Here is a 56,692-nt window from a genome sequence, read left to right as displayed (position 1 = left end):
CATAGATGGAGGCGAAGCCCAGCTCGGCCGCGGCCCGGATCGTGTCGCGCGGGAAGATGTGCTTCTCGTCCCACTCCGCCGCGTGCGGCGTGATCGCGTCGGCAGTGAATTTCCGGGCCATCTCCTGGATGGCGCGCTGGTCGTCGGTGAGTTCGAACTGGTCAGTCATGAAAGGATCCTTGGGCCGGACGGCGATCCGGAAGGGTGGAAACGACACGGTTCCCCGGCAAAGGCCGGGGAGCAAATAGGGCTGAACAGGAGGCGAGGATCATTTCCCCGCCCCCAGCTTCTCGTGCAGCACCCGCTCGGCGAAGAGCGCATTGGCGACCTTGACATCGTTGCGCTCGTACCAACGCGGCTTGGCGAGCTTCTTCTCCCAGGCGATCTGCTCGATCATCGTGCCCGCCGTCCAGGCGACGTCCGGGCGCTCGCGGTGCATCGGATCGGCATAGGCCTCGTCCGCGCCGATGATCTCCCAGCCGTCCTGGCGCAGCGCGTCGATCAGGTCGCCCAGGAACAGCCCGGCCATGTCGGTCTCGTGCAGCAGCAGGACGTGCGCCGGCGAGCGGCCGAGCGCGCGGCGGGCCAGCTCGTCGCCGAAATCGGCGGACCGGACATGCGTCTCGACATAGAGGTCGCGCAGCGCGTCCATGTCGATGGCCTTGCCCGCCTTGCGCGCCGCGATGGCCTGGCCCTCCATGTTCCAGTCCGAGCCGTCGATCGTCGCATAGCCGTTCATCATCCCCCGCGCGGCCAGGCCGGCGCGGACGGCGTCGCGCTTCGCCCTGTCGGGCCCGCCCTCGTCCAGATAGGGGAAGCGCAGCCAGGGGCGGTATGCCTTGCCCTGGGTCTTCAGATAGGCCTCGGCCCGGTCGATATCGGCGAGGAAGATGTCGGCCGTCACCTTGGACAGCTTCGGATGGGTGTTGGTGTGGTTGGCGAGCACCCCGCCGGCGGCGACATAGGCGGCGATGCGCTTCGGCGCGTCGATCCCGTCGCCGAAATGGACGATCCGGTTGGGATTGAGGAAGAAGACCGGCTGCGGCACGTGGCGCGAGCGAAAGATCTCGACCAGGCGCGCGGTGCGCTCGTCGGGGGTGAGGAAGGCGCCGCGGCCGCGCGGCACGTCGTCGAAGCTGAGCGCGATGCGCTTGGCCGCCTGGGGCGGCGTCGACGCGATCACGCTGATCGTGCGCTTGCCCGGCACCACCATCGCCAGCGCGATGCAGGCGATCATCGCCTTGAGCACGAAGCGCAACCCGGTCATCGCCCTTCCCCCCTGGTTCCAGCCGTCTCCGCCAATAGACGCTGGCGGAGGGCGGCGCCATAAGGCTGCGCATGGAGCGGCTGTTGCTTATCGATACGGCGATGCGGCTGATGGGCGTCGGCCAGCTGCTGCTGATGGCGCTGGTGGCGGGCCGCAGCGGCGCGCCCGCGCCGATCCGCCGCGCGACGATCGCGCTGCTGGTGTGCGTGGCGGCCTATCTCGCCATCGTCTCGCCCGCATTGCAGCTGTGGCGCTCGGCGGCCTGGCCGGTGATCCAGCTCTTCTCGCTCAACGCCCCGCTGGCACTGTGGGTGTTCGCCCATCTGATCTTCGAGCGGCCCGTCGACAGGCGCCTGTTCGCGCTTGCCTTGGGGGTGACGCTGATCGACTGGCTGCTCTTCACCCATGCGCTGTACGTGACCCATCAGCGGCCCGTGGCGGCGGGCGCGGTGCAGCACGGCATCGCCTTCCTGCTCGCGGTGCATGCCATCGTCATCGCCATCGCCAATCGCGGCGACGATCTGAGCGAGAAGCGCCGGATGTTCCGGCTGGGCTTCGTGATCGTGGTGGGCGTGCAGACCCTGGGCATCGTGGTGGTGGAGAGCGTGTATGACCTGCTGCGCACCGATATCTGGCTGATGCTGCTCCAGTCGGGCACCGCGCTGATCGCGATCCTGGCGTTCGGCGCCGCGATGCTCTCGGCCAATGCCGAGCTGCTGTTCGACAGGGCCGCGCCGCAGCCCATACGCCCGCCGCTGTCGCCGGCCGAGCATGTGCTCAAGCAGAAGCTCGACGCGGCGATGGCCGCCCATGTCCATCGCGAGCCCGGGCTCGGCATCGGCGTGCTCGCCGGCAAGCTGGGCGTGCCCGAGCATCGGCTGCGCGCGCTGATCAACCAGCGGCTGGGCTATCGCAACTTCTCGGACTTCCTCAATTCGCACCGCATCGCCGATGCCAGGGCCTGGCTGAGCGACCCGGCCCGAGTGGACCTGCCCGTGCTCACCCTGGCGATGGACCTGGGCTATGGCAGCCTCGCCCCGTTCAATCGCGCCTTTCGCGACGCCACCGGCACCAGCCCCAGCGAATATCGGCGCGCGGCGATCCTCGATCCCGAAAAAGGCTGATCGATTCCGGAAATGCGCGGCATTTTCCGGGCGCGGCGGGACCGGCGCGGCGCCGCGGCCTAGCAGATCGGCATCCGCTTTCGAGGATGCGACATGCAACATTGGATCGTACCGCTCGCCGCGCACGGCGCGCACAGCTTCGCCGTCGAACTGGCCCGCTATCTCGTCGCCGCCGGCGGGATGACCGCCATCCTCTGGGCCGGCGCGCGCTGGACCGCGGCCCGGCGCATCCAGAAACGCCCGCCCGCCCGGGGCGACCGGGCCCGCGAGTTCCGCCATTCGATGCTCTCGGTCGGCATCTTCGCGCTGTGGAGCATCGCCACGCTGGCGATGAACCAGGCGGGGATCATCCATCTCGCCTTCGCCGCCCCGCCCTGGTGGCAGGCGGCGCTGGAGTTCGTGGCGATCGTGATCGCGCACGATGCCTATTTCTACTGGATGCATCGCGGGCTGCACACCCGGGCGATGTTCCGCCGCGCCCACCTGACCCATCACAAGTCGCGCACGCCGACGCCCTGGGCCGCCTATAGCTTCGCGCCGATCGAGGGCGTGCTGGAGGGCATGTTCCTGCCGCTCTTCCTGCTGTTCGCGCCGATGCACGCGATCACGGTGCTCGCCTTCCTGCTCCACCAGATCGGCCGCAACGTGCTCGGCCATTCGGGGCACGAGCTGATGCCGCCGGGATTCACGCGCTTCCCGCTCACCGCCTGGCTGACCACTGCGACGCATCATGACCTGCACCATAGCGGCGGCGGGCATAATTTCGGGCTCTACTTCACCTGGTGGGATCGCTGGATGGGCACCGAGCACCCGCGCTACCACGAAGCCTTCGCGGCGGCGGCAGTGCCGTGGTTCGGGAAGGGAAAGCGTGAAGTCGCGGCCAGGACCTGACCGATCATTCCCAGACAAAGACCGTCCTCAGCTTGCACCCTTCCGGCGCGGGGCCGGCCTCGTCGAACAGCGATACCCGTTCGATCGCGGCCAACTGCGCGGGCGTGAACCGGCGGGACGAGCGGAAATAGGCGACGCCGTGGCTGCCGTTCCAGATCGCCACGACATGGCGGCCACCCTCGCGCCACGCCTCGAACAGAGTCTGCCCCGCGGCCGTGGGCTGCTTGCGCCCCTCGCCCGAGGGCGGGCTGCCCCATTGGATACCTGTGACGTCCAGGCTGCCGAACGCACCCTTCCAGCGGAACCGGCCGCTATGGATGCCGCCCTGGCCCAGCTTGATCCGCTCGCCCGCGCGCAGATCGATGACCGGGCCGTAACCGCAGAAGCGGCCCGGCCCGTCCACGACCCCATGCTGGCCGCTACCGGCCAGTGCAAGGAGCAGCCCTGCCCCGAGGGCGAGCATGGATCAGCCCATCGTCGGGATGATGAAGGCACTGTCACCGGTGCCGCCGCCATCGGGCCAGCGCTGGGTGATGGTCTTCACCTTGGTCCAGAACTTCACGCCTTCCATGCCGTGCTGGTTGGTGTCGCCGAACGCCGAGCGCTTCCAGCCGCCAAAGGTGTGATAGGCGACCGGCACCGGGATCGGCACGTTGATGCCGACCATGCCGACATTGACGCGCGCCGCGAATTCGCGCGCCGCATGGCCGTTGCGGGTGAAGATGGCGACGCCGTTGCCATATTGATGGTCGCTCGGCAGCCGCAGCGCGGTCTCGAAATCGGGCGCGCGGACGATCTGGAGGACGGGTCCGAAAATCTCTTCCTTGTACGCCTGCATGTCCGGCGTGACGCGATCGAACAGGCTCGGCCCGATGAAGAAGCCCTGCTCATGGCCCTGGAGCTGGAAGCCGCGCCCGTCGACCACCAGCTCGGCGCCTTCGTCCACGCCCGTCTGGATCCAGTTCTCGACGCGCTGCTTGTGGGCGGCGTTCACCACCGGGCCGTAATGCGCCTCGGCATCGGTGGAGACGCCGACCCGCAGCGCCGCGATCGCCGGGATCAGCTTCTCGCGCAGGGCATCGGCGGTCTTGTCGCCCACCGGCACCACCACCGGCAGCGCCATGCAGCGCTCGCCCGCCGAGCCGAAGGCGGCGCCGGACAGGTCCGCCACCACCTGGTCGAGATCGGCATCGGGCATGACGATGCCGTGATTCTTGGCGCCGCCCATCGCCTGGACGCGCTTCCCGGCCTCGACGCCGCGGCGATAGACATAATGCGCAATGTCCGACGAGCCGACGAAGCTGACCGCCGCGATCGCCGGATGATCGAGGATCGCGTCGACCATTTCCTTGTCGCCGTGCACGACCTGGAGGATGCCCTCCGGCGCGCCGGCCTCGCGCATCAGCTCGGCGAGGCGCACCGGCACGCTGGGATCGCGCTCGCTGGGCTTGAGGATGAAGGCATTGCCGCACGCGATGGCGACGCCGAACATCCACATCGGAATCATCGCCGGGAAGTTGAACGGCGTGATGCCCGCACCGATGCCGAGCGGCTGGCGCATGCTGTACACGTCGATGCCGGGGCCGGCGCCCTGGGTATATTCGCCCTTCAGCACGTGCGGGATGCCGCAGGCGAATTCGATCACTTCCAGGCCGCGCTGGATGTCGCCCTTGGCGTCGGCGATCACCTTGCCATGCTCGGAGCTGAGCAGGTGCGCCAGCTCGTCCATGTGCTTCTCGACCAGCGCCTTGAACGCGAACATCACGCGGGCGCGGCGCTGCGGGTTGGTCGCGGCCCAGCCGGGCTGGGCGGCGAGCGCGGCGGCGACGGCCTTGTCGAGATCGGCCTGGGTGCCGAGCTGCACCCGGGCCTGCACCTGGCCGGTGTTCGGATTGAAGACGTCTCCAGTGCGGGCGCCGGCACCGCCGTCATGGCCGACAATAACATGGTCGATGTTACGCATTTCGCTCTCCTGCGGACTCTGCCGGCCCGACTCAGTGTGTAATTTAATTACGCAGTGGCACATCAACTCCCCTCCCGGCAAGGGAGGGGCCGGGGGTGGATCGATGTACGCGATACGGCGCCGCATCCCTGCGACCACGGTATCGCCGCAACGCCACCCACCCTCGCCCCTCCCTTGCAGGGAAGCGAGGACTATTCTGCGCAGCCGATCGGCACGGGGAGCAACCGGCCCTGCGCATCGCCGATCACCATCACCTCCACGCCGAACGCCGCGCGCAGCGGCTGATGGGCGAGCGCGTCGCCGGGCACGCCAAAGGCGATCATGCGACCGCCGCCGAGCAGCAGCACCGCATCGGCCAGGCGGGCGGCGAGGACGGGATCGGCGAGCGTGACGACGATGCCCATTCCCTGGTCCGCGGCCGCGCGCAGCTGCTCGATCCGGGCGAATTGCGCGGCCGGATCGAGTGCGCTCAGTGGATCCCCGGCGAGCAGCCAGGCCGGACGCGCGGCCAGCGCGGCGGCAAGATCGGCGGGGCCCCGGCCGAACCGGCGGCGGCCACCATGATGCTCGACCAGCGCGATCGCCCGGGCGCGCTCGGCCCGGCCCAGCCGGCCGATCAGCCGCCCGCCCAGCCGGACATGGCCGGCATCGGCATCGGCGCGGCCGGCGAGCGCGCGCAGCAGCACGGCCTTGCCCGCGTCGGCCGGGCCGAGAATCGCCGTCACCTTGCCCGGCGCGAGCACCGCATCCACGCCGTCGAGCACGCGGCGCTCGCCATGGCTCAGGGCCAGATTCTCGATGCTGAGCTTCATGTCCCGCCCTAGGCACCGCCATATGACAACAAGGTGACAGCCGGTGGCGCGATTTTCGCGAGGAATCGCCCGCAACCCGCGAAAAAAAGCGCTTTGTCTCGGTACTGTAACGCTGGGCTAAGCGCGCATTTACCAACCGCGCCCTATCCGGCGGGGGATGTCCTTGGCCGATCCCTTGCCCGCCCCAGGCGGCACCTGGCTTACCGAGCGCGAGCTCAATCCGCCATTGCTGACGCTCACCGACACGATGTGGCGGGCGGCCGAGCTGTTCGGCAGTGATCCCGAGCTGCGGCTGGTGGCGATCGTCGACGCGCACGCGCGTCCGCTGGGCGCGATCTTCGAGAAGGACGTGCGGCGGCTGCTGCTCAATCCCTTCGGCCATGCGCTGATGCGCAACCCTTCCTATGGCGCCGCGGTGTCGCGCTATGTCCGCGCCTGCCCCGTTGCCGAGATGACCGACGATCTCGGCCGGCTGATGGAACGCTATCGCGCCTCGGGCGGATCGGAAGGAATGATCCTGACCCGGGGCGGCCGGGTGCAGGCGACGATGAACAACCGCCGGCTCGTCCATCTCGCGGCCGAGCGCGAAGTGGCGATGGCGCGCGCCCAGGTGGAACGCGCGGCGCGGATCGAAGCGGCAAGCAAGCGCTTCGAGGCGCAGGTGGAAGCGCTGTCGCGCGACATGGGCCTGCTCTCCACCGCGCTCGAGGATGGCGCGGTGCTGACGGCGGACCGGGCGAGCGGCGTGGGCGACCGCGCCCTGGCGGTGGCGACCGCCGCCTCGCAGACGAGCGACAACATGGCGGAGATCGCCGCGCGCGGGCGCGACCTGGCCGGCGCGCTCGCCGGCATCGCCCATAATACCAGCGATGCGCGCCAGGCGGCGGCGGCGGTCTCGCAGCTGGTCGAGACCGGGAGCGCGCGCACCCGCGACCTGCTCCATTCGGCGCAATCGATCGATTCGGTGATCCGGCTGATCAGCGACATCGCCCGGCAGGTGAACCTGCTCGCGCTCAACGCGACGATCGAGGCGGCGCGCGCCGGCGAGGCGGGGCGCGGCTTCACCGTGGTGGCGAACGAAGTGAAGCAGCTCTCCACCCAGACCGGCATCGCCGCCGACCGGATCACCGCGCATGTCCGCGAGATCCGCGGCGGGATCGACGAGGTCGCCGCGGGGCACAACCGAGTCGAGCAGGCGATCGGCGCGATGGCGGCGCTGGCCGACGCCGTGGAAAGCGCGGTCGCCCGGCAGGAGGAAGCGACGCGGACGATCGCGCGCAACGTGGACGAGGCAGTGCATGCGAGCACCGGCATCCAGCGCGACGTCGAGGCGATCGGCGGCACCTCGCGCGATGCCTCGGACCAGGCGCGGGCGATGCGCGACGTGGCGGGGCGGCTCCATGTCGGCGCCGATGCCCTGTCGGACCAGGTCCATGCCTTTCTGGCGGAACTGCGCGTCGCCTAGGTTGGGGACTCCTATTCTTGCTTCGTCACCCCGGCCTTGCGCCGGGGTCCCGCTATCTCCCCAGCGCAGGAAGAAGCGGGATCCCGGCTCAAGGCCGGGATGACGGTAGAAAATCAGATACTTGTTTGGGTTCTCAACCTAGGGCGAGAACCCGAACACGTCCTTGAAACTGGTTTCGTCATCCCCGCGCAGGCGGGGATCCAGGGTAGCGTGGGGCAATCGAAGCAATCGTGCGCAGCGTTGCCGGAGAAGGCGAAACGAGCCGCTTGGCCCTTGCTCTTGGCCCTGGATCCCCGCCTGCGCGGGGACGACAAGAAAGGGATATCAGTCCCCGCCCTAACCGGCGGCGGTGACGATCTCCACCCGGACCGGCATGCGGACGCCGCCATCCTCCCAATGGCCGGCACAGGCCTCCGCCAGGCGGGCGCAGGCCGCCTCGCGCCGGGCGGGCGGCGCGCCGAGCAGCGGCGCCGCCATCGACGAAGAGGCGAGCAGGAAATCGGCCGCCGCCTCGGGCGTCGCGCCGGGCACGGGCAGCGCGCCGTGCCAGCCGCGGCTGGCGGCGTCCCGGAAACCGGCGGCATCCAGCAGCGCGATCAGCTTCCCGGGATCGCCGTAGCGGACCGGGCTGGGCGCATCGGGATCGGCAGGGGGCAGCTCGATCACCGAGGCGACCGCCGCGCGGATCTCCGCCATGAAGCCGACTTCGGCCGCCGGGCCCCAGACCGCGAAGGCCAGCCGCCCGCCCGGCGCCAGCCAGTGGCGCAGATTGGCGAAAGCGGCCGCCGGATCGTCGAAGAACATCACGCCGAAGCGCGAGGCGAGCCGATCGAACTGCCGCTCTGGCCGATAGGTCGCGACATCGGCCTCGACGAAGTGGGCCACCGCGGCGGCCCGCGCCGTGGCGGCGGCGACCAGATCGGGCGAGATGTCGAAGCCGGTGATGTCGCTGCCGGCGGGCGCCGCCGCGGCGATGGCGCGCGCCGTGCCGCCGCCGCCGCAGGCGATCTCGGCGATGCGGCAGGGCGCATCCAGCGCCAGCGCCGCCACGAACGGCGCGTCGATGGGCGCGAGCATCGCCTCCATGCCGTCGAGCCGGTCGCGCCACTGGGCACCGCGGCCGCCCGCCCAATCATATTCCGAAGCTTGTTCCCGCATGCGGGCCAGGATGCGCCAAAGCGCGGCGCAGCACCAGCGCGGGACATCAAAAAAGCCGCCAGATCGATGACCTGGCGGCTTTTCTATATGGTGGGCGCGGCAAGGATTGAACTTGCGACCCCTGCGATGTCAACACAGTGCTCTACCACTGAGCTACGCGCCCATTGGCCTGTCGGCCGAAACGGGAAGCGGGCCTTTAGCGGGCAACACAAACCCGCGCAAGCATGGTTTTCAGTTTTTGCGGCACCGGTCCGTTCCCCCATCCGGCACCGCCAGAGTCGGAAACCTCAATTGAACCCGGCATTCTCCGCCTCGAACAGCCGGTCCACCTCGAGCACCAGGTCGCGCAGGTGAAAGGGCTTGGAGAGCACGCGCGCCTGGGGCACCTGCTTGCCCGCCTTGAGCGTCACCGCCGCGAAGCCGGTGATGAACATCACCCGCATGTCCGGCGCGATCTCGCTCGCCTTCTGGGCCAGCTCGATGCCGTCCATTTCCGGCATCACGATATCGGTGAGCAGCAGGTCGAACCGCTCGCCCTCGAGCAGCGGTATGGCCGCGGTGCCGCGATCGACCGCGCTGACCGCATAGCCCGAACGCTCGAGCGCCCGGGTCAGGTATTCCCGCATCACGCGGTCATCCTCGGCCAGCAGAATCCGGATCATGTTCCCCCACTCGAAATCGACAGGACCCCATCCTATACCCGAAGCCCTTAAGATTTTCCGCCCTTATCCCATTCCATGCCATTGCGGCAGCGCGATGGCGCGCATAGTCATGACGTCGTGATCGGAGAATCCTTCGTCCGCCATGGCCCCGCCGAGCCGCGGAGCCCGGTGATCCTGTCCGTGCCGCATGCCGGGCGCGCCTATCCCGACGCGCTGCGCGCGGCGCTGCGCGTGCCGCTGGCGGCATTGCACGGGCTCGAGGACCGGCATGCCGACGCGATCGCCCTTGCCGCCCGGCGCGACGAGACGCTGTTCGTCGCCACCCGCCCGCGCGCCTGGATCGACCTCAACCGCGCCGAGCACGAGCGCGACCCGCGGCTCGACGACGGCGCCTGGACGCATGGCGCCCCGCTGTCGGCCAAGCTCCGCTCCGGACTGGGGCTGGTGCCGCGCCGGGCGGGAAACGCAGGCGACATCTGGCAGCGCCGGCTGAGTGCCGACGAAGTGCAGCAGCGCATCCATGCCGACCACCGCCCCTGGCACACCGCCATCGCCGCCGCGCTGGCATCGGCACGGGCGCGATTCGGCGTGGCGGTGCTGCTCGACGTCCATTCGATGCCGCCGCTCGGCAATCCGGCGACGGCAGCGCGGCTCGTGCCGGGGGACCGGTTCGGCAAATCGGCGGCGGGGCGCTTCCTGGGGCGGATCGAAGGCGTGGCGCGCGCGCACGGCATCCGCACCATGGCCAACACACCCTATTCGGGCGGCCACATATTGGAGCGCCACGGCGATCCGCGTCGCGGCGTGCACGCGATCCAGCTCGAGTTCGATCGGTCGCTCTATCTCGATTCGGCACTCGACCAGCCGGGCCCGGGACTGGCGACCGCGGTGCGGCTGCTGCGCGACCTGATCGACGCGGTGGCGGACGAAGCGCTACCGGGGGCGATCGCGGCGGAATAGCGCCGGTCAGGGAACCTTGTACCCGGCCATCCAGAAAAACAGGCCGGTCATCAGGAAATGCGCCGTCACCAGCAGCCAATAGAGCCCGGGTTCATACTCCCGGTAAATTGCCGCATCGGGATCGGGGTTGCGAAACACCAGGACACGACGCCGGACAACCGCGACCACACCTCGCCCAAGCACGAGACACCCCAGCAGCGACGGCCAGAGCCAGAACCATTTCGAGAACCAGTCCATGCCCGATTCCTATCAGGGGCCGGCGGCAAGGCGGCACATAAAAAACCACCTCGTGGTTACCCACGAGGTGGCCAAGGTTCAGGGAGGAGACACGCCCGAGGGCGTGCCGTACGGCCTCGCGAAAGGGGGGACACGACGCCGTACAAATCAAATATAAGTGAGGGGTCGGATAGTTCAAGGGGTCGCGAGAAACCGTTTTCAACGCGCGATCAGCCGAGCCGGTGCGCCCCTGGAAGCATGCGCGCCAGCACCCGGTCGCGCAGGATGAAATGGTGGCGCAGCGCCGCGGCGATGTGAATCACCACCAGCGCCGCCATCAGATAGCCGAGCAGCTCGTGCGCCTCGTGCGCGGTATGGGCGATGCCCGGCGTGGCGGGCAGCACCGGGATCTCGAACAGCCCGAACCAGTTGATCGGGCGCGGACGCTCGGGATTGGAGGAGAGCAGCCAGCCGCTGACCGGCAGGACCAGCAGCAGCGCATAGAGGATGAAGTGGACCGTATGCGCGGTCGCCTTCTCCCAGGCCGGCAGCAATTCCGGCAGGTGCGGCGGCTTGTGGGTGAGTCGCCAGCCGATCCGGCCCAGCGTGAGCACCAGCACGGCGATGCCGACCGACTTGTGGATCGGGATCACGCCCCACGCCCGCGGCATCGCGTCGTGGAACAGGCCGACGATCAGGTTGAACAGGACGAGCGCGGCGATCGTCCAGTGGAAGGCGATCGCCCCCCGGCTGTATCGATCGCCGCGCCCCATCACGATCAGGCGTTCGGCTGGACGAGCTGCGGCTCGGGCATCTTGCCCTGGCGCAGCTGGCGGCCGAAGATGTCGCGCATCAGGCCCAGCGAGAAGAGATGCGCATAGATGAGCGGCAGCATGCCGTTCTGCACGATCTTGCGCAGCTGGTCGCCGCGCATCTCATTGAGCTTGTTCTCGTCGACCATCATGAAGCCGCGATAGACGAAGGGCTGGGCGGCGCCGTCCGGCTGGATCGTCACTTCGCCGTCGATCAGCAGGTCGAGCTCCTTGAGCTCCTGCATGAACTGGCCCGTGCGGGCGCCAGCCTGCTCGAACTGCTCGTTGAACTGCAGGATGTTCTTGGTGGTGTCGCTCGGCTGGCCGTCGACGAACAGGGCCTCGCCCTCCTCGAACGCGCCGACCGTGTCCGAAGTCGGATCGAAGCACAGCGACAGCTCGTCGCTGTCCGGGCGCAGGCGCGCCAGCAGGTACGGATAGCGGCGGATATAGGCCGGGACGTAGAAGTTCGTCTCGTTGAGCGCGCCATCCTCGTCGAAGAAGGTGTTGATGCCTTCGTTCAGGCCCATCAGCGCCAGCGGCACCGGCTCCTCGCCCTGCGAGAAGACGATCGGCATGAAGCGCTGCACCAGCGGGAATTCCTCGACGGTGACGGGCACCGCGTGCTGCTTGGCGAGGAACGGCGCCTTGTCGGCGGCGCGAATCTTGAAATCGGCGTGCTGCTGGCTCGAGAGCGGCTGAAGCTCGTTGTAGAACAGAGGCAGCGACTGCTGCGGGGCGGAAGCCATCCTAAATCTCCTGGGAACTAAAAATGCTGATGTCTGGAATCCCGGGGCGAGGGTCTATGGGGTGTCAGCCTCGGGCGCAAGCGCTACCAGCTTGCCGGGATTCAGGATTCCGCGGGGATCCAGTGCCGATTTGATCGCTTTCAGTACCGCGATACGCGAAGGCGGGCTCAAACGCTCCAGTTCGGCGCGCTTCATCTGTCCGATACCATGTTCGGCGGAGATCGAACCGCCCTCGGCCACCACCATGTCGTAGACGAGACGGCTCACCGCCGGCCCGTCGCCGGCATACCAGGCGTCGCGATCGGCGCCCTGCGGCGCGCGGACGTGGAAATGGACATTGCCGTCGCCCAGATGCCCGAAGGCAGTGGCGCGGGTGCCGGGAAAGCGCCGCTCGGCCTCGGCCGCGGCCGCGAGCATGAAGCGCGGCATCTTGTCGACCGGCACCGAGATGTCATGCTGCATCGCCGGCCCCAGCGCGCGCTCGGCCTCCGAGATCGAATCGCGGATGTGCCAGAAGGCCTCGACCTGGGCCTCGCTGGTCGAGATCACCGCGTCCTCGGCCAGGCCCGCCTCGAACACGGGCACGAGCAGCCGCTCGAGCAGGGCCGCGGGCGGCTCGGCGCCCGGCTCGGTCGCCACCGATTCGATCAGCACGTGCCAGGCATGCTCGCCGGCCAGCGGCGAGCGGGTGCCGGGAATATGGCTGAGGACATGGCCCAGTATCTCGCCCGGGATGATCTCGAAGCTCTCGATCGTGCCGGTGCGCGCCTCCATCAGGCGCAGGATGCGGAGCGCGTCCTCGGGATCGGCGACGCCCACCCAGGCGGCGGCGCGCTCGACGATGGCGGGATAGAGGCGCAGCGTCGCGGCGGTCACGATGCCGATCGTGCCTTCCGCGCCGATCAGCAGCTGGGTGAGGTCGTAGCCGCGATTGTCCTTCTTGAGCGGCACGAGCCCTTCATGGATCGAGCCGTCGGGCAGCACCGCCTCCACCCCCGCCACGAGGTGGCGCATGTTGCCGAAGCGCAGCACCTGGGTGCCGCCGGCATTGGTGGAGACCAGCCCGCCGATCGTCGCGCTGCCCTTGGCGCCCAGCGTGAGCGGGAAGCGGCGGCCCTGCTCGGCCATGGCGGCGTGGAAATTGGCGAGGATCACCCCGGCCTCGACCACCGCGAGATTGCCGGCCGTGTCGACCGAACGGATCCGGTTCATCCGCCGGGTGGAGAGGAGCAGCGCCGAGCCGTCCGCCGGCGGCGTCGCGCCGCCGACCATGCCGGTATTGCCGCCCTGGGGCACGATCTTCACGCCCAGCTCGCCGGCAAGGCGGACGATCGCGGCGACTTCCTCGGTCGATCCGGGCGAGAGCAGCGCCGGCGCGCTGCCATGGTAGCGGCCGCGCCAGTCCGACTCCCAGGGCTCGATCACATGGGGATCGGTGGTCACCGTCTTGGGGCCGAAGCGTTCCAGGATGGTATCGACGAGCTGCTGCTGGGCTGGTGTCATAGCATTTTTGGGCTAGCACGACCGGTGTCAGTTCATCCACTGTTCAAACCTGCAACGTACATAACCAACGCGAAATGCCGAATCCGTTCCTGGTCGCATCCAGCCTGCTGCTTCTCGTCGCCGCGCCCGCCGCGGCGCCCGCAGGCGTGCCCGACTGGAAAGCGGTTACCCTGAACCTTCAGCAAGAGCAGCAGCGCGTGACGATCCAGGTGCCGCGCGTCACCATCACCAGCAGCGCGACCATCATCGTGCGCCGCGCTCCCCATGTGGTCGAGAAGAAGGCGAAGGACTGTGTGAAGGTGCAGGACATCTCCGGCTTCGCGGGCGTGAACACCCAGGACAGCGTCGACCTGGTGCTGCGCGACGGCTCGCTGCTGCGCGCCAAGCTGGGGCGCAAATGCCAGGCGCTCGGCTTCTATAACGGCTTCTACGTGAAGACGAACAAGGACCAGAAGATCTGCGCCGGACGCGATTCGATCCGTACCCGGGCGGGCCGTTCCTGCGACGTGGAGGACTTCAGGACGCTCGCGCTGGAGCGTTGAGCACCTCCGCGCTTGACTTTCCCCGATAAATCCGCAAGCGCGTGAAGGCTTCGCGCGTGGACCTGCCACGCCGATTTTCCGGAAATTTGCATGAGCTTTGCCGATCTCGGCCTTTCTGACGAACTTCTGCGCGCAGTGACCGATGCGGGCTATACCGAGCCCACACCCATCCAGCGCCAGTCGATTCCCCCCGTGCTGATGGGCAAGGACCTGGTCGGCATCGCCCAGACGGGCACGGGCAAGACCGCCGCCTTCGTGTTGCCGATGATCGACATCCTCGGCGAAGGGCGCACCCGCGCGCTGATGCCGCGCTCGCTGATCCTCGAGCCGACGCGCGAGCTGGCCGCCCAGGTCGCCGAGAATTTCGAGAAATACGGCACCCACCACAAGCTCTCCATGGCCCTGCTGATCGGCGGCGTGCAGATGGGCGACCAGGTGAAGGCGCTCGAAAAGGGCGTCGACGTGCTGATCGCCACGCCGGGCCGGCTGATGGACCTGTTCGGCCGCGGCAAGATCCTGCTCAACGGCTGCAGCCTGCTCGTGATCGACGAGGCGGACCGGATGCTCGACATGGGGTTCATCCCCGATATCGAGGAGATCTGCACCAAGCTGCCCAAGGAACGGCAGACCTTGCTCTTCTCGGCGACGATGCCGCCGGTGATCAAGAAGCTGGCGGACAAGTTCCTCAACGATCCCAAGCGCGTGGAGGTCGCCCGCCCGGCAACGACCAACACCAACATCACGCAGTTCCTCATCGAGACCACCACGATGAAGAAGCGCGAGACGCTGCGCGCGCTGCTCGATGCCGAGGACGTGCAGACCGGCATCGTCTTCTGCAACCGCAAGACCACGGTGCGCGAGCTCAACAAGAGCCTGCAACGCCACGGCATCCGTTCCGCCGAGATCCATGGCGACATGGACCAGCCGGCGCGCCTCGCCGAGCTGGAGCGGTTCAAGAAGGGCGATGTGAACATCCTGGTCGCCTCGGACGTCGCCGCGCGCGGGCTCGACATCAAGGGCGTGAGCCACGTCTATAATTTCGACGCGCCCTGGCATCCGGACGATTATGTCCACCGCATCGGCCGCACCGGCCGCGCCGGCGCGACCGGCACCGCCTATACGCTGGTGACCAAGGAAGACGCCGAGAACGTCGCCAATATCGAGAAGCTCACCGGCCAGAAGATCGAGCGGGTGAAGCTGCGCAACGCGCCCGCTCCGTCCGAAGAGGAAGAGCCCGCGGAAGCACCCCGCGGCCGCCGGCGCAAGGGTGACGAGGACAAGGCGCGCAAGCCGCGCGCCCGAAAGGAAGAGCCCAGGCGCGAGGAGGCACGGCGCGAGGAGCCGGTCCGCGAGACCCGCGCTCGCGACGAGCAGCCGCGCCGCGACCGCGACCGCAACCGCCGCCGCGACGAGCGCGACGACGGGCCGGACGAGGGCTGGAACGGCCCGATCCCCGATTTCCTGAACTACACGCTGGCCGAATGATCCGGCGGGCCGGGCTGGCTCTCGCGCTGGCGGCGGCGATGCTGCCCGGCGCGGCGCCGGCCCAGCGCGCGGCACCCCGGCTCGCGGCCCGCACGCTCGACCAGCTGCCCCTCCCCCTGTCCGCGCCCTACGATCCCGGGCGCGACGCGCGCCGCGACATCGACGCCGCGCTCGCCGGCGCGAAGCGATCGGGCAAGCCGCTCCTCGATTTCGGCGCGAACTGGTGCGTCGATTGCCGCGTGCTGGCCGGCGTGCTCGCCCTGCCCGAGATGCGCGGCTGGGTGACGCGTAATTTCGTGCTGGTCCAGATCGACATCGGCATGTTCGATCGCAACCTGGATCTGCCGCGGCGCTTCGGCGCGGCCTCGCTCGAAGCGGTGCCGGCGATCCTGGTGATCGATCCGCGCACCGGCAAGGTCCGCAACCGCGACGACATTCTCGGCCTGGGCGACGCCCGTATCATGCAACCCCAGGAAATGGCCGACTGGCTGGCCCGCTGGACGCGATGATCGAATATGTACCCATCATCGAAAGCCCCTGCGTCAGCATCTGCGTGATGGACGCAGCCACGGGCTGGTGCATCGGCTGCGGCCGCACGCTCGAGGAGATCGCCCGCTGGAGCGAGACCGACCAGGCCGATCGCGACGCCGTGATGGCCGAACTGCCGGCGCGGATGGAGCAGCTGGAAGCGAAGCCCCGCTAGGGCGGGGACTCCTATGCTTCCTTCGTCACCCCGGCCTTGCGCCGGGGTCCCGCTGCCTTGCTGACGGAAGCAGAAGCGGGATCCCGGCGCAAGGCCGGGATGACGGCGGAGAGCGGGAGTCCCCGTCCAACCGCCAACCTGCCCGCCCATCGCCGGCACAACATCACCCACGCGATCACCCACGCGCATCCGCGATTTGTGACGAACGCGCCGCCGGCGGGACGAACCGCATGGACAGCCACGCCCCCGAATTGCGATTCAGAGGCGCGACTCCGGCGTGCGAACGGAGCTGTCAGGGAGGATCGTCATGAGTATCGGTCGCAGGGATTTTCTGAAGCTGGGCGGCGCCGGGGCCGCCTATGCCCTGTTGCCGGGCGCGGCGGCCGCGCCCGCGATCGGACGCCCCGTCATCGACGTCCATATGCACGCCTATCCCGCGACGATGCAGCTTCCCGCCCCGGTCACCAATCCGATCTCGGGTTTCAAGAGCCCGATCCGGACCGGCGCCGACCATCTCGCCGCCTGCATCGCCGAGATGCAGAAGCACAATGTCGTCAAGGGCGTGGTGAGCGGCGGCGATGGCGACCGGCTCCAGGCGGCGATCGACTGGCACGATCGCGACCCCGATCGCTTCGTCGCCGGCGCAGGGATCCGCGGCTCGGACGACACGCCGCTGCCGCCGATCGAGGTGCTCCGCAAGGCCTTTGCGGACGGCAGGCTCAAGGTGCTGGGCGAAGTGACGTCGCAATATGCCGGGCTGTCGCTCAGCGACCCCAAATACGACCCCTATCTCGCGCTGGCCGAGGAGTTCGACGTGCCCGTCGCGCTCCACACCGGCACCATGCCGGCGGGGACCAGCTTCGATCCCTGCTGCACTTCAGCGCGGGCCCGCTTCGGCAATCCCGAGCTGGTGGAGGAGGCGCTCAATCGCCATCCCAAGCTGCGCCTCAACATCATGCATGGCGGCTGGCCCTATCTCGACGACACGATCGCGATGCTGATGCTCTATCCGAACGTGAACATCGACACCGGCGCGATCGACTGGCTGCTGCCGCGCCCCGCCTTTCACACCTATCTGCGAACCTTCGTGGACTCGGGCTTCTCCAAGCGCATCATGTTCGGATCGGACCATATGTACTGGCCCGACGCGATCGGCCTCGCGATCGAGGGGATCGAGAGCGCGGCCTTCCTGACCGAGGCGCAGAAGCAGGACATCCTCCACGACAATGCCGTGCGCTTCTACAAGCTGTGAGCGGATAGCGGCGCTCGGGCGGACCGCACATGTACCTCGCCACTCCGGCCTTGAGCCGGGGTCCGCGGTGTCTTGTGCCCAATGCGAAAACTTCCGGGCCGGGGCCCCATATTCTCCATCGTCATCCTCGCGCAGACGGGGATCCAGGGCCAGGCGCGGAGCAAGTGCGGCAAGTCACGCCCTCTCCGGAAAGCGTTCGCGTGGTGGCGCCACTATCCCGCATTACCCTGGATCCCCGCCTTCGCGGGGATGACAGGTTTGCTGATCGAGTCTTCCCCCACTCGCCTTCCGGCGTCCCGGCCTCCTATCGGGGCGACCAAAAGGATCGGCTAGGACGGATCGCCATATAGTGGGAAGGGGCTTTCCCGTTCCCCGGCGAAGGCCGGGGGCCAGTCTCGGCGCATCCGGCCAGGCACGAGAACCTCTCGAACGGCGTCGCAACTGGGCCCCGGCCTTCGCCGGGGAACGGCCTTTCCTCCGCCGGCAAGGCGCGCTCGATACAGATCCCAAATGTCGATCCGCCCTAGGCCGGCGCCTGTGCCGGCTGCAGCTCCGCCACCAGCGCATCGTCCTTGGCCGAGGCGCGCTGATAGGCCTCGCGCCCGCTCAGCCGGCCGAAATAGTCCAGGAACGCTTCGCGCTTGGGCAGCGTGCCGAACATCGTGCCCCAGCCGATCGCCGAGCCGACATAGATGTCCGCCGCGGTGAAGCGGTCGCCGGCGATATAGGGATGCGCCGAGACGGCCTTTTCCAGCACGTCCACCGTCAGCTCGTAATTGCCATAGCCGAACATGCGGCCCTGCTCCGGCCTGGGGACGAACTGGGCGGCATGGTTGGTCACCGCCTGCTCGACCGGGCCGGCGGCGAAGAACAGCCAGCGATAATAATCGGCGCGCTCGCTCGCATCGGGGGCGAGGCCCGCCGCCGGAAAGGCTTCGGCCAGATAGGCGCAGATCGCGGCACATTCGGTGACGACATGGCCGCCATGGACGATCGCCGGCACTTTCCCCATGGGATTGATGCCCAGATAATCCTCGCCCTTCATCGTCGTGCCATATTCGACGACCTGCGTCTCATAGGATGCGCCGGCCTCCTCCAGCGCCCAGCGGACGATGCGCCCGCGCGACTGGGGATGGGTGTAGAAGATCAGATCGCCTGTCATGATTTCCCTCCGGATCAATCGAACATAAAGTGAACAAATCAATCGATCGCGTCAAGCGCCGTTCAAAGCGTGGCGAAGGTGGCGAGCAGGCGCTCCCAGGCGCGATTGGCCTGCTCCGCGTTATAGACCTGGCTGTCCGGCGGGCACCAGCCGTGCATCGTGCCCTTGTAGACTTCGATCTCGGCCGGCTGGCTGCTGGCGGCGAAGGCGGCCTTGAGCTTGTCCTTGTCCTCCGGCGCGCGGGCGTCGTCATTCTCGGCGATGGCGATCAGCCAGTGCGCCTTCATCTGGGGCACCAGCGCGATCAGCCCCTCGGCCGCGAGCCCGCCGCCATGGAAGGTCGCGCCGCCATGGACCCGCGCGGGCACCGCGGCAGCGGTGTACATGACCATCGGGCCGCCCATGCAATAGCCGGTGCTGCCGATGCCGCGCTTGGCGTCGACTTCCTTCTGCCGGTCGACCCAGGCGACAAAGGCCTTGGCGTCGCGCGTGGTCGCATCGGGCGTGAGCAGCTGGCGCCAGGGGCCGACCTTGGCCCGGAGCGCGTCGTCAAAGCCCTGGCCGGGCGTGACGAAGGGCGCTTTGGTGGAGCGGTAGAACTGGTTGACGGTGAGCACCGCATAGCCCGACTGGGCGAGCCGGTCCGCCATCTGGCGAAAGGCGGGCCGCAACCCGAAAATGTCCGGCCATACGATCACGGCGGGATGCCTGCCGGTCGCGGGCGCGACGAAATAGGCGTCGCAGGCGCCGTCCGGCGTGGCAATGACGACATCGCGTCCCGCGATCTCGGCCGCATCGGCCGGGGCCGGCAGCAGCACCGCGACGCCGGCGGCAGCGGCGCCGGCGCCGAATTCGCGGCGTGTCAGCAGGAAACGCGCATTGTCGGCGGCGGTCAGCTCGTCACACATGGGATCCCTCCACGGTCTCGGATGGCGCCCGGCGTGCCGAGTCGCGGCGGCAAGGCTACACGCCCCGCCCGCTTCCGTCATGCGGCGAGGCGATCCTGCCGGGCATGGCGGGCAAAGGGACTGAGGCCGAGCCAGCGCTGCATCTGCGCCGCGATGCCGGGGGCGCCGGTGAGCAGCAGCGTCTCGCGATCGAGCGCGTCGCGCACCGTCTCATACCCCATCCAGATCGCCGTCATCGTGCGCAGGTCCGAAGAGACGAACAGATCGACTTCATGGCCGGGATCGATCGAGCACAGGTCGACGCCCGATTGCGGATCGACCACCAGCCAGTAGCGGCGGCGCGGCTCCGGCTGCTCGGGGAAGCGGAACTGGATCACGTTGCGCCGGGGCGGCAGCGGCGTGGGATCGAGATGGCGGCGCATGTCCCACATCAGCAGCTGCGCATCGAGATGCTGGAGCGAGAGTTCATACGCCACCCAGCGCTGGCCCCAGATGCCGAACGCCTCGACCACCGGCTCCAGCTCGCGCCCGGCTTCGGTGAGGCGATAGTCGGTGCCGCCCTCCTCGCGCGCGACGATGCCCGCGCATTCGAGTTCCTTGAGCCGCTGCGAGAGCAAGGCCGGCGACATGCGCGGCACGCCGCGGCGCAGGTCGTTGAACCGCGTCGATCCCGCGAACAGCTCGCGCAGCAGCACCACCGTCCAGCGCGTGCACAATATCTCCGCGGCCATCGCCACCGGGCAGAATTGCTTGTAGCTCCCTTGCGTCATCCCCGATCCTTCCGGCCGAATACTGCACGAACATGCATTCATGGTAGTTCAGACTCTGTACCGCAAGTTCAGTTTCTGAACTGGAGCATGACCCGGCGGATGGCCGATTGGTGGCGCGACCAATCGACCGAAAGGGGGAATGACGATGGAAGGCAAGCTTGCGGGGCGGGACTGGATCGCCGAGGCCCGAGCGATCGCCACGGAGATCGCGGCGCATGCCGATCGCCACGATGCCGAGGAGAGCTTCGTGGCGGAAGGCTATGCGCGGCTGAAGGAAGCGGGCTTCTTCAAGGCGCTGGTGCCCGAGGCGCTGGGCGGCGGCGGCGCCGATTTCGCCGATGTCTGCGGGGCGATCCGCGTGCTGGGCGCCGCCTGCGGCGCGACCGCGCTCGCCTTTTCGATGCACACCCATCTGGTCGCCGCCGCGGCGTGGCGCCTGAAGCACCAGGATGCGCCGACCGAGGGCCTGCTCCGCCGCGTGGCGGCCGAGGAACTGATCCTCGTCTCGAGCGGCGGCTCGGACTGGCTGGAGAGCGCCGGCACCGCCGAGAAGGTGGAAGGCGGCTTCCGCATCACCGCGCGCAAGCCCTTTTCCAGCGGCTGCGAACTGGGTGACCTGCTGATGACCAGCGCCGTGCACGATGATCCCGAGGCAGGGCCGACCGTCCTCCATTTCGGCGTGCCGCTGCGCGCGGAGGGCGTGACGATCGCCGATGCCTGGCACGTGCTCGGCATGCGCGGCACCGGCTCGCACGACCTGATGCTCGACAAGCTGTTCGTCGCCGACGCGGCGATCGCCGGGCGGCGGCCCCAGGGCAAGTGGCACATGCTGTTCCATGTGATCAGCATGATCGCCTTCGCCGCGATCTATTCCGCCTATATGGGCGTGGCGGACGGCGCCCGGCGGCGCGCGCTGGAAATCGCGCGCACCCGCCAGCCCGACTCCCATCTGCTCCAGCGCATCGGCGAGATGGAGAATGCCCATGCCGCGGCGGACATGGCGATGCGCGAGATGATCGCGATCGCGGCCGGCGGCGCGCCGGGGCCGGCCACGACCAGCCGCGCGATGACGTGTCGCACCCTGCTCGGCGACGCGGCGATCGGGACGGTGAGCCGGGCGATGGACGTCGCCGGGGGCGCGGGCTTCTATCGCAAGGCCGGGCTGGAACGTGCCTTTCGCGACGTGCAGGGCGCCCGCTTCCACCCGTTGCAGCGCGAGCCGCAGCACGCACTGGCCGCCCGGGTCGCGCTGGGGCTCGACATCGACGGCTGAGCCCGGCATGCGTCGCCCACGCACAAAGGGACGGCGCATGGATCTCCAGGCCTATTTCGCGCGGATCGGGCATGACGGGCCGCTGACCCCCGACCGCGCGACGCTGACTGCCCTGATGCAGGCGCATCTCGCCGCCTTCCCCTTCGAGAATCTCGACGTGCAGCTGGGGCGCCCCGTCTCGATCGAGCCGGACGCGATCTTCGACAAGCTGGTCGTCCGGCGGCGGGGCGGCTGGTGCTTCGAGCAGAACGGATTGTTCGGGCGAGTGCTCGAAGCGCTGGGCTACGAAGTGCGCCGCATCTCGGGGGGCGTCATGCGGCAAGTGCATGGCGAAGCGGCGATGGGCAACCATCTGGCGCTCCTGGTTACGCTGGAAGGCCGGCCCTGGCTGGTCGATGTCGGCTTTGGCGGCATGCAGGCGGCGCCGCTGCCGCTGGCGCCGGGCAGCGCGCGCCATCCGCCCTATGACGTGGCGCTGCGCCGGATCGACGGCTGGTGGCGCTTCGAGGAGCGCTATGGCGAAGGCGATCCCTTCAGCTACGACTTCCAGGACGCGCCCGCCGACGAGGCGCTGCTCGCGCGGCGGTGCGGCGAGCTGCAGCGCCAGCCCGAATCGCCGTTCGTCCAGAATCTCGTCGTCCTGCAGCGGCGCGGCGATCGCCACACGACGCTGCGCGGGCGCGTCCTGACCGAGCGGGGCCCCGCGGGCGAGGCGCACATGCTGCTTCCCGATGCCGAAACGCTGGTCGAGCGGCTCGAACGATGCTTCGGATTGCAGCTGCCGGAGGCGGCGGGGCTGTGGGACGGCGTCTGCGCCCGCCACGCCGCGCTGTTCCCGGACCAAGCCTAGGCCGCCAAGCCGCTCCACGGGAAAATCGACGCGCATACGCGAATCCCCCGAACCGCATTCGAGGGGAAGCCACGCGCCCGCTGCCGGGCGTATCAACGAAAGCCGGCCCCGTTTCGGTGGAGCCGGCCGGTCGTCAGTTGTTGCTGCTGCGGAACAGCGTCTCGGCCGTGTGCTCGACCGGAGCGGCCGGAGCATCCTCGCCGGCGGCTTCGGCATCGCGGGTCGCGGCCTGGCGCTCGGCGCGGAGCTGCTCGATCAGCGCCTCGCGGTCGCCCTCGAGGCGGGTATCGACCTGCGCCTCGATGCCGGCGGCCTTGGCGGCCTTGGCGACGATCGCATCGAGCTCGCGCTGCGAGGTGAGGCCCAGCGTCACCGGGTCCTTCGGCACGATATTGGCGATGTTCCAGTGGCTGCGATCGCGGATCGCGGCGATCGTGGTCCGGGTGGTGCCGATCAGCTTGCCGATCGCGCCGTCCGAGATCTCGGGATGGTTGCGCAGGATCCAGGCGATGCCGTCCGGCTTGTCCTGGCGCTTCGAGACCGGCGTGTAGCGCGGCCCCTTGGTGCGACGGACCTGCTCGGGGCCCTTGAGCATCTTGAGGACGTAGTTCGGATCCTTCTGGCCCTTCTCGATCTCGTCCATCGTCAGCTCGTGCGCGCGGACCGGATCGCGGCCGGTGAGCTTGGTCGCGGCGGTATCGTCGGCGATCGCCTGGACCTCGAGGATGTGCAGACCGCAGAACTCGGCGATCTGGTCGAACGAGAGCGACGTATTGTCGACCAGCCAGGAAGCGGTCGCATGGGGCATCAGCGGCTGGGCCACTTACAGTCTCCAGAAATAGAAGAGGCCGCCCATCACGGGCGGCCTGTAACGGGCCTGACTTAATGCGATGCCGCGCGAAGAGCAAGAAAAAGGGGGAGGTAACCAGCGGCAATTACCGTCATCCCGGCGAAAACCCGGATCCCGGTTCCAGCCTTCGCCTTCGCCCGAATTCGCCGGGATGACCATCCTGGCTGGAGTCACGACCCGATCAGCCAACCGCGTCATCCCCGCTCCCCCTTCCTCGTCATCCCCGCGTCGGCGGGGATCCAGGGCCAGGGGCAAGGCGCGCGAGGCTCGCCTTGCCGTGTCCGGCAGGCCTCCGCGCGATTGCTTCGGTCATCCCCGACTAGCCTGGATCCCCGCCCGCGCGGGGATGACGGCTATTGGGCACGCCTTGTCCCAAGGGGATAAACGCCAACTCGTTTCAGCATGACGGAACCGAGAGAGGCTTCGACATTCAGTTCCTTCCCTCGCCACCGGGAATGGAAGGGACAGAGCCGAATGTCGATCCGTCCTAAGCCGCGACCCGCTCCCCGTGCATCGGATGCAGCGCGTTGAGGAACTGGCGGGCGCTCGCTTCCCAGGTGAAGGTCCTGCCATAGGCGGCGCAGGCCGCGCGGTCGCGGGTCAGCGCCTCGCCGATGGCCCTGGTGAGATCGGCATCCATCGCGCCGGTCTCCGGCGTGAGCACGTCGATCGGCCCGGTGACGGGATAGCCGGCAACCGGCACGCCGCACGCCAGCGCCTCGATCATCACCAGCCCGAACGTGTCGGTCTTGCTCGGAAAGACGAACACGTCCGCCGCCGAATAGGCCGAAGCGAGCTCGGGACCGAACATCGGGCCGAGGAACCTCGCCTCGGGAAAGCGGGCCTTGAGCGAAGCGCGTGCCGGCCCGTCGCCCACCACCACCTTGGTGCCCGGATGCGTCGTCCTGAGGAACGCCTCGAGATTCTTCTCGATCGCGACGCGGCCGACATAGAGCTGCACCGGCCCCTCAAGGTCCCGCATCGCCGGATGCGGATCGAGGCCGGGACGGAAATTGGCGAGGTCCACGCCCCGGCCCCAATGCTTCACATGGGAAAGGCCGTGATCGGTGAGCGACTGGCGGATCGACGGCGTGGAGGCGAGGATCGCCTGGCTCGGCGCGTGGAACCACTTGATGTAACGCCAGATCCATTCGGCCGGCACGCCAGAGCGCGCCGAGACATAGTCCGGAAACTGGGTGTGATAGGCAGTGGTGAAGGGCATTTCGTGGCGGATGCACCAGCGCCGCGCGGCGACGCACAGCGGCCCTTCGGTGGCGAGATGGATCGCCGCGGGCCCGAACTCCTCGAGCATCGCCCCGACACTGGCGACGCGGGCAAGCGCGAGGCGGATCTCCGGATAGGTGGGGCATGGCAGCGAGTAGAAGAGATCGGGCGAGATCACCTCGACCAGATGGCCCTGCTTCTCGAGCACCCGGCGCACCGATTGCAGCGTACGCACGACTCCATTCACCTGGGGCTCCCAGGCGTCGGTCACGATAGCTATCCGCACAGGTCCGACCTCCGTTGCCGTCACGCAGCCGCCAGTCTGACCCCGGATGCTGCCTCGCTCTCGCGTTTCGCCATCTCTTCGGCCCAATGGAGAATTTCCATGGTACCGTCGTAGTGCTCAACGAGCGCGGTGCAACCCTCCACCCAATCGCCGTCATTATAATAGGCGACGCCTTCGATGTTGCGCATCTCGGCAGTGTGGATGTGTCCGGCGATCACGCCGTCGACTCCCCGCGCACCGGCTTCGTGCGCGACGATCTCTTCGAATTTCGAAATGAACTCGACTGCGTTCTTCACCTTGGCCTTGGCGTATTTGCTCAGCGACCAATAGGGCATGTCGAGCCAGCGGCGGACGCGGTTGACCAGCCGATTCAGGCCCATCATCGCCTCATAGGCGGCATCGCCCAGATGCGCGAGCCAGCGGTGCGACATGGTGATCGCGTCGAACTCGTCGCCGTGCAGCACGAGCAGGCGGCGGCCATCGGCGGTGGTATGGATCGCCTGGCGGCGGATATGCACCCCGCCGAAGTTCAGCCCCGAGAACTGCCGGAACATCTCGTCGTGATTGCCCGGGATATAGACGATCTCGGTGCCGCGCTTCGCTCGCTTCAGGAACCGCCAGACGATGTCGTTGTGCGAATCCGGCCAGTAGAAGCGCTTCTTGAGCGCCCAGCCGTCGATGATGTCGCCGACCAGATACATCACGTCGCAATCGACATGGTCGAGAAAGTCGATCAGCATCTCGGCATTGCAGCCGCGCGTGCCGAGATGGATGTCCGAGATCCAGACCGTGCGATAGCGCTTGCGCTCGGTGATCGCCTTTTCGGGGATCGACGGAGTCGATGCGTGGAAATCCGCGACATGCTGCGCGTCGAACGGAAGTCTGGTGATCGTGGCCATTCAACCAGCCCTGCAAATGCCCTTGCCTGGCCCGGCTAAATGGCCGCGGAATATTACAATTGGAATCGTTTCGACTTCACGCAGATGTCACAGAAATCTGCATAATTGATCGCTTACGCTCTACGAATCGGGCACCCCGTAATTTTAGGCGGTGATCGGTTTTAGGCGGTGATCGGAATGTGCCGCGGCAGCGCCGCCATCCGATCGAGCCACGCCCGCAGCGCGGGATAGGGCTGGAGGCTGAATCCGCCCGTCTCGGCGACATGGGTATAGGCGTAGAGCGCAATGTCGGCGAGCGTCGGCCGGTCGGCCACGAACCAGTCGCGCTTCGCCAGATGCTCGTCCATCAGCGCGAGCGCCGCCTCGCCGGCGGCCCGCTTCACCGGCAGCATCGCCCGCTGCGCGTCGCTCAGATTGTCGAGGCCGATCCAGACGGTCCAGAAGCGCAACGTCGCGACATTGGGCTCGTGATTATATTGTTCCCAGAACAGCCAGCGCAGCATGTCCGCGCGCTCGAACCGGTCGTGCGGGATCAGGTCGCTGCCATCGGCCAGGTAGAAGCAGGCGGCATTGCTCTCGGGCAGGAAATCGTCGGCGCCGATCTGGAGCACGGGGATACGGCCATTGGCGTTGACCCGGCCCAGGAATTCGGGGGTGCGCGTCTCGCCCTTCACGATGTCGTACTCGCGCCGCGCGAGCGGCAGCCCCAGATGCGCGGCGGTGAGCCGGATCTTGTAGCAATTGCCCGAAGCGGCATATTCGTGAAGCACCAGCGCAGCCATGATTTCCTCCCTAGCTCAGCCGGTTCTTCGGACCGGGCGGCGCGCGGCGTCCAATAAAATGCGCCGGGCGAAACATAAGCAAGGCTTATGATCAGATATAGCCGTTCTCCGCCCGCCAGCGCACCGTGCGGCGATGCCAGAGCCATAGCGCCAGCCCGACCCCCGCGACGAACAGCCAGCCCCAGACATGGCTCCACCAGGGCACTCCGCTCGTCGCGCGCAGATCACGGCCATTGGCCTTGTCCAGCGCCGCATGGCCGACCTCGTTGAGCGGCGCGGCGACCACGCCCCAGTCCGAGCGGAAGAACAGCACATGGCCATATTCGACATTGTACCAGAAGGGCATGCCGAGAAAGGTCGCCTCGCGCACCGAATAGCCGAACCTGGGCGCGCTCATATTGGCATAGGAGGGCGCGGGCGCTTCCAGCCCGTAGCTGGCGCGCTTGATCGCGACATATTGCTCGGCCTTGCTCGGCACGCGCTGGATATGGACGCCATAGGCATCGATCGCCGAGATCATCTCGCCCAGCTCGGGCGGCACCTTCACTTCGGCCAGATCGTCGACGACCGGGCGGTTCGCCGCCACCCAATAGCGATCCGACAGCAGCAGCGCGCCGGCCAGCACGAGCAGCAGCACGGCGCAGAGCAGCTTGAGCGCCGGATCCTTCCGCAGGAAATGCATGCGTCCCCTCCCCCAAGGCGACGCGCTCAGCTGCCCGAGCGCGCCTTTCGCGACGCGGCGCCGGACGGTCCCGCCGGCGCGTCGTCATCATCGTCATCACCCGCCGGCGCCGCGGCGATGCCCTTGACGCCCGTCTCCGCCGCTCCCGCGACGAGCCCGTCGAGCGTGCCGCCATCGAAGCCCAGTTCGCGCATCAGCCCGTCGATCACCGGCGCCTGGGCGCGGTAGCGCAGCGCCGCCGCCACCGCCGAATTGGCGAGGTTGCGATCGCCTTCCCCGCCGCTCTCCGCAACCCCGGCCGCGCCGCCGCGCCCGGTGATGCCGTCGACCTGGACGATCTTGATCGAATCGATCGCCTCGAGCGGCTTGGAGGCTTCGCGGATCACTTCCGGCAGCACCTTGAGCAGCGCCAGCTTGGTCTGGAGCGACATGTTGTCGGAGGAGAGCAGGTTCGCCGCCTCGTTGATCGCGCGCTGGCCCGCGGCCTCGACTTCGAAGCGGACGCGGTCGGCCTCCGCCTTGAGCTTGGCGGCCTCCGCCTCGCCCTCGGCCTGGAGCCGCGCCGCCTCGGCCCGGTCGGCCGCCGCCTGCTTCTCGGCATCGGCCTGGACCTTGATGCCGATCGCGGCGCGCTCGGCCTCGCGGGCGGCGTCGATCAGTTCGATGCGCTTCTGGCGCTCGGCAACCTCGGCCTCGCGCGCGGTGCCGACGCGCTCCTCGGCGATCACCGCCTTGGCGCGCGCCTCGTCGGCGATCGCCCGGGCCTGGCTCTCTTCACGGCTCTTGTTCTGCACCGCGATCTGCTGCTCCTGCCGGGCGAGCTCGAGCGCCTGCTCCTGCGCGATCTTGGCCTGCTGCACCGCGCGATCGGCTTCGATCTGCTGGCTGTCGACCAGCTTCTTGGCTTCGATCTTCGCCTGTTCGGCCTCCTGCTGGCGCAGCGACTGCTCGCGCGCGACTTCCGCGGCCTGCACGGCACGGCGCATCTCGACCTCGCGCTCCTGCTCGAGCCGGGCGAACTCGGTGTCGCGGCCGATCAGGAAGGACTGGCGCTGCGCCTCGAGATTCTTGGTCTCGATCTGCACGCGCGTGTCCTGCTCGATGTCGTTGCGCGCCTTCTTGCGCAGCTCGATCTGCTCGGTCAGCTTGGTCAGGCCCTCGGCGTCGAAGGCATTGTTGGCGTTGAAATGCTCGATCGAGGTCTGGTCGAGACCGGTGAGCGAGACCGACTCCAGCTCCAGCCCGTTCATCGCCAGATCGACCGAGGAAACCTGCTGCACCTTCTGGACGAACTCGGCGCGCTGCTCGTGGAGCTGCGCCATCGTCATGCCCGCGGCGACCGAGCGCAGCGCATCGACGAACTTGCCCTCGACCAGCTCCTTGAGCGCATCGGGGTGCATGGTGCGCATGCCGAGCGTCTGCGCCGCGGTGGCGATCGCCTGGGCATCGGGGCGGACGCGGACATAGAATTCGGCCTTCACGTCGATGCGCAGGCGATCGAGCGTGATCAGCGCATCCATGTTCTTGCGCTCCACGGCGAGGCGGACCGTGTTCATGTTGACCGGCATCGTCTCGTGGAAGACCGGCAGCACCAGCGCGCCGCCGTTGATCACCACCTTCTCGCCCCCAAAGCCCGTCCGGACGAAGCCGATCTCCTTCGAGGCACGCTTGTAGAGGCGGGCCAGCATGAGGCCGATGACCAGGAACAGGAGCAGCCCGACGCCGGCATATACGAAATAGGGGATCATCGACGAAGCTCCTTGGGGCACGATCGCATTCATGGGTCACCCATCCAGTCGGGGGAGATAGAAGTCGCCGCGCGAGATCGCGCGGAAGCATTCGCCTTCGCGGCGGACGAGCAGCACCTGCTCGCCCTCCTGGAAGACCTGGCCGGCGCCGTCGGGCTCGACCATGACATAATGGACCTGGCCGTGATGGTCCTGGGCGCGGGCGCGGGCGGGCGAGCCCTGGCTGGCGCGCCCGGTGACAATCTGCGCCGTGGTGCCGATCAGCACCTCGAGCGGCACCGCCGTCGTATGGTCGCGCGGCAGGATCGGCGCCAGCAGCCGGGCGGCCAGCCCGGTGACCGGCAGCGCGGCGACGCCCACCAGCGGCACCGCGGCGAACATCGGCAGCGGGGCGCCGGTCCAGTCGCGCAGCAGCTGCTGGAGCATGAGCCCGCCGACCCCGAACACCGCCAGGAAGATGACGATCAGCATCAGCAGCGGCAGCCGTCCGATGCCGAGCCAGGACAGGAAGTCGAAATGGAGATCGCCATGGACGTCGGCATGCAGGTCCGCGTCCACGTCATGCCCGAAGCCGATCACCTGCACGAGGCCGATGAGCAGCATCAGCAATACCGCGACGACGAACGCGAAATTCCCTTCGGCAAGAAGGAACGCAAGCACCCTGGACACCCCCGATTCGAGGATGGAATCTAGATGCCGATCGATCGTTCCACTAGCGAAATCGGAATCTTTTCAGCCTGCTGGGGAGCGGTGCTCAGTCGATCGTCAGCACGATCTTGCCGACATGCTCGCCCGATTCCATGCGGGCATGCGCCGCCGGCGCCTCGGCGAGCGGGAACACCTTGTCGATCACCGGCTTGAGCCTGCCCTCTGCCACGAACGGCCAGACCGTGCGGTGCAGCTCGTCGGCGAGGAGCGCCTTGAACTCGAGCGGGCGCGGGCGCAGCGTCGATCCGGTCAGCGTCAACCGCTTGCGCATGATCTCGAAGATCGGGATCGTCGCCTGCATGCCGCCCTGCACGGCGATCGACACATGGCGCCCCTCTTCCGCCAGGCACTGGAGGTTGCGCGGCACATAGTCGCCGCCGACCATGTCGAGCACGATGTCGACGCCCCTGCCCGCCGTGATCTCCATCACCCGGGCAACGAAATCCTCGGCCTTGTAGTCGATCGCGTGATCGGCGCCGATCCGCCGCGCGGCCTCGCACTTGGCCGCCGATCCCGCGGTGACGATGATCGTCAGCCCGAACAGGTTGGCGAGGTGGATCGCCATGGTGCCGATGCCGCTGGTGCCGCCATGGACGAGGATCCACTCGCCCTCCGTCGCATAGGCGCGCTCGAAGACGTTGCTCCACACCGTGAACAGCGTCTCCGGCATCGCCGCCGCCTCGACCATCGACAGCGCGGGCGGCACGGGCAGGCACTGACCCTGCGGCGCCACTGCATATTCGGCATAGGCGCCACCGGCGATCAGCGCGCAGACGCGCTGGCCCAGCAGCTCGCGCGGCACCTCCTCGCCCACCGCGGCGACGGTGCCGGCGATCTCCATGCCGAGGATCGAGGGCGCGCCGGGCGGCGGCGGATACAGGCCCTTGCGCTGCATCACCTCGGGCCGGTTCACGCCCGCCGCGGCCACCTTGACCAGCAGCTCGCCGCGCCCCGGCCGAGGCACCGGGCGCGACACGGGCACCAGCACCTCGGGCCCGCCCGGCGCCTCGGGGTCGATTGCCAGCATCGTTTCCGGAAGACCCATCGGCTCGTCGCTTTCGAACGCAGAAGAAACCCGGGGTCTTATTGACATCGGTCCGGCCCCGGTCAACGCTGGGCCATCATGGACGCCGACGAAAATCTTCCGCGTCGCAAGGACGACCTCGTCGCCCAGCTCGCGAAGCAGGACCTCGATCCCCTTTCGGTTGAGGAGCTTAACGAGCGAATCGCGCTGCTCGAGGCCGAGATCGCCCGAAGTCGGAACAAAATTTCATTTGCCATTAACCACCGCGCAAGCGCGGACGCTCTATTTAAGAAATGAGCGTGACGGCACCGGAGATGGGGCGAAACGCCAATCCGCTCCGGTGCGGGGCCGCTGCGCTTGATGCCGGGCCCATGTCTCCCGACATAGGGGGAGACAGGGGCCGCGTATCCTTTCCGGCCCACAGGAGTTGTACCTGAATGCCTAGCTTCGCCTCCGCCCTGGAATCGACCCTTCACAAGGCGCTCGAAGCCGCGAGCTCGCGGCGCCACGAATATGCCACGCTGGAGCATCTCCTCCTCGCGCTCGTCGACGACGAGCATGCGAGCAAGGTGATGAGCGCGTGCGGCGTGGACCTGGGCGAACTCAAGAACACCGTGGCGCACTATCTCGACACCGAGCTCGAGGCGCTCAAGGTCGATCAGGCGACCGATCCGTCGCCGACCAGCGGCTTCCAGCGCGTCGTCCAGCGCGCGATCCTGCACGTCCAGTCCTCGGGCCGCGACGAAGTGACCGGTGCCAACGTGCTCGTCGCCCTGTTCAGCGAGCGCGAGAGCTACGCCGTCTATTTCCTGCAGCAGCAGGACATGAGCCGCCTCGACGCGGTGAGCTACATCTCGCACGGCGTCGGCAAGGGCGGCACCGGCAGCAGCGAGGCGCCCACGCCGAAGGGCGCCGCCGACGAGGACAAGGCCGCCAAGCAGGAGACCAAGTCCGGCAAGGGCGAGAGCGCGCTCAAGCAGTTCACCGTCGACCTCAACGAAAAGGCCAAGGCGGGCAAGGTCGATCCGCTGATCGGCCGCGCCGCCGAGGTGGACCGCACCGTGCAGATCCTTTGCCGCCGCTCGAAGAACAATCCGCTCTATGTGGGCGATCCCGGCGTGGGCAAGACCGCCATCGCCGAGGGCCTGGCGCGCAAGATCGTCGAGGGCGAGGTGCCCGAGGTGCTCAAGGAAGCGGTGATCTACTCGCTCGACATGGGCGCGCTGCTCGCCGGCACCCGCTATCGCGGCGATTTCGAGGAGCGGCTGAAGCAGGTCGTCACCGAGCTGGAGAAGCTGCCGCACGCGGTGCTGTTCATCGACGAGATCCACACCGTGATCGGCGCGGGCGCGACCAGCGGCGGCGCGATGGACGCGTCGAACCTGCTCAAGCCGGCGCTGTCGGGCGGCTCGATCCGCTGCATCGGCTCGACCACCTACAAGGAGTTCCGCAACCATTTCGAGAAGGACCGGGCGCTGCTCCGTCGCTTCCAGAAGATCGACGTGAACGAGCCGACGGTCGAGGACACGATCAAGATCCTCGCCGGCCTGCGCACCGCGTTCGAGGAACATCACCACGTCAAGTACACGCCGGATGCGATCAAGTCGGCGGTGGAGCTGAGCGCACGCTACATCAACGACCGCAAGCTGCCCGACAAGGCGATCGACGTGATCGACGAAGTCGGCGCGATGCAGATGCTGGTGCCGCCGTCCAAGCGGAAGAAGACGATCACGCCCAAGGAGATCGAGCAGGTCATCGCGACCATGGCGCGCATCCCCCCGAAGAGCGTGTCGACCGACGACACCAAGACGCTGGCCAATCTGGAGACCGATCTGAAGCGGGTCGTGTTCGGCCAGGACAAGGCGATCGAGGTGCTCAGCTCGGCGATCAAGCTCAGCCGCGCGGGCCTGCGCGATCCGGACAAGCCGATCGGCAACTATCTGTTCTCGGGCCCGACCGGCGTCGGCAAGACCGAGGTGGCGAAGCAGCTCGCCGAGCTGCTCGGCATCCCGCTCCAGCGCTTCGACATGTCGGAGTACATGGAACGGCACAGCGTCTCGCGCCTGATCGGCGCCCCTCCGGGCTATGTCGGCTATGATCAGGGCGGCCTGCTCACCGACGCGGTCGACCAGCAGCCGCATTCGGTGCTGCTGCTCGACGAGATCGAGAAGGCGCATCCGGACCTGTTCAACATCCTCCTGCAGGTGATGGACAATGGCAAGCTGACGGACCACCACGGCAAGACGGTGGATTTCCGGAACGTGATCCTGATCATGACCACCAATGCCGGGGCGTCGGACATGACCCGGGAGTCGATCGGCTTCGGCGAGATCAGCCGCGACGACGTGCAGGAAGAAGCGGTGAAGAAGCTCTTCACCCCGGAATTCCGCAACCGCCTCGATGCGATCGTGCCGTTCGACTATCTGCCGACCGCGGTGGTCAGCCGGGTGGTGGACAAGTTCATCCTCCAGCTCGAGCTGCAGCTGGCCGATCGCGGCGTCCACATCCAGCTCGACGAGCCGGCCAAGGCGTGGCTCACCGAGAAGGGCTATGACAAGCTTTATGGCGCGCGCCCGATGAGCCGCCTGATCCAGGAGAAGATCAAGCAGCCGCTGGCCGAGGAGCTGCTGTTCGGCAAGCTCGTCCATGGCGGCGAGGTGAATGTGAAGCTGAAGGACGGCGCGTTGACCTTCCAGGTGACGCCGGCCGCGCCCAAGCCGAAAAAGGGCAAGAGGGCCGAGGCCGCCAAGGCCTCCAAATAAGGGCTTCGGCCGTTGACGAACGATGCGGGCCGGGAGGCGACTCCCGGCCCGCTTTGCTTGTCCGGTCCCGGGCGGCCCGTTCTCCGTCGCAGCCATTGCGCCTGGCGTCGCCGATACCCGGGTGGGGACCCAGACGAGTCCTTGGAACCACGCCCGTCATCCCCGCGCAGGCGGGGATCCAGGGTAACCGGGGATGATCGAAGCAATCGCGCGCGCGTTGCCGGAACCGGCAAGGCGAGCCTCGTGCACCTTGTCCCTGGCCCTGGAGCCCCGCCTGCGCGGGGGTGACGGGGAAGGGATAGCGGGGATGACGCTGGAGAATATGCGTCCCCTGCCCCAGGGATCAGCGCTCGCGGCTCGCGACTTCGACGCCCCGATTGGCGAGCGCGATGGCGCGGTCGACCTGCGGGCGCGCGGTCTCCGCCGCGACCCTGTGGCAGGCGCGGACGCCAGGGCTGTGCAGCAGCGAACCGGCGGCACGATGGTCGCCACAGACGCGGACGACGGCGCGGTTCACGCGGCGGTGCAGCGCCTGGCGGCCTTCGGCGGTGGCGAGCTCGCTGGCCCGGTACGAAACCTTCACGCTGTTCTGGGCACATGCCGGCACGGCCGGAACCGCGAGCGCGGCGGCAATGAGGATGATCTTCATGACAAGCTCCTGCGCGAGTTGGTCTTCTGCCCGCTCCCCGCGGCCGGTCTCTCGCCGGCTCGGGCGCGCCCTAGTCGCGCGATGCGTAAGCCGCATGATCGGACGATTACGTCGCGCGGTCTTTGATGTGACGATCGCGATGAACCAGGCGCTTGGCCTTCGCCCATGGCGCATGTGTTATATTTAAATAACACACCCGTTGCATTTTCGTGTCGTTGCCGTAAGGAAGGCATGCGTTTCGGGTCGCAGCCATGGTCTTGCCAGGGAGAATCCGAATGCGATCGATGAAGTGGAAGATTGCGGGCGCCGGCACCGCGCTGGCGGGCACGCTCGCCGCCGGCCTGGTCGTTGCACAGACGGGCAACGATACCGCCCCCGAAGCACGATATGTGATGGACGTCGGCACCACCGCCGGCATGATGGGCCAGGGCGACGGCCGCGAGATGACGCTGCGCCTCGGCTCGCGCCTGCCCGCCACCGGCGGCGCGCCCAAGGCCGATCATTTCCTGCCCGAGGGCATGCGCATGGGCGCGTCGGTACCGCTCGCCTCGCCCGAGCCGGGCACGCGCGACGAAGACAAGTCTGCCTATGACAAGCTCATGCGGCCCAAGGGGCGGCTGCTGATCTATTGGGGTTGCGGCGCGCATGCCGGGCCGGGCCAGCCGGTGGTCATCGATTTCGCCAGGCTCGGCAAGGGCCAGGCCCCGCCGGAGCTGTTCAGCGCGAGCATCCCGGCCGAGGCGGTGCCCCGGCCGGGCACCAGCCGAACCTATGGCGATTGGCCGAACGGCAAGACGAACGCGAAGGTGCGGGGCAATTCCTCGCTGATCGGCCCGCACCGGATCGCCGGCAACTACAGCCCGGAGATCGGCTTCGCGCTCACCCAGGACTTCATGGCCGCGCCGCGCGTGAAGTCCGGCCAGGCGGCCGACGGCTCGATCCCGCTCAACTGGGCGGCGGTTCCCGCCGCGACCGGCTATTATGCCTGGGCGATGGGCTCGGCCGGCGAAGGCAAGGACGACATGGTCTGGTGGGCGTCCTCCGCCACCCGCCAGTTCGGCGGCGACCTGTGGAGCTGGCTCTCCCCGGGCACGGTGAACCGGCTGATCGGCCAGCAGGTGGTGATGCCGCCCGGCCAGACCAGCTGCGCCATTCCCGCCGAAGTGAAGAAGGCCGCGGGCCAGATGCTGATGGGCTTCCTCTATGCCTATGGACCGGAGGCCAATTTCGCCTTCCCGGAGCGGCCCAAGGATCCGAAGATCGCCTGGCGCCCGAAATGGACCGCCAAGGTCCGCTACCGGGCATTGGGCAATTTCATGGCCGGCATGCCCGACATGGCCGATGCGATGCGCGGCCAGATGGCGGACGAGCCGGACGAACGGCCCGAGCAGAAGCCCAAGCCCTGCAAGCCCAAGCTGGGCGGCCTGCTGAAACGCGCCGCGGGCATCGGCGACGGCTGCTGAACCGCCAGGGCCAGGGGAGCGGCGCGCATCGCCGCCGCGCCCCTGGCACGGGATAAGTGGCTGAGGGGCTTCATAAAGACGATCCGGTACGCATGTATCTTTACGGGTTGTTTGTCATGTTGGGCGTAGACCCGCGCCATGCTGGCGTTGCGTTTCCTGCGGCTGTCCGTCCTTGTCGGCGCGTTGATCGCGCTGCTGGGCATGGTCGTGCCTGCGCAGGCACAGGGGATGGTGGGGCAGGCGCTCAAGGTCTGCGTGCTGCGCGACACCGGCGGAATGAACCCGGCCGAGCTGATCCGCCACCCTGAGCGCTTCGATTGCAGGACACCGCAATATCGGCTCGGCCCCGGCAATTTCTGGGTGATCTCGCGGGACATCGAGCAGCGTTCCCGCCCGTCCGACCCGCTCTCGGTGCGCTTCGCCAGCCTCTGGCAGCAGGGACTTGCGCTGCACGCGCTCTATGCCGACGGGCGGATGACGACCCAACGCACCGACGCCCGCGGCATCACGCCCTGGGTCCAGCTCGGCGCGGTCGCCGAGATGCCGATCGCGCGGCGCGAGGCCAAGGTCGTGCGCCTGCTCTGGCACGTCGAGGGATCGGCGAACATGCGCGGCGTGATGCTGGGGCCACGACTGGTGACCGGTGCCGAGAGCCAGCGGGCCAACATCGCGCTCACCGGGCTCTATGCCGGCTTTGGCGGGCTGTGCCTGGCGCTGTTCGTCTATAATCTCGCCCTGTGGGGGGCGCTGCGCCACCGTTTCCAGCTCTTCTACTGCGTGATGGCGCTGGGGCTGCTCGGCTATGTCTTCTCTTCCTCCGGCGGGCTGGCCTGGGCCTTTCCGGACATCGCCAACAACGATCGATTGCGGCTCAACTATCTCCTGCTCGGCTTCACCGGCGCGAGCGCGCTGATCTTCGCCCGCAGCTTCTTCGAGGAGCAGGTGTTCGCCGGCTGGCTCGGCCGCTTCGTCTATGTGGTGGCCGGGGCGTTGCTCGGCGTGGGCCTGCTCGTCTTCTGCTTCGCGCCGCTCAACGTCCAGATCGTCGATGCCGCCTTCAGCACGGTCTTCCTGATGCTGGGCGCGGTGGTGGCACCCATGTTGTGGCGCGCCTGGCGGGTGCGCTCCAATTATCTGTGGCTGTTCGCGATCGGCTGGGGCGCGCCCATCCTCACCTCGCTGATGCGGACGCTCGCCAATTTCCACGTCCTCCAATGGAGCTTCTGGCTCGACAATTCGACGCTCCTCTCGATGGCGCTGGAGGCGCTGATGTCGAGCCTCGCCATCGCCTATCGCATCAAGCTGCTGCGCGACGAGCGCGACGACGCGATCGCCAGCGAGGTGATGGCCCGCCGCCTGGCCGATACCGATCCGCTCACCGGGCTGCTCAACCGCCGCGCCTTTCTCGCCCAGGCGATCGGCCGGCCGGGCGAGCAGCTGCTGCTCATCGCCGACATCGATCATTTCAAGCGAGTCAACGAGACCCTGGGGCATGACGGCGGCGACGAGGTGCTGCGCCTGCTCGCCCGCACGCTGCGCCAGAGCGCGCCGCTCGGCGCGCTGGTCGCCCGGCTGGGCGGCGAGGAGTTCGCGATCCTGGCGCCCGCCGATGCCGGGGTGGAGCCTGAGCAGTTGCTCGCCCGGCTGCGCACCACGCGCATGCCCTTCGACCTCAAGGTCACGGCCAGCATCGGCGCCTGCACCGGTCCGCTGACCAGCGACATCGACTGGAAGACGCTCTATCGGGGCGCCGACATCGCGCTGTTCGAGGCCAAGTCCGCGGGCCGCGACCGCGCCCGCTCGGCGCATCGCGAAGCCGCCTGACCCGCTTGCCCGGCAGCGCCGCGCGGCGTATGGCCCTTTACCATGTCGGGACGAGCCAGGAGGATAGCCTTCGGGGCGCTAGCTGTGCTTGCGCTGCTCGCCTTCGCCTCGCCCAATCGCCGCGCGGACATCGCCATCCGGATGCAGCGCGTCGACGATCTCTCGCCGCAGCGGCTCGAAGCCGCGCTGGACATCGGCTTCTTCGCCGTCTCGGTGCTCATCACCTGGAGCAAACGGCTTACGACTTGACCCCCGCAAAGGCTTGCTTACACCTGTGTCAATGACTGATCCCGAACAGATCTGGCGTACCAGCTATCGTCACCCGGGCGCATGGGACACGCAGTTCCCGCCCCAGTCCATGATCGATCTGTTCGAAGGCAGCGCCCGCGCGCATCCCGATGCGCCGCTGCTCGATTTCATGGGGCGGCGCTACAGCTATGGCGAGACGCTGGACGGCGCCAACCGCGTCGCCTGCGGCCTGAAGGCGCTGGGCTATGGCCCGGGCGACCGGATCGGGCTCTTCCTGCCCAACGTCCCCCATTATGTCGCGGCCTATTACGGCATCCTCAAGCTCGGCGCGACGGTGGTCAATTTCTCGCCGCTCTACACGGTCGAGGAACTGAGCCACCAGGTCGAGGATTCGGGCACCAGGCTGCTCTTCACCCTCTCGGCCTCGGCCCTGCTGCCCACCGCGCTCAAGGTGCTCGAGCAGAGCGCGCTGGAGCGGCTGGTGGTCGGATCGGTCGCCGGCGCGCTGCCCGCGGCGAAATCCTTCTTCTATCGCCTGTTCAAGCGCGCCGAGGTGACCGAGCGGCCGCAGGACGAGCGCATCCTCGCCTTTTCCGGGCTGATCGCGAACGACGGCGCCTGCACCGCGCCGAAGATCGATCCCGTGAAGGATCTGGCGCTGATCCAATATACTGGCGGCACCACCGGCACGCCCAAGGGCGCGATGCTGACGCACCAGAACCTGTCCGCCAATGCCCGCCAGGTCGCACGGCTCGATCCCGAGATGGGCGTGGCCAGGGACACGGTGCTCGCCGTCCTCCCCTTCTTCCATGTCTTCGCCAATACCTGCGTGCTCAATCGCACCGTGGTGACCGGCGGCGAGATCGTGATGCTGCCCCGCTTCAACGCCAAGCAGGCGCTGGCCGAGCTGCGCCGCACCCAGCCGCGCGCGCTGCCCGGCGTGCCGACCATGTACCAGGCGCTGCTCGACGCGCCGGGCATGAAGCCCGAGGACTTCAAGTCGCTGCGCTTCTGCATCTCGGGCGGTGCGCCCCTGCCCGCCCAGCTCAAGGAGGAATGGGAGCGGATCACCGGCGCGCGGGTGATCGAGGGCTATGGCCTGTCCGAAAGCTCGGGCGTGGTCTCGACCAATCCCTATGCCGGGCTCAACAAGCCCAGCACGATCGGCCAGCCGATCCAGGGCACCCGCGTCCGCCTGGTCGACAAGGAGGACCCCAGCCGCCCGCCGCCCGAAGGCGAGCCCGGCGAGATCGTCGTCTCCGGCCCACAGATCATGAAGGGCTATTGGAACCGCCCCGACGCCGATGCCGAGGTCTTCGTCGAAGTCGATGGAGGGGGGCATTGGCTGCGCACCGGCGATGTCGGCCTGATCGACGAGGACGGCTATATCCGCATCGTCGACCGGCTGAAGGACATGATCGCGGTGGGCGGCTTCAAGGTGTTCCCGAGCCAGATCGAAGCGGTGCTCTACCAGCATCCGGCCATCAAGGAGGCGCTCGTGATCGGCCTGCCCGATGCCTATCATGGCGAGATGCCACACGCCTATGTGACGCTCGACGAGGATGCCGCGCCGATCGACGGCACCGCGCTCGCCCAATGGGTCAATGCCCGCATCGGCAAGCATGAGCGCGTCGCCGAAGTGGTGGTGCGCGCGAGCCTGCCCAAGACGATGATCGGCAAGCTGAGCCGCAAGGACCTGATCAACGAAGTGATGGCGGAGCGCCAGGGATGAAGGCGCTGCTGCCCGTGCTGGCCCTCGCGCTCACGGCGGCAGCCCCGGCATCCGAGCAGCGGATCGACGTCGCGCTCTCCAATTTCAAGTTCACGCCGTCGACAATCGCGCTGGTCCATGGCCAGACCTATGTGCTGCGCCTGACCAGCAGCGGCGGGCACAGCTTCGCGGCGAAGCAGTTCTTCGCGGCGGCGGCGATGCCGGCGGCGGACCGGGCGAAGATCAGGGACGGCAAGGTTGAGCTCGACAGCGACACGGTCGTCGACCTCCACCTCACCGCGCCCGGGCCCGGCACCTATCCGATCAAGTGCACCCACCTGCTCCATGCGAGCTTCGGGATGACGGGGAAGTTCGTGGTTTCATAAATTCCTCCCCGAGCTTGTCTCGGGGAGGGGGACCGCGACGCGCCAGCGTCGTGGTGGAGGGGCCGGCGCAACGCGTCGGTGCCCGCCGCGCCCCTCCACCACCGCCTTCGGCGGCGATCCCCTTCCCCCAGGCAAGCTGGGGGAGGAACCAATCTAGTCCCCCGGCTTCACGTCCTTGCCGAACATCACGGCCTTCAGGTTCATGAACTCGTGCATGCCCCAGGGCCCGAGCTCGCGGCCATGGCCGGAGAGCTTCACGCCGCCGAACGGCGCCTCGGGCGTGGAGGCGAGCAGCGAATTCACTGCCGTCATGCCCGACTGGATGTCGCGGGCGAAGCGCTCGATCTCGGCTTCGTCCTTGGTCCAGACCGCCGAACCGAGGCCATAGGGCACGTCATTGGCCAGCGCGATCGCCGCGTCGATATCCTTCACTTTGTAGACGGCGGCGACCGGCCCGAAGATCTCTTCCTTCGCCACGTCCGATTCGGGATCCAGGTCGGTCAGCACCCCCGGCGTCATCCAGGCCCCTTCCCGCTCGATCCTGGCCGCGCCGAAACGCAAGGTGGCGCCCCCGGCCACGGCGCGCGCGACCTGCTCGAGCACGGCGTCACGCTGGGCGGTGCTGGAGAGCGGGCCCATGCCCGTCCCCTCTTCCATCGGATCGCCGATCTCCACTGCCTGCATCCCCGCCTCGAACCGCTCGAGGAATGCGTCGTACACATCGGCATGGACGATCATCCGCTTGGCGCAGATGCAGCTCTGCCCGGCATTCTGGATGCGCGCGGTGACCGCCGTCTTCGCCGCCAGCGCCAGATCGGCCGAGGGCATCACGATCAGCGGGTCGGATCCGCCCAGCTCGAGCACCACCTTCTTGAGCGCCCGGCCGGCCGCCTGCGCCACCTGCGCGCCCGCGCCTTCGCTGCCGGTGAGCGTCACCGCCACCACGCGCCGGTCGGCGATGATCGCCGAGACCTTGTCGGACTTGATGGCCAGGTTCTGGAACAGCCCGTCGGGCGCGCCGGCCGCGCTCATCATCTGCTGGATCAGCGCCGCGCAGCCCTGCACGTTCGAGGCGTGCTTCAGCAGGCCGACATTGCCCGCCATGATCGTCGGCGCGAGGAAACGCACGACCTGCCAATAGGGGAAGTTCCACGGCATCACCGCCAGCACCGGGCCCATCGGCAGCCAGCGCGCCACCGCATGGCCGCCGCCCGCCGTCTGCACTGTCCTCGGCTCCAGATAGGCGGGGCCGTTCTCCGCATAATGGCGGAAGCCGCTGATGCACTTCTCCACCTCGGCCACTGCGCTGGCGAGCGTCTTGCCCATCTCCCTGGTCGCAGTCTCGGCCAGATGCTGCTTGTTCGCTTCCCAGGCGTCCGCGATCCGGCCGAGCAGCGCAGCTCGCTGCTCGAGCGGCGAATCGCGCCAGGACCGGAATGCCGCCTCGGCGCGGGCGAGCGCCGTCTCGATCCCGTCCGCGTCCAGCTCCCGATGCGTATCGACCGTCTCGCCGGTGGCAGGATTGATGCTGGTGAACATGCGCGCTTCTCCTTGGGCCCGATCCCGTAACGCGCAGCTAGGAAGCGGGATGCGCGGTTGCAATCGCGCCCCGGCCCGGCGCATAGCGAAACCATGGCAGAAGAAGCGGACGTAACCGCGCTCTCGTTCGAGGAAGCGCTGAAGGAACTGGAGCGCATCGTCGCGCGGCTGGAGAGCGGCGAGGCGCAGCTCCAGGAAGCGATCGACCTCTATGAACGCGGCGACCGGCTGCGCCGCCAATGCGCCGCGCGGCTCGATGCCGCCCAGGCGCGGATCGAAGCGATCCGTACCGACGCCGAAGGGCGGGCCGCGGGCACCGCACCCTTCGCCGCCGGCTGAACCACGCCATGGCGCACGCCTCCCTCGCGCTGCAGGCGGCGCTCAAGCAGGTCTCGGCGGAAATGGACCGCCAGTTCGACCTGCTGCTGGCGATTCCCTCCGATCCGCGCGAGGGGCTGTACCGCGCGATGCGCCATGCCGCGATCGGCGGCGGCAAGCGGCTGCGCCCGCTGCTCGTCTCCGCCACCGCGCAACTGTTCGGCGTCGACAGGACCTGCATCGCCCGCACCGCGCTCGCGCTGGAATGCATCCATGTCTATTCGCTGATCCATGACGACCTGCCGGCGATGGACGATGACGATATGCGCCGCGGCAAGCCGACGGTGCACCGGGAATTCGACGAGGCGACTGCAATCCTGGCCGGCGACTGCCTGCATGCGCTCGCCTTCGAAGTGATCGCGGACGAGCGCACCCATCCCGATCCCTTTGTCCGCATCGAACTGTCGGGCACGCTTGCCCTCGCCGCCGGCCCGGCCGGCATGGCGGGCGGGCAGATGATGGACCTGGAGGCCGAGAAGGCCAGCTTCGACCTCGCCACCGTCACCCGGCTGCAGGCGATGAAGACCGGCGCGCTGATCAGCTGCGCGGTGGAGAGCGGCGCGATCCTGGGCCGGGCGCCGCAGGAAGGCCGCACGGGCCTGCGCGGCTATGCCCGCGATATCGGCCTCGCCTTCCAGATCGCCGACGACATCCTCGATGCCGAGGGCGACGAGGCGCTGGTCGGCAAGAAGCTGCACAAGGACGGCGCGGCGGGCAAGGAGACCTTCCTCTCGCTGCTCGGCATGGACCGCGCACGGGCCCAGGCGCGGATGCTGGTCGAGCAGGCGATCGCGCATCTGAAGCCCTATGGCGCCGAGGCCGATCTGCTGCGCGATATCGCCCGCTATACATTGGAACGCGACCGGTGACTTATTCTTGCCGTCATCGCGACGGAGGAAAGGACCTATGACTGTACGCACCGGCGTCTATCCCGGCACCTTCGATCCGATCACGCTCGGCCATATGGACATCATCCGCCGCGGCGCGAAGCTGTGCGACCGGCTGGTGATCGGCGTGACCACCAATCCCTCCAAGAACCCGATGTTCACCGTCGAGGAGCGGATGGAGATGGTGAAGCGCGAAGTGGCGGGGATCGCGGGCGAGATCCATGTCGTCAGCTTCGATTCGCTGCTGATGGACTTTGCCGAGCGCGAGGGCGCCAGCATGATCGTCCGCGGCCTGCGCGCCGTCGCCGATTTCGAATATGAATATCAGATGGCCGGCATGAACCAGCAGCTGAACAGCCGGATCGAGACGGTCTTCCTGATGGCCGATGTCTCGCTCCAGCCGATCGCCAGCCGGCTGGTCAAGGAAATCGCGCTCTATGGCGGCGATATCCGCAAGTTCGTGCCGGCCGCCGTCCATGCCGAGATGACCGCGCGCATCGCCGTGATCGGTCGCAAAGGGAGTGGTTGAGGCCACGCTATTGGTCTAGAGCGCCTGTCGAGGGTGTATATCCGAGTGGGGAATTTGATGCGTTTGTTTGCCGCACTGGCCGCCACGGCCCTGATGATGTTCGCCACGCCCGCCCTTGCCCAGGGCGGCGGGGGCAAGGCCCGCAAGCCGGTCGCCGAGCCGCTCAAGGGCGTGAGCGCGGAGGATGTGAACAGCATCCATCCCGCGGTGGTGCCCGCGGATCCGGCCGAGACCTGGGTGCTCGACCTGTCGACCGGCGGTCGCGTGCTGATCCGGCTGCGCCCCGATGCCGCGCCCAAGATGGTCGAGCGGATCAAGACGCTCACTCGCCGGCATTTCTATGACGGGCTGACTTTCCACCGCGTGGTCGACGATCCCTATTACATGGCGCAGGGCGGCGATCCCAAGGGCAACGGCACCGGCGATTCCGACCTGCCCAACGTGCCGGCCGAGTTCAACAACCTGCCGCACGTGCGCGGCACCGTCGCCGCCGCCCGCCGCGGCGCGCCGGACCATGCCACGCCCGCGCAGAAGACCGAGGCCGAGAACAGCGCGAACAGCCAGTTCTACATCATGATGGCGCCCAAGCTCGCCTTCGATCACGATTATACCGTGTTCGGCCGGGTCGTTGCCGGCATGGAATGGGTCGACAAGATCGAGCGGGGCGAGCCGCCGGCCAATCCGACGAAGATCGTCCACGCCTATATCCAGTCCGACAACCCGCCGCCCTATGCCAACCTGCCGGCCGATGCCCCCAAGGCACTGCCGCCGGGCGAAGTGAAGGCGACGCTGCCGCAATAACGCGCGCCGGCCCCGGCGGAAACGTATCCGTGAACGTAGACCTTTTCGACTTCGAGCTTCCGAACGACCGGATCGCGCTGCGCCCCGCCGCGCCGCGCGATTCGGCGCGCCTGCTCGTCCTCGACGGCGCCGAGACACGCGATCTGCGCGTCACCGACCTGCCCGGCCAGTTGCGGGCCGGCGATTGCCTGGTGTTCAACGACACCCGCGTGATCCCCGCCCAGCTCGAGGGCATGCGCGGAGAGGCCAGGATCGGCGCCACGCTCCACAAGCGCGAGGGGCCGCGCCGCTGGCGCGCCTTCATCCGCAACGCCAAGCGGCTGCGCGCCGGCGACACGATCGATTTCGGCCAGGGCGTCACCGCCACGGCCGGCGACCGCGCCGAGGACGGCAGCTTCGCGCTCGACTTCCAGGGCGACGAGCCGGTCGAGCTGCTGCTGGCGCGCTGCGGCCGCATGCCGCTGCCGCCGTACATCGCCTCGAAGCGCCCCACCGATGCGCGCGATGCCGATGACTACCAGACGATGTTCGCGAGCGCGCCCGGCGCGGTGGCGGCGCCGACGGCGGCGCTCCACTTCACGCCGGAGCTACTCGCCGCGCTCGACGCAGCCGGCATCGGCCATAGCATGCTGACCCTCCATGTCGGCGCGGGCACTTTCCTGCCGGTCAAGGCCGAGGACACGGCGGACCACAGGATGCATGCCGAATGGGGCTGCATCGACCAGGCCACCGCCGACCGCCTCAACGCCGTCCGCGCCGGTGGCGGCCGCGTGATCGCGGTGGGCACCACCAGCCTGCGCCTGATCGAGAGCGCCGCGGACGAGGACGGGCTGATCCGCCCCTTCGAAGGCGACACCGCGATCTTCATCACCCCGGGCTATCGTTTCAAGGGCGTGGACGGACTGGTCACCAACTTCCACCTGCCGCGCTCGACGCTGTTCATGCTGGTTTCTGCGCTGATGGGGCTGGAGCGGATGCAGGCGGCCTATGCGCATGCGATCACAGAGGGGTATCGGTTCTATTCCTATGGGGATGCGTCGCTGCTTTTGCCGTGAAAGAGACCTTCGGCAGCGGCGCCCGCATCGCCGACAGCCCGGTCAAGCGACGGATCGTGACGCACACCTTGTGTGGGACTGCCCCCATATCCGCGGGGCCCGCATCCTCCTACCTATTTTCTAGATTGCTGCCGGGAACTTATGAAATCACCTTGCATGCCACGGAAGAACATAATCTGGATACGGGCTTCCCCCCCGCCCGCCGCGATCGGCCGCAGCCTCGAACGAATTTGCCCCCGATTGAAAACCGTTGAGAAGATATAGAGGCAGGAAGGCCAGGCCAAGGTTTTGGTATTGATACGTGTGCGATTGTTCATGATCGCCCGTACGAATTACGTTTATTCTATTGAAATCTCGATATTTTGATCCTGAATACCCAGTGTCATCGGTACCCGGCTCTATTGAACCCGCATAGAGTTGGACATTCCCAAGTGTAACGGCACCGCTGCCTCCAAATATCAGGCGACCATCGCGGGCCTGACCAATGCCACCGCCAATGAACTGGATAGAATTATCCTCGAACCTAAGTTTAACGTCATTTCCTGCCAGCAAACCCATTCCCATGTTTAGCAAGCCTATCGCGCTTCCTACTATTGTTATAGGCAGAGCGTTTATCTTACCAAGAATATCTATCACGCCACCTAAGGCTGGCGGTGAACCAGCATCGGCACTGGAGACCCTTATATCTTCAACCGAAGGAATGACACCCTTAGAATCTATATACTTATTGATCCGCTCGCCGAGCGTCTCGCCGATGACCTGAGGAAGCGTCCTCAAGAGATTGTCACCGAAACTTGTGCCGGTCAGAAGCGATCTCGCGGCCGCCTCCCCTATCCCTTGCGCCATGCTCTTCCCGACTTCCTGGACATCCCCCGGAAGTCGTTTGAACCAACTGTCGGACGGACCGTCGGGGATTCGGCCCTTGATTTCCGCTGTCAGTGCAGAGCCAATGCTCGCGGCTCCAAACCCGGCCCAATCGAACTTGTCCTGCAATCCAGTGACGATGCCGACGCCCTGGGTCACGCCATTGATCGCCGCCCCTCGCACGACGTTCCCGAGGAACTCACTGCCCCGCATCGCCCCATCGAGGCCGCGTTGCGCAAACTCGGCCTGGAGGCCTCCGCTTACACCGCCACCGATCGCCGCGAGTGCCACACCCTTCCAGCTGAACCTGTCCTGCAGACCTGTCGCTAGGCCAAAGCCCTGACTGGCAATGCTGCCGGCTGCCGCACCGACGGCCCCGGCGGTCGCCGCGCCAGCGGTCGCGCCAAGCGCATTCGCGAAGAAGGTCGCCGTCGCCCCCTTGGTGACAAAGGTCACCACCACCGCGATCACCACCATGATGATCGTGCCGAGCACGCCGCCGCATTTCTTCTTCTTCGGCTTGGCGGCCGGCTGCGGCGTGGTCGGGCTGGTGTCGCCCAGCGCCTCGAGCGGGTCATAGGGATTGAAGGTGCTCGCGGTGTTCGAATTGCGCAGCACGCCCGAGGGGATGACCAGCTGCTGCCCCTCGATCAGCGCGCCCGACGCCGTCATGCCATTGGCTTCGGCCAGGCGGAACCAGAGCGAAGCGTCGCCCCATAGCTGGGCCGCGATCGATTGCAGCGTGTCGCCCGACTGCACCGTGTAGCTGCCGCCCGCGCCGCCCTGCGTGTAGCTGGTGATCGGCGAATAGCTCTGGTCGAAATCCACCTGCGAGACGGAAGTCGTCGAACCCAGGCGGAACGGGCCGGTGCCGATCGCCGCCGTCCGATTGGTGATCGAAACCTGGTAGCTGGTCTCGAAAGTGCCGTTGTTGCCGAGATAGCCGTGCTGCTCGCCGCCGAAGCGATACCAGATCTCGTGCGGATCGCCCTGGCTGCCATTGTTGTCGGCTTCGTCGCGGCGGATCACCTGGCCGGCCATGTCGTTCACGAACGTCACGGTGCGCGGGCGACCGTCGGCGATTCCCACCGACGTCAGCTGCCCCCAGGCATTGCTGTAATAGGTGCTGGTGAAGACCGTGGCCTTGGTGATGTCGGCCCGGTACCGGGTGGCCGACTGGACGGCACCGCCATACCAGACGAAATCATTCTCGGTCCGCGAGGTGGGCTGCGCGGCGCCGTTGCGGGTATTGGTGGCATCGATGGCAACCACCGCGCCCAGCGCATAATTGCCGCCGGTGCCGAAATCATAGGTGTTGACGGTGGTGTAGGTGTCGCTGCCCTGCAGCCCCGACACGGTTTCGCGATAGAGCTGGCCCTTGGGGTTATATTCGAGCAGCCGGTCATAGACGACGCCGGTGCCGTTGCCGGAATAGTCGGTCTGCCGGGTCAGCCGCCCCAGCCCATCATATTGGTACAGTGCCGCCAGCCGCTCGGCGGCGGTGCCCAGCTTGATCTTCACGGTCTTCAGATTGCCGAGCGCGTCATATTCATAGCGCTCGGCCTGATCGGCATTGGTCACCCAGCGGGTCGCCTGCACGCGCTGGCCCGCCGCGTCATAGAGCATGTCGATCCCGGTCGTGCTCCGGACGATCTGGCCGCTCACCAGCGCGCCCTGGCTCGTCACCACGCGATTCATGCTGTCATAGCGATACCATCGGTCATCGGTCGTCGCCGCGGACGAGCGGTTCCCCTGGGCATCGAGCGTGTAGTGCAGCGCCCGCACATGGCGCACATTGCCGACCGCGTCGTACCAGTAGCTCGTCGTCGATGCCGCCACGGCGGTGCCCGCCTCGACGATCTGCGTCAGCCGGCCGAGGATATCGTAGGTGGCGGTCGCGTTGCGATAATCCTTGCGAAGGTTCGTCTGGTAGCGGCTGTTCTCCGAATATTGCTCGAGCGTCAGATTGCCCCACAGATCATAGCCATAGGTCGTGGAACGATCGGTCACCGGCGTCCCGCCGCTCTGGCCGGTGGTGACGATGCGGCCGACCCAGCCGGTATTGAGATAGGTGTAGGTGAAGGCGTCGCTGCCCGCCGGCGCGCTGGTCACTATCCGGCCGGCACGGTCATAGGTGAAGGTGTAGACGTGCCCGCCCAGATCCTTGCGGTACACGTCATGGCCGAAGAAATCGGTGTGCTCGACCAGCGTGCGGCCATTCGCATAGGTGGTGGTGCTCACCCAGCCGCCGACCGTCTCGGTACCGGGCGTCGCCATGGTGGAGCGCCATTCATAGCTGATGGTGGTGGTGTCGCCGCCCATCGCGATCGTGCGGACCACGCGCCCCTGCGCGTCATAGTCGGTCGCGTCGAAGACGGTCGCGCCAAGCGCTCCCGTCCAATGCCTGAGGCGCCGGCCGAGCATGTCATAGGAGTAATAGTCGGTCTCATAGCCCCGTACCGAGGCGATAAGCCGGCCCATGCCGTCATAGGTCATGGTCGAGACGCGGCTGATCTCGTCCGTCGTCCGGCGCAGGTCGCCGAACTGGTCATAATCGTAGCGCACGACGCCGCCATCGGGATGGAATTCCGCCGTCACGAGCGGATCCGTGCCGCCATAGCCGCTGCCCGCGAGCAGCAGGCGCGTGTTCACGCCGCCATTCGCATCGCGCACGCCGACCAGCCGTCCGGAAAGATCGTAATAATAGGTCTCGGTCGGGCGGACGTTCGTCAGGGCCCCATTCTCGCCCTGCACCTGCACCTGCGCCTGGGAAATCCAGAGCGAGCGGCCCATCGTGCTGTAGCCATAATAGGTCTCGCGCCCGTTGACGGACTGATAGACCAGCTCGCCGAACGCATTGTAGGTGCGGCCGTCCTGCTGGTCGGCAAGCGTGCCGGCCATGTCGAGCTCGCGCCGGGGCATGAGCGCGTAGAGGAGCTCGCCACGCCCGCTATAGGACCTGATCGTCGCATTGATGCCATCGACCAGCGTCGCGCCGACCTGATAGGTGCCGTTGCGCGTGGCCATCGCCAGCACCTGATCGAGCGTCTTGCCGGCCAGATCGGCGCCTTCGCTCTCGATCACCAGCGTCTGGTTGCCCGCGCGATCATACACATAATAGCGCCACACGCCGTCGCCCTGGTTGGTCCGCCAGAGCCGCCCCGCGGCATCATAGGCGAACAGCACCTGCGCTCCGCCGTTCACGCCGGTCGCGATGATCTGCCCGAAGGCGTTGTAGATCGTGTCCTGCGCATCGGTCCGCACCCAGGCGCTGCCGGTCCAGACGCCGACGGTCCGCTGGGTCACCCGTCCGAGCAGGTCGTACCGGTAGAGAATGCCCTCGCTCGCCTGCGTCCCGTCGGATTTCACCCGGACATAGGTCTGGGTGACGACATTGCCGGACAGGTCATAGGTGTAGTTGGTGGTGCCGTTGGCGGCATCGGTCATGCTGAGCAGACGGCCGGCGGTGCCATAGCTGTATTTGGTGAGGCGATCGTTCGCCGCGAGCGTGATGTTGCCCTGGCGGGTGAGGGTCAGGTCGCCAAAGCCGTTATAGTAATAGCGGACCGTCGGCGAATGGCTGGCGGCGACCGCGCCGTCGGTGCCGGCATAGGTGGAGCGGGTTTCCTGAATCAGCCTGCCCGCCACATCATAGGTGTAGGTGACCGCGTCGCCGGTGGCCTCGGTCTTGCGGATGAGCCGGCCGAGGACGTCATAGAGATAGCGCACGGTGGAATCGGTCGGCGCCTGGCCGAGCGCGCCGCTGGCGCCGACCGTCCACGCGACGACGTTCCGCCGCGTCTCGCTGAGGCGCCGGCCGACGCGATCATAGGTGAACACCGTCTCGCGATCGTCCACGGTCGTGGCGATCGCGGGCGGCGTCGCGCCGGGCGTGACGGTCAACACCGTCGCGTACCGGCGCTCGGCCAGCACATTGCCTTCCGCATCCAGGACCCAGCTGGTGAGATAGAGGCTGCGGTCCACCTCCGCGACCTTGCGGCCCAGCCGGTCGAAATAGGACCAGCTGCTCTTGCCATTGCCGTCGGCGGTGCGGATCAGATTGCCGCCGGCGTCGTAGACATTGGTCGTGACGATGTCGTTGATGCCGGTGTCGTAGCCCGATCCGTTCCAGGCGCCGACCCGCACGCCCGCGATCCGGGTGGTGACCAGCCGGTTGAGCTGGTCATAGCCAAAGAAGGTCTGCCGCACCAATCCGTCCGGCGCGGCGGGGGGCGCGCTGGGGCGCGGCGCGGGCGGACCGCCGGGATAGGTGAACGCCTGGAGGAACTGGTTTTCATAGACCCGGCTCTCGGCCAGGTTGCCATTGGCATCGTAGCTCCAGGCCGAATAGACGCCTTCCGCGTTCAGCTCGACGATCTTGCGGTTGCGCTTGTCATAATAGCTGAAGACGCGCCCGCCATTGGCCTCGATCGTCTCGATGAGATTGCCCCGCGCGTCGTAGCGGAAGCGGCGGGTCGGCACCTCCAGCGTGGTGCTCATGTGATCGGACTGGCTGACGACCAGGACGGCGTCGCCTCGCGTCTCGATCAGGCGGTTGTTCCGGTCATAGACATAGTTGGTCGTGCGCTGCTCGGGCAGATATTCGCCTTCGACCATGCGGGTCCGGTTGCCATACGCGTCATAGGTGAAGCGCGTGACGACGCTGGAGGCGACCTGAACCCCGTTCGAATCCTGGGACGGGATCATCCTGGTCTTCCAGGCGACGAGGCCGCGCCGGTCATAGCCCGTGAAATCGAGCCAGGTGACTCCGTCGAAGCGGGAGATCTCCTCCCCGAAGACGTTGCGGCCGATCGACTCCAGCCTGCCCTCGGCATCGGTCAGGGTGAGGAGCGCTCCCCGCCGATCATAGGTCATCCGCGTGACGGCATCATTGGCGCCGGGCGCGCCGCCCCGGGCGGCGCGGCGAATGACTTCGATCAGGTCGCCGAACATCGAATAGCGATTCTCGGTGACATAGTTCTCGGCATCGCGGACGCGCACGACATTGCCGAGCGCGTCATAGCTCTTCTCAGTGACGTTCCCGAGCGGATCGGTGATCCGGACGGCGTCGCCGAACCCGTCATATTCATAGCGCGAGACGCCGCCGAGCGCATTGGTCTCGCTCAGCAGCAGGTTGCGCTTGTCATAGGTGCGCGTGGTGACCCCGCCCTTCGGATCGGTGACCGACAGGATGTTGCCGAAGCCGTCGAGCCCATAGCGCGTGGTCGCCTGGTCGGCGGTGCCATAGGCATCGATGCGCGCGATCAGCCGGCCCGCACCGTCATAATCGAACCGCGTCTGCACCTCGTCCGACGTGCCGTACGCGACGATCTCGGCGCGGACCGAGCCGTCGGGATTATATTCGAGGTGGCGGCGCGCGCCTTCGCCGTCCCAGCTGTCGACAAGCCGCCCGCGCGCGTCATAGGCGTAGGTCAGCGCCGTCGCGCTGGCGCCGAGCTGCGCCCAGACTCCGGCGGCCACGGTCTCGTCGCTGGCGGAGATGCGCGCGGGCCAGCGCCGCACCAGGGTCAGGTTGCCGCGAAAATCATAGCTGTTGCCGGTGACATAGCCTTCGCCGTCCACGGCGTAGATCAGCTCGCCGCGGACATTGTAATAGCTGCGCGCGACGCGATTCTGGGGATTGCCCTGCTGCGTCTCCGCCCATTCGCCGATCACGCCGGGATGCGGGAGCGCATCGGCGGCGTAGCGGATGGCATAAGCGGTGGTGCGGACGACGCGGCCGAACGCGTCATGCTTGTAGCCGGTGACCGCGCCCTCAGGATCGATCGAATAGGCGAGCTGGCCGGACGCGTCGTAGATCGACCAGGTCACGCGGACGCCCGACCAGCCGGGGGCGCCGAGGCGCGGAAGCACCGCCTCGATCTCGCCGAACCCGCTCGGCATGAAGGCGATGGCGCCATATTCGATCCGCGCCGTCTGCCGGCCCGCCGAATCATAGCGATAGCCGGTCACCCGATCGCCCGCGTCGATCACGTAGCGGAGCTGGCCCAACCCGTCATAGGCGTAGCGGGTCCGCTGGTTGCCGGCGCTGTCCTGGATGCTGCCTCGGATCTCGTCGAGCGACGCCGCGCCGCGCAGGCTCGCCGCCGCCGCGGTCGCATAGGCGATCTCCTCGATCTTCCGGCCTGCCGCGTCGTAGCGGATCGTGGTGAGATATCCCTCTCCGTCGAGCGTGCCGATCTGGCGCCCCGCACGATCATAGAAGGTTCGGACCGAGGCATAGGTAGCGCCGAGCGCCAGCACTACCTGCTGGAAGGTCGGCGGCGTGGCCTTCCAGGAGTCGAGATTCGCTTGGCTGACCGCGGCCGCATAGCGTTGGCTATCGACGATCTGGCCGGCGCGGTCATAGCCGTAGATGGTGACGCCGCCGCTTCCGTCGATGGCCGCGCCGAGCCCTGATTCATTGTACACCCGCAACGACCACAGGTCGTCGATACCGGTCGCCGGGCGAATCTGCGCGGGATCGATTGCGGCGAGGGGATCGTCGAGCGCGGCGAGCGCGGCCGCACCGACCCGGCCGTCATAGCGGATCGTCACGATGAGCCGGCCGGCATTGTCGTAGCGATATTCGGTCATCTCGCCCAATGCCGAGATCTCGGCAATGACGTGCCCCGCGCTATCGTAGAGCCAATGCTGCTTGCCGCCATCCTCATCGATCGTGGTGCGCAGCCTGCCGAGCCGGTCGTAGCGATAGGCTACCGTCCGGTACCTCCCCTCGATCACGTCCTCCTCTGTCGAGAAGAGCAGGTTCCCGGCGGCGTCATAGGTCATGGTCCGGACCATGCCGCCGTCTTGCGTGACGACCCTTCGCCCCTGCGCGTCGAGGAAAGTGACGCGGGAGATGTCGCCGTCACCACTGTTCGACATCACCGTGCGACCCAACCCGTCATAGGCATAGGTCTCGGCGCGCTCGCCGCTACGGGCGCGCATCAGCAGCCGGCCCGCGGCGTCATAGGCATAGACGGTGCGGATATCGGCCGAGGATGCGAGCGGCACGCCGGCCGAAGTGGCGGCGGCATAGCTGATCGTGGCGATCAGGTTGCCGCGAACATCGTAGCGGTTGGAGGTGATCCGGACCGAGCTCAGGTCGGCGATGCCGGCGCGCCAGGCGTTCATCTGCGCTTCGCTCGGCGCCGCATCCCGGGCAAGCCCGCTTATGTCGAAACGCTGCTCGGGATATTCGATCGTGTCGGTGCGCTGGCCATAATCGTCGTAGCGATATTCCGTGACGCCGCCTTCCGCGTCGATCCGGTAGCGCAGATGCAGCTCGGCATCATAGACGTAGCGCGTGGCCCGGATGACGGGATCCTGCCCTCCCCCCGCCAGATTCTCCCATTCGGTGAGAATCTCGTTGCGCGCGCCGAAGCTGCGGGTGACCGTGCGATAGCTCGGGATCAGGGTGGTCGCCTGCCGGTGCCCGAGCGCATCATAGGCATAGGAAACCGTATTGCCGAGCGGATCCACGATCCCCCCGAGCAACATCGTCCACCAATTGACGCCGTTATAGAAGAACCGCGTGACCTGGCTGGCGCCGCCGGGGCGGAGCGGAGGCGCCACGATGCGCGTGAGCCAGGCCCCCTCATATTCCATCCGAGTGACCTGGCCCAGCGGGTCGGTGATCGCGGTGTAGCCGTTCAGGGCGGCGTCGGCGCTATAGGCGAGAGTGGTCGACCGGGCCTCGCCCGAGATCACCTGGGTCACCCGGGTGACTCGGCCCATCGCGTCATAGTCGAATTCGACCCGCGATCCGTCGGGCTGGGTGATCGAATCGATCAGCTGGGATTTGTAGCGATAATTGTAGGTGGTGATGTAGACTTGGCCGTCCTCGATGCTTCCGTCCTCGGGCGAAAGATCGACGATCACCTGCGAGAGGCGGTTCGCCGTGTCGTAGCGATAGCGCACGCGCGTGAGCGATGTGGGGCCCTGATCCTCGTTCTCGAAGCCGGTGACGAGCTCGACGAGATTGACGCCGTCCCATCCATATTGGACCCAGCCGCCATCCGCGGTCGTGACCCTGACCAGCTGCGCACCGTCATAGGTGAAGGTCAGGCTGTTGCCGTCGGTGTCGGATTGCGCGACGAGCCGCCAGCGGTTTCCATATGCCCCATAGCGTTCGGTGACTTGCGTCTCGCCATCGGTCCACAGCCACTCGCCATTGCGCAGGACCAGCGTGTCGAAGCCGCCCATCGGGTCACCGGCGATATAGGCCGCGCTGGCCGCGTCCCAAAGATAGGTGACGCTCGAGCCGTCGCCCGCGACTCGCCGGACCGCGTTGGCGAGTCCCTGCTCCCATTCGACATAGCGATCGGTGTTGAGCCGCCACTTGTCGCCATTGTCGTCCGAGGGGGCGCCGAGCCCGTTGTAGATGCGCTCGATGGCGAGATCGGGCCCGCGCCCGACAAGGAACTCGTCCTGCTGATGGATCACCAGATTGCCGGTCGCGGCGTTGACAAGCACCTGTTCGCCGGCGCGCCCCAGCGCGGCCGAGCCCAGCAGCCCCGCCGACCCGATGATCCGACCCGAGCCGAACGCGAGCCCGACGTCCCGTCCAGAGAAAATCGCCACCATCGCCTGACGTCCCCCGACGCAAGATGCGTATCTGAGGTAGTCGGAGATTTCCGGTGAGAGTTTAGCCCCAATGCTTCCAAAATGGATGCTGACGCGCGCATCGCCGACCGGCGACGACACCCGTCCGCCCGGCGCGGAGCGGGCCCTAGGCGACGCGATGCCCCACCTTCGCCACAGATTGCGGCTTGGGTGCCGGCGCGGCGCCGTCCTCGCCGCGAATCGGAAGGATCCTCATGCGCCTGTTGTTCGCCCTCGCGGCCCTGATCGCGACTCCCGCCTTCGCGCAGGAGCGGACACGCATTCCCACGCCCGAGGGCAACAGCGCCGCGCCGATCGGCGCGAGCACCACCCAGCAGCCCGCCTTCACCGTGATCGTCGAGCCGGTGGCGATGATGATCGCCGCCTTCGATGCGGACGGCGACGGCAAGGTGACTCGCGCCGAGTTCGACGCGGGGCTCAAGCACAGCTTCGACGTGGTAGACACGCAGCACCAGGGCTGGTTGGGCTATATCGCCTATTCGGACTGGCAGGAGCGCTGGATGGGGGATCGCAACACCGTGCCCAGCCCCTTCGAAGTGGATCGCGACGGCGACAACAAGGTGAGCTTCGCCGAGCTGGCGGAGCGCTTCGACCTGCTCTTCAAGCGATTCGACGCGGACAAGAACGGCGTGATCGAGCGCAAGGAACTGGTCACCATCCGCCCGCAGGCCATGCCGGGTCCAGGCATGGGCCGGGGCAAGAAGGGCCGCGGCCGGAATTGATGTCCTAGCATCACATGCCGGGACACGGCTAAGAGCGGAACCATGGGCGCGCATCACGACCATAACCACAGCCATAATGGCCATAGTCACGCGCCCGCGGACTTCGGGCGCGCCTTCGCCATCGGCACGGTCCTGAACCTCGGCTTCGTCCTCGTCGAAGGCGCGGCCGGCTTCCTCACCCATTCGATGGCGCTGCTGGCGGATGCCGGGCACAATCTGTCGGACGTGCTCGGGCTGCTGATCGCCTGGGGCGGCGCCGAGCTCGCCAAGCGCCCAGCCTCGCCGCGCTTCACCTATGGCCTGCGCGGGTCGTCGATCCTCGCCGCGCTCGCGAACGCGGTGCTGCTGTTCGTCGCGGTGGGCGCGATCCTGCTGGAGGCGATCCAGCGCCTTTCGGAACCGCGCGACATTCCCGGCGTGACGGTGATGATCGTCGCCGGCGCCGGCATCGTCATCAACTTGGGCACCGCGCTGCTCTTCGCCCGCGGGCGCAAGGGCGACGTCAACATTCGCGGCGCCTATCTCCACATGGCGGCGGACGCGGCGGTCTCGGCGGGCGTGGTGATCGGCGCCGCGCTGATGCTGCTCACCGGCGCGGAATGGATCGACCCGGTGGTCAGCCTCCTCATCGTCGTCGTCATCCTGTGGAGCACCTGGGGCCTGTTCACCGAATCGCTCACCATGGCGCTGCAGGCGGTGCCCAAGGGCATCGATTCGGCGGCGGTGGAGGCGGCGCTGGCCGAGCTGCCCGGGGTCAGCCGCGTCCATGACCTCCATATCTGGCCGATGAGCACCACCGAGGCGGCGCTGACCGCGCATCTCGTAATGCCGGAGGGCCATCCCGGCGATGGGTTCCTGATCGCACTGCAACATCGGCTGGCGCATGACTTCCGGATCGATCATACGACCGTTCAGATCGAGTTGGGGGACGGGGCGGAATGTCGCATGCATGGGAATGGACACGCGCATGACTGACGCGTCGCCCATCCGGCTGGTGATCTTCGATTTCGACGGCACGCTCTCCGACAGCGGAGACTGGTTCCTGTCGGTGGTCGACGAGCTGGCGCGCAAGTTCCGCTTCCGCACCGTCCAGCCGGACGAAGTGGACATGCTGCGCAACAAGAGCTCGCGCGACGTGATCGCGTTCCTGGGCATCTCCAGGTGGAAGCTGCCGCTGATCGCGCGCCACGTGCGCCGGCTGGTCGGGCGCAACGCCCACCAGATCGAGCTGTTTCCGGGCACGCCCGACCTGCTCGAGCAGATCGCCGCCACCGGCGTGAAGATCGCGCTGGTCACTTCCAATGCCGAGGCCAATGTTCGCAAGATCCTGGGCCCCGAACATGCGGCGCGGATCGATTGCTTCGCCTGCGGCTCCTCGCTGTTCGGCAAAGCGCCCAAGTTCCGCCGGGTACTCAAGAAGATGGGGGTGAAGCCCGGCGAGGTGCTGGCGGTGGGAGACGAGACCCGCGACATCGATGCCGCGCGCGAGGTGGGCATGCGCGCCGGATCGGTGCT

At 67.5% G+C, this 56,692-nt stretch carries 51 protein-coding genes and 1 tRNA gene (2 of these 52 only partly in view); 26 read left to right on the top strand and 26 right to left on the bottom strand.

Annotation, left to right across the window (positions count from 1 at the left end; all coding sequences use genetic code 11):
* Both ACIQCS_RS01105 and ACIQCS_RS01100 read right to left on the bottom strand, forming a co-directional pair.
* On the bottom strand, positions 1-169 hold the beginning of the coding sequence (locus tag ACIQCS_RS01105; RefSeq protein WP_345850526.1) for an acyl-CoA dehydrogenase family protein. It extends 977 nt beyond the left edge of the window; only the first 169 of its 1,146 coding nucleotides appear in the window; the start codon lies at positions 167-169; its stop codon lies beyond the left edge, outside the window.
* A gap of 99 nt (positions 170-268) precedes the next feature.
* Positions 269-1,267, bottom strand: a complete 999-nt coding sequence (locus ACIQCS_RS01100; RefSeq protein WP_345850523.1) for a polysaccharide deacetylase family protein — start codon at positions 1,265-1,267, stop codon at positions 269-271.
* An 83-nt stretch (positions 1,268-1,350) separates the two neighbouring features.
* On the opposite strand from ACIQCS_RS01100, the gene ACIQCS_RS01095 reads away from it, so the two are divergent.
* A complete protein-coding gene (locus ACIQCS_RS01095; protein WP_345850522.1) occupies positions 1,351-2,391 on the top strand; it encodes a helix-turn-helix domain-containing protein in 1,041 nt (346 codons plus the stop codon).
* Between the two features lie 93 nt (positions 2,392-2,484).
* Entirely contained in the window at positions 2,485-3,282 is a 798-nt protein-coding gene (locus ACIQCS_RS01090) for a sterol desaturase family protein (protein ID WP_345850521.1), read from the top strand.
* Between the two features lie 4 nt (positions 3,283-3,286).
* Here ACIQCS_RS01090 and ACIQCS_RS01085 read toward each other — a convergent pair whose 3' ends face one another.
* From ACIQCS_RS01085 to ACIQCS_RS01075, 3 genes are all read right to left on the bottom strand, one after another.
* Positions 3,287-3,745: a hypothetical protein gene (locus tag ACIQCS_RS01085; RefSeq protein WP_345850520.1), complete on the bottom strand. Its 459-nt coding sequence runs from the start codon at positions 3,743-3,745 to the stop codon at positions 3,287-3,289.
* A 3-nt stretch (positions 3,746-3,748) separates the two neighbouring features.
* Complete coding sequence (locus ACIQCS_RS01080) at positions 3,749-5,245, bottom strand: CoA-acylating methylmalonate-semialdehyde dehydrogenase (protein WP_345850519.1); 1,497 nt, start codon at positions 5,243-5,245, stop codon at positions 3,749-3,751.
* A gap of 191 nt (positions 5,246-5,436) precedes the next feature.
* Positions 5,437-6,057, bottom strand: coding sequence for an ABC transporter ATP-binding protein (locus ACIQCS_RS01075; RefSeq protein ID WP_345850518.1), 621 nt, complete (start codon positions 6,055-6,057; stop codon positions 5,437-5,439).
* Between the two features lie 163 nt (positions 6,058-6,220).
* On the opposite strand from ACIQCS_RS01075, the gene ACIQCS_RS01070 reads away from it, so the two are divergent.
* The gene (locus ACIQCS_RS01070) at positions 6,221-7,522 is read left to right on the top strand and encodes a methyl-accepting chemotaxis protein (protein WP_401529830.1); all 1,302 of its coding nucleotides are present in this window, start codon (positions 6,221-6,223) and stop codon (positions 7,520-7,522) included.
* A gap of 336 nt (positions 7,523-7,858) precedes the next feature.
* On the opposite strand, the gene ACIQCS_RS01065 is transcribed toward ACIQCS_RS01070, so the two are convergent.
* From ACIQCS_RS01065 to cpdR, 3 genes are all read right to left on the bottom strand, one after another.
* Entirely contained in the window at positions 7,859-8,680 is an 822-nt protein-coding gene (locus ACIQCS_RS01065; RefSeq protein ID WP_345850514.1) for a methyltransferase domain-containing protein, read from the bottom strand.
* A gap of 88 nt (positions 8,681-8,768) precedes the next feature.
* Positions 8,769-8,843: transfer RNA gene (locus ACIQCS_RS01060), tRNA-Val, on the bottom strand.
* Positions 8,844-8,967: 124 nt separating this feature from the next.
* Positions 8,968-9,342, bottom strand: coding sequence for a cell cycle two-component system response regulator CpdR (gene cpdR, locus ACIQCS_RS01055; RefSeq protein WP_280280359.1), 375 nt, complete (start codon positions 9,340-9,342; stop codon positions 8,968-8,970).
* Between the two features lie 75 nt (positions 9,343-9,417).
* Between cpdR and ACIQCS_RS01050 the strand changes: the two genes are divergently transcribed.
* Positions 9,418-10,302, top strand: a complete 885-nt coding sequence (locus tag ACIQCS_RS01050) for an N-formylglutamate amidohydrolase (RefSeq protein WP_345850511.1) — start codon at positions 9,418-9,420, stop codon at positions 10,300-10,302.
* Positions 10,303-10,308: 6 nt separating this feature from the next.
* Here ACIQCS_RS01050 and ACIQCS_RS01045 read toward each other — a convergent pair whose 3' ends face one another.
* The 4 genes from ACIQCS_RS01045 to ACIQCS_RS01030 form a co-directional block, all read right to left on the bottom strand.
* Complete coding sequence (locus tag ACIQCS_RS01045; protein ID WP_345850510.1) at positions 10,309-10,539, bottom strand: hypothetical protein; 231 nt, start codon at positions 10,537-10,539, stop codon at positions 10,309-10,311.
* Positions 10,540-10,748: 209 nt separating this feature from the next.
* Positions 10,749-11,291 carry a cytochrome b gene (locus ACIQCS_RS01040; RefSeq protein ID WP_345850509.1) on the bottom strand — a complete coding sequence of 181 codons (543 nt, stop codon included), beginning with the start codon at positions 11,289-11,291 and terminating at the stop codon, positions 10,749-10,751.
* Positions 11,292-11,296: 5 nt separating this feature from the next.
* Positions 11,297-12,079, bottom strand: coding sequence for a SapC family protein (locus ACIQCS_RS01035; RefSeq protein WP_345850508.1), 783 nt, complete (start codon positions 12,077-12,079; stop codon positions 11,297-11,299).
* 54 nt (positions 12,080-12,133) lie between these two features.
* Positions 12,134-13,582, bottom strand: a complete 1,449-nt coding sequence (locus ACIQCS_RS01030) for an FAD-binding oxidoreductase (protein WP_345850507.1) — start codon at positions 13,580-13,582, stop codon at positions 12,134-12,136.
* Between the two features lie 74 nt (positions 13,583-13,656).
* Here ACIQCS_RS01030 and ACIQCS_RS01025 point away from each other — a divergent pair, with 74 nt between their 5' ends.
* From ACIQCS_RS01025 to ACIQCS_RS01005, 5 genes are all read left to right on the top strand, one after another.
* A complete protein-coding gene (locus ACIQCS_RS01025) occupies positions 13,657-14,124 on the top strand; it encodes a hypothetical protein (RefSeq protein WP_345850506.1) in 468 nt (155 codons plus the stop codon).
* A 90-nt stretch (positions 14,125-14,214) separates the two neighbouring features.
* Complete coding sequence (locus tag ACIQCS_RS01020) at positions 14,215-15,609, top strand: DEAD/DEAH box helicase (protein WP_345850505.1); 1,395 nt, start codon at positions 14,215-14,217, stop codon at positions 15,607-15,609.
* Positions 15,606-16,118: a thioredoxin family protein gene (locus tag ACIQCS_RS01015; protein ID WP_345850504.1), complete on the top strand. Its 513-nt coding sequence runs from the start codon at positions 15,606-15,608 to the stop codon at positions 16,116-16,118. Before ACIQCS_RS01020 ends, ACIQCS_RS01015 begins: the two co-directional genes overlap by 4 nt.
* Entirely contained in the window at positions 16,115-16,312 is a 198-nt protein-coding gene (locus tag ACIQCS_RS01010) for a DUF1289 domain-containing protein (protein WP_345850502.1), read from the top strand. Before ACIQCS_RS01015 ends, ACIQCS_RS01010 begins: the two co-directional genes overlap by 4 nt.
* Positions 16,313-16,619: 307 nt before the next feature.
* Entirely contained in the window at positions 16,620-17,564 is a 945-nt protein-coding gene (locus ACIQCS_RS01005; RefSeq protein ID WP_345850500.1) for an amidohydrolase family protein, read from the top strand.
* Positions 17,565-18,087: 523 nt separating this feature from the next.
* Here ACIQCS_RS01005 and ACIQCS_RS01000 read toward each other — a convergent pair.
* The 3 genes from ACIQCS_RS01000 to ACIQCS_RS00990 form a co-directional block, all read right to left on the bottom strand.
* A complete protein-coding gene (locus ACIQCS_RS01000; RefSeq protein WP_345850498.1) occupies positions 18,088-18,726 on the bottom strand; it encodes a glutathione S-transferase family protein in 639 nt (212 codons plus the stop codon).
* 62 nt (positions 18,727-18,788) lie between these two features.
* Entirely contained in the window at positions 18,789-19,634 is an 846-nt protein-coding gene (locus ACIQCS_RS00995) for a dienelactone hydrolase family protein (protein WP_345850497.1), read from the bottom strand.
* A gap of 77 nt (positions 19,635-19,711) precedes the next feature.
* Entirely contained in the window at positions 19,712-20,404 is a 693-nt protein-coding gene (locus ACIQCS_RS00990; protein ID WP_167297889.1) for a helix-turn-helix domain-containing protein, read from the bottom strand.
* 145 nt (positions 20,405-20,549) lie between these two features.
* Here ACIQCS_RS00990 and ACIQCS_RS00985 point away from each other — a divergent pair, with 145 nt between their 5' ends.
* Complete coding sequence (locus ACIQCS_RS00985; protein WP_345850496.1) at positions 20,550-21,677, top strand: acyl-CoA dehydrogenase family protein; 1,128 nt, start codon at positions 20,550-20,552, stop codon at positions 21,675-21,677.
* Between the two features lie 37 nt (positions 21,678-21,714).
* The gene (locus ACIQCS_RS00980) at positions 21,715-22,527 is read left to right on the top strand and encodes an arylamine N-acetyltransferase (protein ID WP_345850495.1); all 813 of its coding nucleotides are present in this window, start codon (positions 21,715-21,717) and stop codon (positions 22,525-22,527) included.
* 133 nt (positions 22,528-22,660) lie between these two features.
* Here the strand turns inward: ACIQCS_RS00980 and ACIQCS_RS00975 are convergent, their stop codons facing one another.
* From ACIQCS_RS00975 to ACIQCS_RS00940, 8 genes are all read right to left on the bottom strand, one after another.
* Positions 22,661-23,350 carry a DUF1013 domain-containing protein gene (locus tag ACIQCS_RS00975; RefSeq protein WP_345850494.1) on the bottom strand — a complete coding sequence of 230 codons (690 nt, stop codon included), beginning with the start codon at positions 23,348-23,350 and terminating at the stop codon, positions 22,661-22,663.
* Between the two features lie 514 nt (positions 23,351-23,864).
* On the bottom strand, positions 23,865-24,887 hold the full coding sequence (locus ACIQCS_RS00970; protein ID WP_345850493.1) for a glycosyltransferase family 1 protein: 1,023 nt from the start codon (positions 24,885-24,887) through the stop codon (positions 23,865-23,867).
* A gap of 20 nt (positions 24,888-24,907) precedes the next feature.
* Complete coding sequence (locus ACIQCS_RS00965) at positions 24,908-25,786, bottom strand: UDP-2,3-diacylglucosamine diphosphatase (protein ID WP_280280376.1); 879 nt, start codon at positions 25,784-25,786, stop codon at positions 24,908-24,910.
* Positions 25,787-25,947: 161 nt separating this feature from the next.
* Positions 25,948-26,568, bottom strand: coding sequence for a glutathione S-transferase family protein (locus ACIQCS_RS00960; RefSeq protein WP_345850492.1), 621 nt, complete (start codon positions 26,566-26,568; stop codon positions 25,948-25,950).
* A gap of 91 nt (positions 26,569-26,659) precedes the next feature.
* Positions 26,660-27,250 carry a hypothetical protein gene (locus ACIQCS_RS00955; RefSeq protein ID WP_345850490.1) on the bottom strand — a complete coding sequence of 197 codons (591 nt, stop codon included), beginning with the start codon at positions 27,248-27,250 and terminating at the stop codon, positions 26,660-26,662.
* A 26-nt stretch (positions 27,251-27,276) separates the two neighbouring features.
* Positions 27,277-28,998, bottom strand: a complete 1,722-nt coding sequence (locus tag ACIQCS_RS00950) for a flotillin domain-containing protein (RefSeq protein WP_345850489.1) — start codon at positions 28,996-28,998, stop codon at positions 27,277-27,279.
* A 36-nt stretch (positions 28,999-29,034) separates the two neighbouring features.
* Positions 29,035-29,658 (bottom strand): YqiJ family protein, encoded by a 624-nt coding sequence (locus ACIQCS_RS00945; RefSeq protein ID WP_280280380.1) that lies wholly within the window; start codon positions 29,656-29,658, stop codon positions 29,035-29,037.
* 94 nt (positions 29,659-29,752) lie between these two features.
* On the bottom strand, positions 29,753-30,751 hold the full coding sequence (locus tag ACIQCS_RS00940; RefSeq protein ID WP_345850486.1) for an NAD(P)H-quinone oxidoreductase: 999 nt from the start codon (positions 30,749-30,751) through the stop codon (positions 29,753-29,755).
* A gap of 78 nt (positions 30,752-30,829) precedes the next feature.
* Between ACIQCS_RS00940 and ACIQCS_RS00935 the strand changes: the two genes are divergently transcribed.
* A complete protein-coding gene (locus tag ACIQCS_RS00935; RefSeq protein WP_280280382.1) occupies positions 30,830-31,027 on the top strand; it encodes a DUF1192 domain-containing protein in 198 nt (65 codons plus the stop codon).
* A gap of 140 nt (positions 31,028-31,167) precedes the next feature.
* A complete protein-coding gene (clpA, locus tag ACIQCS_RS00930) occupies positions 31,168-33,492 on the top strand; it encodes an ATP-dependent Clp protease ATP-binding subunit ClpA (protein ID WP_345850483.1) in 2,325 nt (774 codons plus the stop codon).
* A 343-nt stretch (positions 33,493-33,835) separates the two neighbouring features.
* Here clpA and ACIQCS_RS00925 read toward each other — a convergent pair whose 3' ends face one another.
* A complete protein-coding gene (locus ACIQCS_RS00925) occupies positions 33,836-34,141 on the bottom strand; it encodes a UrcA family protein (RefSeq protein WP_345850481.1) in 306 nt (101 codons plus the stop codon).
* A 275-nt stretch (positions 34,142-34,416) separates the two neighbouring features.
* Here ACIQCS_RS00925 and ACIQCS_RS00920 point away from each other — a divergent pair, with 275 nt between their 5' ends.
* From ACIQCS_RS00920 to ACIQCS_RS00900, 5 genes are all read left to right on the top strand, one after another.
* Positions 34,417-35,604, top strand: coding sequence for a hypothetical protein (locus tag ACIQCS_RS00920; protein WP_345850479.1), 1,188 nt, complete (start codon positions 34,417-34,419; stop codon positions 35,602-35,604).
* Positions 35,605-35,742: 138 nt separating this feature from the next.
* A complete protein-coding gene (locus ACIQCS_RS00915) occupies positions 35,743-37,428 on the top strand; it encodes a diguanylate cyclase (RefSeq protein WP_345850478.1) in 1,686 nt (561 codons plus the stop codon).
* A gap of 84 nt (positions 37,429-37,512) precedes the next feature.
* Positions 37,513-37,677, top strand: coding sequence for a hypothetical protein (locus tag ACIQCS_RS00910; protein ID WP_185907136.1), 165 nt, complete (start codon positions 37,513-37,515; stop codon positions 37,675-37,677).
* Between the two features lie 31 nt (positions 37,678-37,708).
* Positions 37,709-39,409 carry a long-chain fatty acid--CoA ligase gene (locus ACIQCS_RS00905; protein WP_345850476.1) on the top strand — a complete coding sequence of 567 codons (1,701 nt, stop codon included), beginning with the start codon at positions 37,709-37,711 and terminating at the stop codon, positions 39,407-39,409.
* Positions 39,406-39,774, top strand: coding sequence for a copper-binding protein (locus tag ACIQCS_RS00900; RefSeq protein ID WP_345850474.1), 369 nt, complete (start codon positions 39,406-39,408; stop codon positions 39,772-39,774). Before ACIQCS_RS00905 ends, ACIQCS_RS00900 begins: the two co-directional genes overlap by 4 nt.
* Positions 39,775-39,927: 153 nt before the next feature.
* On the opposite strand, the gene ACIQCS_RS00895 is transcribed toward ACIQCS_RS00900, so the two are convergent.
* The gene (locus tag ACIQCS_RS00895) at positions 39,928-41,313 is read right to left on the bottom strand and encodes an NAD-dependent succinate-semialdehyde dehydrogenase (RefSeq protein WP_345850471.1); all 1,386 of its coding nucleotides are present in this window, start codon (positions 41,311-41,313) and stop codon (positions 39,928-39,930) included.
* A 93-nt stretch (positions 41,314-41,406) separates the two neighbouring features.
* On the opposite strand from ACIQCS_RS00895, the gene ACIQCS_RS00890 reads away from it, so the two are divergent.
* The 5 genes from ACIQCS_RS00890 to queA are packed head-to-tail and all read left to right on the top strand — an operon-like array spanning position 41,407 to position 44,963.
* Positions 41,407-41,652 (top strand): exodeoxyribonuclease VII small subunit, encoded by a 246-nt coding sequence (locus ACIQCS_RS00890; protein ID WP_086128559.1) that lies wholly within the window; start codon positions 41,407-41,409, stop codon positions 41,650-41,652.
* 8 nt (positions 41,653-41,660) lie between these two features.
* Positions 41,661-42,560, top strand: a complete 900-nt coding sequence (locus ACIQCS_RS00885; RefSeq protein ID WP_345850468.1) for a farnesyl diphosphate synthase — start codon at positions 41,661-41,663, stop codon at positions 42,558-42,560.
* A 37-nt stretch (positions 42,561-42,597) separates the two neighbouring features.
* Positions 42,598-43,107, top strand: a complete 510-nt coding sequence (gene coaD, locus ACIQCS_RS00880; protein WP_280280392.1) for a pantetheine-phosphate adenylyltransferase — start codon at positions 42,598-42,600, stop codon at positions 43,105-43,107.
* 57 nt (positions 43,108-43,164) lie between these two features.
* The gene (locus ACIQCS_RS00875) at positions 43,165-43,908 is read left to right on the top strand and encodes a peptidylprolyl isomerase (protein ID WP_345850465.1); all 744 of its coding nucleotides are present in this window, start codon (positions 43,165-43,167) and stop codon (positions 43,906-43,908) included.
* Positions 43,909-43,937: 29 nt separating this feature from the next.
* Entirely contained in the window at positions 43,938-44,963 is a 1,026-nt protein-coding gene (gene queA, locus ACIQCS_RS00870) for a tRNA preQ1(34) S-adenosylmethionine ribosyltransferase-isomerase QueA (protein ID WP_345850464.1), read from the top strand.
* A gap of 147 nt (positions 44,964-45,110) precedes the next feature.
* Here the strand turns inward: queA and ACIQCS_RS00865 are convergent, their stop codons facing one another.
* The gene (locus ACIQCS_RS00865) at positions 45,111-54,413 is read right to left on the bottom strand and encodes a LysM peptidoglycan-binding domain-containing protein (protein ID WP_401529813.1); all 9,303 of its coding nucleotides are present in this window, start codon (positions 54,411-54,413) and stop codon (positions 45,111-45,113) included.
* 236 nt (positions 54,414-54,649) lie between these two features.
* On the opposite strand from ACIQCS_RS00865, the gene ACIQCS_RS00860 reads away from it, so the two are divergent.
* The 3 genes in view from ACIQCS_RS00860 to ACIQCS_RS00850 are tightly spaced (at most 42 nt apart) and all read left to right on the top strand, a layout consistent with a single transcriptional unit that may run on beyond the window.
* Positions 54,650-55,177, top strand: a complete 528-nt coding sequence (locus tag ACIQCS_RS00860) for an EF-hand domain-containing protein (RefSeq protein WP_345850461.1) — start codon at positions 54,650-54,652, stop codon at positions 55,175-55,177.
* A 42-nt stretch (positions 55,178-55,219) separates the two neighbouring features.
* Positions 55,220-56,152, top strand: coding sequence for a cation diffusion facilitator family transporter (locus ACIQCS_RS00855; protein ID WP_345850459.1), 933 nt, complete (start codon positions 55,220-55,222; stop codon positions 56,150-56,152).
* Positions 56,145-56,692, top strand: partial view of an HAD hydrolase-like protein gene (locus ACIQCS_RS00850; protein ID WP_345850458.1) — the 5' portion only. 100 nt of this gene lie beyond the right edge of the window; only the first 548 of its 648 coding nucleotides appear in the window; the start codon lies at positions 56,145-56,147; the stop codon falls past the right edge of the window. Before ACIQCS_RS00855 ends, ACIQCS_RS00850 begins: the two co-directional genes overlap by 8 nt.

The organism is Sphingomonas sp. NPDC092440 (genome assembly GCF_044754985.1).
GTDB lineage: Bacteria > Pseudomonadota > Alphaproteobacteria > Sphingomonadales > Sphingomonadaceae > Sphingomonas.
This window is presented reverse-complemented; position numbering and strand designations above follow the sequence as displayed.

Excerpts from the sequence above, each read along its gene's own strand:
- ACIQCS_RS00920 (WP_345850479.1), top strand. The coding sequence starts at position 34,417 with ATGCGATCGATGAAGTGGAAGATTGCGGGCGCCGGCACCGCGCTGGCG.
- ACIQCS_RS01030 (WP_345850507.1), bottom strand. The coding sequence starts at position 13,582 with ATGACACCAGCCCAGCAGCAGCTCGTCGATACCATCCTGGAACGCTTC.
- ACIQCS_RS00890 (WP_086128559.1), top strand. The coding sequence starts at position 41,407 with ATGGCAGAAGAAGCGGACGTAACCGCGCTCTCGTTCGAGGAAGCGCTG.
- ACIQCS_RS01010 (WP_345850502.1), top strand. The coding sequence starts at position 16,115 with ATGATCGAATATGTACCCATCATCGAAAGCCCCTGCGTCAGCATCTGC.
- ACIQCS_RS00860 (WP_345850461.1), top strand. The coding sequence starts at position 54,650 with ATGCGCCTGTTGTTCGCCCTCGCGGCCCTGATCGCGACTCCCGCCTTC.
- ACIQCS_RS01040 (WP_345850509.1), bottom strand. The coding sequence starts at position 11,291 with ATGGGGCGCGGCGATCGATACAGCCGGGGGGCGATCGCCTTCCACTGG.
- cpdR (WP_280280359.1), bottom strand. The coding sequence starts at position 9,342 with ATGATCCGGATTCTGCTGGCCGAGGATGACCGCGTGATGCGGGAATAC.
- ACIQCS_RS01085 (WP_345850520.1), bottom strand. The coding sequence starts at position 3,745 with ATGCTCGCCCTCGGGGCAGGGCTGCTCCTTGCACTGGCCGGTAGCGGC.
- ACIQCS_RS00935 (WP_280280382.1), top strand. The coding sequence starts at position 30,830 with ATGGACGCCGACGAAAATCTTCCGCGTCGCAAGGACGACCTCGTCGCC.
- ACIQCS_RS00925 (WP_345850481.1), bottom strand. The coding sequence starts at position 34,141 with ATGAAGATCATCCTCATTGCCGCCGCGCTCGCGGTTCCGGCCGTGCCG.
- clpA (WP_345850483.1), top strand. The coding sequence starts at position 31,168 with ATGCCTAGCTTCGCCTCCGCCCTGGAATCGACCCTTCACAAGGCGCTC.
- ACIQCS_RS00900 (WP_345850474.1), top strand. The coding sequence starts at position 39,406 with ATGAAGGCGCTGCTGCCCGTGCTGGCCCTCGCGCTCACGGCGGCAGCC.
- ACIQCS_RS00995 (WP_345850497.1), bottom strand. The coding sequence starts at position 19,634 with ATGTGTGACGAGCTGACCGCCGCCGACAATGCGCGTTTCCTGCTGACA.
- ACIQCS_RS01045 (WP_345850510.1), bottom strand. The coding sequence starts at position 10,539 with ATGGACTGGTTCTCGAAATGGTTCTGGCTCTGGCCGTCGCTGCTGGGG.
- ACIQCS_RS01020 (WP_345850505.1), top strand. The coding sequence starts at position 14,215 with ATGAGCTTTGCCGATCTCGGCCTTTCTGACGAACTTCTGCGCGCAGTG.
- ACIQCS_RS01050 (WP_345850511.1), top strand. The coding sequence starts at position 9,418 with ATGCCATTGCGGCAGCGCGATGGCGCGCATAGTCATGACGTCGTGATC.
- ACIQCS_RS00855 (WP_345850459.1), top strand. The coding sequence starts at position 55,220 with ATGGGCGCGCATCACGACCATAACCACAGCCATAATGGCCATAGTCAC.
- ACIQCS_RS00965 (WP_280280376.1), bottom strand. The coding sequence starts at position 25,786 with ATGGCCACGATCACCAGACTTCCGTTCGACGCGCAGCATGTCGCGGAT.
- ACIQCS_RS00980 (WP_345850495.1), top strand. The coding sequence starts at position 21,715 with ATGGATCTCCAGGCCTATTTCGCGCGGATCGGGCATGACGGGCCGCTG.
- ACIQCS_RS00990 (WP_167297889.1), bottom strand. The coding sequence starts at position 20,404 with ATGACGCAAGGGAGCTACAAGCAATTCTGCCCGGTGGCGATGGCCGCG.
- ACIQCS_RS01005 (WP_345850500.1), top strand. The coding sequence starts at position 16,620 with ATGAGTATCGGTCGCAGGGATTTTCTGAAGCTGGGCGGCGCCGGGGCC.
- ACIQCS_RS01000 (WP_345850498.1), bottom strand. The coding sequence starts at position 18,726 with ATGACAGGCGATCTGATCTTCTACACCCATCCCCAGTCGCGCGGGCGC.
- ACIQCS_RS01065 (WP_345850514.1), bottom strand. The coding sequence starts at position 8,680 with ATGCGGGAACAAGCTTCGGAATATGATTGGGCGGGCGGCCGCGGTGCC.
- ACIQCS_RS01015 (WP_345850504.1), top strand. The coding sequence starts at position 15,606 with ATGATCCGGCGGGCCGGGCTGGCTCTCGCGCTGGCGGCGGCGATGCTG.
- ACIQCS_RS00915 (WP_345850478.1), top strand. The coding sequence starts at position 35,743 with ATGCTGGCGTTGCGTTTCCTGCGGCTGTCCGTCCTTGTCGGCGCGTTG.
- ACIQCS_RS00885 (WP_345850468.1), top strand. The coding sequence starts at position 41,661 with ATGGCGCACGCCTCCCTCGCGCTGCAGGCGGCGCTCAAGCAGGTCTCG.
- ACIQCS_RS01035 (WP_345850508.1), bottom strand. The coding sequence starts at position 12,079 with ATGGCTTCCGCCCCGCAGCAGTCGCTGCCTCTGTTCTACAACGAGCTT.
- ACIQCS_RS00985 (WP_345850496.1), top strand. The coding sequence starts at position 20,550 with ATGGAAGGCAAGCTTGCGGGGCGGGACTGGATCGCCGAGGCCCGAGCG.
- coaD (WP_280280392.1), top strand. The coding sequence starts at position 42,598 with ATGACTGTACGCACCGGCGTCTATCCCGGCACCTTCGATCCGATCACG.
- ACIQCS_RS00875 (WP_345850465.1), top strand. The coding sequence starts at position 43,165 with ATGCGTTTGTTTGCCGCACTGGCCGCCACGGCCCTGATGATGTTCGCC.
- ACIQCS_RS00895 (WP_345850471.1), bottom strand. The coding sequence starts at position 41,313 with ATGTTCACCAGCATCAATCCTGCCACCGGCGAGACGGTCGATACGCAT.
- ACIQCS_RS00905 (WP_345850476.1), top strand. The coding sequence starts at position 37,709 with ATGACTGATCCCGAACAGATCTGGCGTACCAGCTATCGTCACCCGGGC.
- ACIQCS_RS01075 (WP_345850518.1), bottom strand. The coding sequence starts at position 6,057 with ATGAAGCTCAGCATCGAGAATCTGGCCCTGAGCCATGGCGAGCGCCGC.
- ACIQCS_RS00940 (WP_345850486.1), bottom strand. The coding sequence starts at position 30,751 with ATGGGTCTTCCGGAAACGATGCTGGCAATCGACCCCGAGGCGCCGGGC.
- ACIQCS_RS01080 (WP_345850519.1), bottom strand. The coding sequence starts at position 5,245 with ATGCGTAACATCGACCATGTTATTGTCGGCCATGACGGCGGTGCCGGC.
- ACIQCS_RS01090 (WP_345850521.1), top strand. The coding sequence starts at position 2,485 with ATGCAACATTGGATCGTACCGCTCGCCGCGCACGGCGCGCACAGCTTC.
- ACIQCS_RS00950 (WP_345850489.1), bottom strand. The coding sequence starts at position 28,998 with ATGATCCCCTATTTCGTATATGCCGGCGTCGGGCTGCTCCTGTTCCTG.
- ACIQCS_RS01100 (WP_345850523.1), bottom strand. The coding sequence starts at position 1,267 with ATGACCGGGTTGCGCTTCGTGCTCAAGGCGATGATCGCCTGCATCGCG.
- ACIQCS_RS00960 (WP_345850492.1), bottom strand. The coding sequence starts at position 26,568 with ATGGCTGCGCTGGTGCTTCACGAATATGCCGCTTCGGGCAATTGCTAC.
- ACIQCS_RS00955 (WP_345850490.1), bottom strand. The coding sequence starts at position 27,250 with ATGCATTTCCTGCGGAAGGATCCGGCGCTCAAGCTGCTCTGCGCCGTG.
- ACIQCS_RS01025 (WP_345850506.1), top strand. The coding sequence starts at position 13,657 with ATGCCGAATCCGTTCCTGGTCGCATCCAGCCTGCTGCTTCTCGTCGCC.